This is a genomic window from Solirubrobacter phytolaccae (genome assembly GCF_027587195.1).
GTDB classification, from domain to species: Bacteria; Actinomycetota; Thermoleophilia; order Solirubrobacterales; family Solirubrobacteraceae; genus Solirubrobacter; species Solirubrobacter phytolaccae.
Genome location: NZ_JAPDDP010000054.1, coordinates 1 through 50,852, shown reverse-complemented (window position 1 = coordinate 50,852; position 50,852 = coordinate 1). Strand labels below are relative to the sequence as shown.

Here is a 50,852-nt window from a genome sequence, read left to right as displayed (position 1 = left end):
GCCTGGAGGCGCCGGCAGTCGGCGGGCGACGCAAGGACCGACACGCGATAATTCCTAGTTATCGCGGCTGCAGGCTTCTCCCCAGCACGTCCGCGGCCGAGACCACGTCGCGCAGCGCGCGGTCGGAGACGTGCGTGTAGATCTCGGTCGTCGAGAGGCTCGCGTGGCCGAGGAGGCGCTGGATGTAGCGGATGTCCACGCCCGCCTCGATCAGCTGGGTGGCGGCGGTGTGGCGGAGCATGTGGGGCGTGACGCGGGCGCGCAGGCCGGCTTCGCGGGCGGCGACGGCGAGGCGGCCGCGCATCGCGGCCGGTGAGAGTGGTTCGAGGCGGCGGTTGAAGAGCAGGGGTGCATGCGTGACGCCGAGCGCGGTGCGGGTGCGGAGGTAGTCGCGGACCAGCGTCTGCATCCAGTCGTTGGTGAGGAAGACCTGGCGTTCGCGGCGGCCCTTGCCGACGATGCGCAGCGTGCGGCCGGGCAGGTCGATGTCCGTGCACTGGAGGCCGACGACCTCGTTGACGCGCATGCCGGTGGCGAGCATGAGCGCGACGGCGAGCAGCGTGGTGGCGTCGTGGGGACGGATCAGCAGCCCCGCCTCGTCGACCGCGGCGACCTCGCGCAGGGAGCGCAGCAGGCGGTCGAGGTCGGAGGTGGCGACGAGCCGGGGCAGCTTTCGCGACCGTCCCACCGCCACCGTGACGCCCGTCCAGGGGTCGGTGGCCAGTAGTCCGCGGGCGAGCAGCCAGGCGCAGAAGCCGCGCAGGCCGCAGGCGCGGCGTCGGAGCGACGTGCTCGAGAGCCCCGTCGCGCGCTGGTCCTCGATGAAGCCGACGAGGACGTCGCGGTCGATCGTCTCCACCCGCCGCAGACCGCCGACGCAGCGCTCGAACGCGGCGAGGTCGCCGTCGTAGGCGCGGATGGTGTGCGGCGAGAGATCGCGGGTGACGAGGAGCCAGCGGACGTACTGCTCACGCGCGTGCGCCAGGTGCATTGAGGCCTTCTTTCGTGCCGGGAGGTGCAGGCACGCGATTCGCGCCGTCCGGCGTTTCGCCTCTCACACGCCATCATTGAGTCACCGTGCGCCGCCGCAAGGACAAGGAAGAGCCCAGCAAGGAGATCGTGCCGACGCGGCCACCCAGGCCCGACGCGGACGACCGCGCGTGGTCCGCGCGGCGCAACATCGGCGAGCGGGACGCGCGCAAGGACCTGGTGCCGTTCATGGCGCTCCCCGCCGAGACCGGCCCGACCTGGGCGCCGGATCAGCTGAGCATCTGGCCGGTCGAGGGCGGGCGGTTCGGGATCGACGCGCACTACCACGGCGAGACGGGAAGGGCGCGTGCCGAGCAGCAGGCCGTGCGGCTCGAGCGGGTGCACCTCGCGGTGAGCGTCCGCACCACCGACGACGGCGCCGCGCTGCGCCTCGGGCCGCTCGCGCACAAGGCGACGTTCCTCGCGATCGAGGCCTTCCTGGGCCGCCCGATCGACGATGCGTGAGCACGTCGGAGGCAACGCCATGGACGAGCCGGGCGAGATCGCGGCCTTCCACGACCGCTGCAGCGACCTGATGCGCGCGCTGCTGCAGGAGCTCGCGCGCACGCCCGACCAGCCGCGGCCGTTCCCGCAGATCGAGGACGCGATGGGCTGGCCGCGGCGGCGGATCGCCTCCGTGCTCGGCGGCGTGTTCACGGTCCGCACCCGGGATTTCGGCGGGCGTCGCCCGTACCACTTCCACGACGAGCGCCAGTCGGCGTCGGGTCGGTGGGAGCTGTGGATGGATCCGGTGCAGGCGGAGACGATCCGCTTCCTGAGCGCCGACTCATAAGCGGATGTTCCACCCGCGCTAAGGGATTTCTCATCTAAGCTCCGCGCCGTCATGGACCGACGTCGCCTCTCCCTGCTCATCTCCGCCGCTCTGCTGCTCGTGCCCGCGAGCGCCGAGGCGTCGTTCACGGAAGCTCCCGCCTACGACTTCGTCGGCGAGCCGAGCTGCCTCAACGCCACGGGCCTGCCCGGGGAGGTGGCGATCGGCAGCAAGTCCGGCGCCCGCTTCCTGCAGGCGACGCGGACGGGCTTCGTCGCTGCCGGCGAGGTCAAGGCGGGTGAGGGCTTCGACTGCAGCACGATCGAGGCGCGCCCGTCGGGCGCGGGCGTGATCGCCGGCACGCAGTTCAATGGCGACAGCGTGGTCGCCGTCGTGCGTGACCCCGGCGGCGCGTGGAGCGCGCCGCTCACCGTCGCCGCCCGTGAAGGGTGGACTCCGCAGACCGTGACCGCCGCCGTGTCCGACCGCGGCGACGTCATCGTCGCCTGGGTCGAGGAGCGGATGAGCCCCGAGCCCGGTACGCGGATCCGCGTCGCGCAACGGGCGCCCGGGCAGGGCTTCGGGCCCGCCAAGGTGGTTCAGACGCTGTCGGGCTTCTCCTTCTCGCGGACGCTCGACGTCGCGGTCAGCAACGCCGGCGAGGGCATCCTGTCGTGGACCGCCCTCGACGCCTCCGCGAAGGGCCCGGTCACCGCCACGGCGAGCACGGCGATCGTCGCGCCGGACGGCACCGTCGGCGCGCCCACGGTCGTCACCACCCTGGACCGCAGCGCGTTCACGAGCCTGTCGGTCGCCGCCGACGGCCGCGCGCTGCTCGCCTTCACCACCGGCAGCGCCGTGATGTTCGCCGAGCGTGCCCCTGGCGGGGCCTTCGGCGCGCCCGTCAAGCTGGCCGGCATCACCGACCCGTCCGGAGGGACCGCGATCGCGCGCCTGCACGACAGCGGCGCCGCCGCGATCGCGTGGGCCGGCGGCTTCGGCGAGGTCCGGATCGCGACGCGACCGGGCCTGGGCGGGTTCCGGCCGCCGGTGACCGTCGCCAAGGCCGAGCGGCTCCCGAAGGGCTTCGACCCGTTCTGGTTCTCACCCGCGTTCCTCGAGATCGCCGGCGGCGGGCTCAGCTTCTTGACGCCGGGCGTGATGTCCGACAGCTCGCTGATCCTCACCGCGGACGGTCGCGCGCTGCTGGGCTTCGCCAACGAGGCCAGTGGGGCTGAGCGCTCGGTCGCGCGCCTGGCCACCGTCCCGCTGACGGGCGCGGCGCCGGCCACCGCCGGGGCCGGCGGTGAGCTGGACGTCCCGACGCTCGCGCAGCCGCTCGTGCTCGCCGACGGCTCCCCCGCGCTCACCTGGGTCAGCAACGTGAACGAGAGCCGGCTCACGCTGCACCTCGCGGCGGAGAGCGCCACGCGGCCCGCGCCCGGCCCGACCCCGCGCGTGCGCTTCGGCGCGCCGACCCGGCGCGTGCTCGACCACGACGACTCCCTGCGCCTGCCGGTCAGCTGCAGCGCGGCGTGCACGGTCCGCGCGGAAGTCCTGGGCAGCATCGCCAGCGAAGGCGTGATGGTCCTCTACCGCTCCGGCGAGAGCGAGCTCAGCATCGACGCGGGCCTGACGCCGCTCCGTGCCCCGGGGCGCCAAGCAGGTGCGCGTGCGCGTCCGCTACGGCGCGACGGGCGGCCTCGAGACCAAGACCGAGACGTTCACCGTGCGCGTCACGCGCTCGCCCAGGCCGGAGCCGCGCATGGTGGGCCTGAAGGCCGTCCGCAAGGGCGACTCGATCCGGGTCAGCTGGCGCATCACGAACCCGCCGCGATTCGCGGTGTTCGTCGTGTCCGCCAGCACCAAGCGCAACGACCATGGCAACCCGTCCACCGGCCGGCTGGAGTTCGCGGAGAAGCGCACGAAGTCGTTCACCGTGACGCTGGACGACGCCAAGGGCCTGAGCTACGTGACGCTCCGCTCGCTCCCGGAGGTCGGTCTGCCGCTACGCGAGACCGTCAAGGTCCGCTGATGCGCACCGCGCTGCTCGTGTTCGCGTTCCTGGCCGCCGCGCCCGCGACGGCCTCGGCCGCGCTCGGCCAGGTGGAGCCGGTCAAGGTCGTCGACGACGAGGGCTGCCTCGGCGCGACCGGCACTCCCGGCGAGCTCTCCGCCTCGGTGCGGACCGGCGTGCGGTTCCTCCAGGCGACACGCGAGGGACTGAAGCCGATCGGCACGGTCAAGCTCAGCAACGAGTGGTTCGACTGCGAGGCCGTCGCCACCCGGGCGAGCGGCGCGGGCGTGATCGTCGGGCGCGACACCCTGGACAACCACAGCGTGTCCGTCCGCGACCCCGGCGGCGCCTGGAGCGCGCCGGTGCCGCTGCCGGCCGAGAAGGACTGGGGGATCAGCGGCATCGGCGCGGCGGTGTCCGACCGCGGCGACGTGCTGATCACCTGGCGCGAGGACACGATCGTCGGCGGGAAGGCCAACGGGTACCGCTTCCGCGCCCTGCGGCGTACGCCGGGCGCGCCGTTCGCGGCGCCCGAGACGATCGGCGCGCAAGCGCCGCGGCTCGAGCACGTGAGCGGCGCGCTCGCAGCGACGACCGGCGAGGCGCTGGTGCTCACGACGCGCATCGAGGGCGACGGGGCGCGGCGCACGGCGCCTGTCTCCGTCGCCACCGCCGCGCCGGGCGTGCCGTTCGGCGCACCCTCCCAGGTCGCGACCGCGAGCGCGGCGGCCAAGCCGCTCCTCGCCGTCGCGCCCGACGGCCGTGCGCTCGTCGTCGCCCACGACGGCAGATCCATCCAGGTCGCGGAACGTCCGCCGGGCGGCGCGTTCGGGCCGCCCGCCGCGATCGGTGAGGCGTCCGACCCGATCGGCGTCGGACCGGCAGTCGCGATCGGGCCGAGCGGCGAGGCGTCGGTGGCCTGGACGGGGTACCTGCGCGGGACCGTGCAGTTCGTGGCGCGACCCGCCGCCGGCGCTCCCTGGGCGTCGTCGAGTGCGCAGGGCAACGGCCTCTTCCCGCCCGGCAACGACCCGTTCCTGTACACGCCCGCGTTCGTGTCGGCGTTGTTCGGCGTCGAGCCGTTCCTCTTCAACGAAGCGCCCGGGCGACTGCAGCTCACCGCCGGCGGCCGTGCCGCGCTCGCGTGGCAGAGCGCGCTGGCCACGCCGGCGCTGGTCTCCACGCCGCTCGCCGGCGGCCCGGCGACGCTCCAGCCCAGCGCACCCGTGATCAACGGAGCCGGTCAGGTCTTCGCCGCGACGCTCACCGACGGCACCGCCGCGCTCGCCTGGACCGAGCCCAACGAGGACGGTTCCAACGTCACCTCGCTCCACCTCGCGGCCGAAGGCGTCGTCGAGCGGCGTGATCCGGCGCCTCCGCGCGTCACGGTCGGGGCGCCGCTGTCGCGGCGGCTCGGGCCGAAGGAGCCCTTGCGAATTCCCGTGTCCTGCGGCGGCCCGTGCGTCGTGCGGGCGACGCTCGGCGAGCTCGCGACGGACTTCAACGAGGAGCTCACGCTCGAGCGCGCCGGGCGGCGCGTGCTGAAGTTCCCGCAGGCGGCCGTGCTCGCCCGCCGGCAGCTCCGGCCGGTGCCGATGACCGTCCTCTATCGCGGGCCTGAGGCCAAGAGCGCCCGGGTCCGCACCACCAGCGTGCGCTACGCCCGTCGGGGCGAGCTGCCGATCGCGGAGGTCCAGGACGTGCGCGCGGTGCGGCGCGGCGACGCGATCCGGGTCACCTGGCGGCTCAAGGGGACGGTTCACGAAGCCGAGGAGCCGATCTTCGTCACCGCCACAAAGACGCGCGCCAGGGGCGAAGCGCCGCTGGCGCTGCGGACCGTGGAGGTCAACAAGCGGCGCCGCTTCAGCGTGACGCTGCGCGCCGGCGCCGACGCGAAGTTCGTGACCGTGCGGACGGTCGGCTTCATCGTCGGCCAGGGCCGGACCGTCGTCGGAGTGCGTTAGGTCTCGGGCAGCTCGCCGCAGTACGGGCCGAGGCTCGGCCGCTGGTTGCGGTTGAAGAGCTGCGGGAACGTGCTGAAGGCGTCGAGCGGGTTGACGAAGTCGAGGACTTCCGCGGCGAACGACTGTCGCGGGTGGTCGTCGACGACGATCGGCGGCCGCACGCCCGTCAGGTGGTCGAGCCGGGCGCGCAGCACGTCACGCTGGTAGGCCGCCCAGCGCTCGCGACCGGCCGCGTACTCGGGCCGGTCGCGGTAGGCGAGCACGACCTGCTCGGCCGTCTGGAAGCGCACGCGCCGCTCGCCGTCCGCGCACGGCAGCTCGGGGCGCCGGAAGTTCTTGCGGATGCTCGCGAGCGAGAGGTCGGCGACGTCGCCCTCGCGACCGCGCGTGATCTGGACGCCGTAGCAGTCGGCGCTGTGCACGCCGACGACCTCGAGGTACGCGGTCAGCAGCTCCTGCGGGCTGCTCGGCAGATGCGGGAGCGGCGAGGGCGTGCGCGGCGGGCCCCAGCGCCACGGCGCGACCCACGCGGCCACCGACTCCCAGTCGAGGATCTCGAGGTGGAACGGGCTCGGGGCGAGCGTCGCGTGCGGGGCGGCCTCGACGAACGCGTCGCTGAGGCCGGTGCGCGTGATCGCCAGCACGCCCTCGATGTGCGCGTCCCAGCTCACCTGGCCCTCGGTGTCGGTGCCGCGCAGGGTGAGGAAGCGCGTGAGGCCGAAGCAGTCGTCGGGCGGGCGGCCGGAGAGCGCGGCGCCCATCACGTCCTCGTCGAGCACGGACGGGTCGCCCGGCGAGCGCTGGACGAGGTGCGCGGCGCGGCTCAGCGCGCTGGTGGCGACGGTCGTCGGCGCCTGGGTCAGCGCGCCGGGCGTGTGGACGATCTCCCATTCGACGTACGCGTCACGTTCCTTCAGGCGCTTGTGGTCGAAGCGGTCGGGCACGCGATAGACGCCGTAGACCCCGGCCGGGTTGGCCTGCGTGAGCGCGTCGGCGATCGCCTGGAGCTGCGTGCTGCCCGTCGCGGCGACGCACGTGAACGCGACCGCCGGGAGGCGATCAGCGGTGTACGGCGCGCGGGCGCCGTCGCGCGCGGCGTGCTCGCGCATGACCACCTGCGCTCGCTCGGACGGGTCCTCGAGCTCCGCGGGCGGGCGGTTGAAGTCCGCCCCGGGCCCCGGATCGATCACGTCGCGCCGGTCGTCGAACAGCTCACCGAACGCGTCCTTGGCGCGCTCGACGACGTCGCGCAGGCTGGTCGGCGCGGTCACGTTCTGCGCCGGCAGGCCCTGCGCGGCCGCGAACGCCGCGTACTCCTCCTGCGCCTTGCGGCCCGCCGCCTCGGCCGCGGCGATCTGCGCGTCGGCGCGCGCCTGCGCCTTCGCCAGCTTCTCCTGCTGCTTGGGCGAGAGCTCGACCGGCTTGCCGCGAAGGGCCCGAATCAGGTTGCGCACCAAGCGACGCTATCCGCTCGCGTCACACTGCGTCCAGTGCGTGCGCCCGAGGTCGTCACCACAGCGCGGATGCGCGGCGAGGCCGCCGGTGCTCGGCATCTGGACGCGCTCGCGCCGATCTTCGGGGACCCACGCGTCGGCGCGACGATGGGCGGTGTGATGAGCCGCGAGGTGGTCGCGCAGATGCTCGCCGGCAACGAGCGCGAGTGGGCGCGGGATGGCTTCAGCTCGTGGATGTTCTTCGAGACCGCCACCGGCCAGCCGCTCGCGCGCGGGGGTGTGCGGCGCACCGAGTTCGACGGGCGGCCCGAGGTCGAGGTGGGCTGGACGACCGCGCCGGACCGCTGGGGCGAGGGCTTCGCGACCGAGCTCGGGAACCTCTCGATCCAGGTCGCAGCCGAACACCTGCGGCTCGAGGACATCGTCGCGTTCACGCTCCCGGAGAACGGTGCATCGCGGCGCGTCATGGAGAAGCTCGGGTTCCGTTACGAGAAGACCGCCCCGTACAAGCACTTCGGCGACCACGTGCTGTACCGACTTAACGTGTAAACCGCCTGACAGACGGGAAGAGCGGCTGGCGGAGAGTCTGGTTTCAGGAGAGAGCCCATGGCCGCGACCGCAACACCCTCACGCCCCGCCACGGAACTGCAGGATCGCCTGGTACGGCGCGCGGAGGTCGTCGGCGTATGGGCGGTCGACTGCCTGTGCGCGCAACGGCGGGACACCGACTGGGCCGCCGAGCTGCTCGGCGACCTCGAGCACCGCCACGAGCACGCGAGCCTGGACACCGAGGGCTACCACCTTGACTCATTCGCGGTCGAGCCCGTCGCGCACCAGCGCGGCACGGCGTACGTCCGCATGGTGTGCGCGGTGTCGGTCCGCCCGGCGCGGCTCTCCCCCACGCTCGCGGCCCGCACGCTCCGCGGTGTGCTGGACGAGCTGATGCTCGCGCCGGCCCGCGCACGCGCGACCTGCGCGCGGCTCGTCGACGTCGCGATCGTCCCCGCGATCTAGGGCAAGAACGAGCGGACTGCGTCGCGCAGCCCGTTGACATCGCTGCGCAGGCTGTGGTTCCCGCGCAGCCGGACGATCGTGCGGCCCGGCGCCTCCGGCGGCATCCCGAACGGGTCGCTCTCGCCCTGGACGATCAGCACCGGCACCTCGACGCCTTCGAGCTCGGGCAGCCGCGTCTTCTCGGGCTTCCCGGGTGGGTGGAGCGGGAACGCGAGGCAGAGCACGCCCGCGGCGCCGACCGCGCCCGCCGTCCGGCAGGCCACGCGCGCGCCGCTCGAGCGACCGCCGACGAGCAACCGGCGCCCGTCGATCGGCAGGCCCGCGCAGACGGCCGTCCACGCGGCGTCCAGCTGGGGCGCGGGTGCCGGCGACTTGCGGCCGGCGACGCGGTAGGGCTGCTCGATCAGGTAGACCGAGACGCCGGCCTCGTTGGCGGTCTTCGTCGCGGTCACCAAGTCGGGCGCGCCGACGCCGCCGCCCGCGCCGTGGCCGAGCACGAGCACGGTCGACGCGCCGTCGACGAGGTGCGGGTGGGCGTGGGCGGGGCCGTGAGGCGTGTCGATCTCGAGCACGCGCAGAAGGCTAGTGGGGACGCTTGACCTTCTTGCGCCGCTGCAGCTCGCGCGAGGCGAGCACGAGCCCGACCACGATCGGCACCCAGTACGGCTTGGAGTCGAGCACCGCCTGCACCCAGCCCGGCAGCTCGAGGTCGATCTGGAAGGACGGGAGCGGGAGGTCCGGCAGGTCGATCGACGGCAGCGGGATGCTCGGCAGGTCGATCGAGGGCAGCAGCCTGAGCGCGAACGTGATCCCGATGATCGCCGCCGCGACCTGCGCGACGCCCGTGAGCACGTAGCGCGAGGCGTACAGGCCCGGGTGGCGGCGTCCCCAGTCGGCTTGGCGTGCGGCGCGGGTTCCCGGCTCGGGATCGAGCTCGTACTCGTCCTCGCTGCCCTCGGGCACGAGCGAGGCGCGCGAGACGCTGCCGCCCCAGAACGGCATCACGGCCCGCACCTCGAAGCCGTCGCCCTCGAGCACGGTCCGCTTGCCGTTCGCCTTGCGCTCCGCGACCGTCTCGCCGTCCACGACCAGACGCACGCGGTCCCGCTCCCACAGCGCGTCCGGGATGACCTCGACGGTCCGCCCCTCATACTCGACGCTGAACTTCGCGGGCATGACGCCAGCGTACCATACACCTGTATGACACCTGCTCCGGTCGACCACGACGAACGCCGCGCGCGCCTCACCGAGGTGCTGCTCGACGTGGTCGCCGAGGCCGGGCTGGAGGCGGCAACGGTCCGCACCGTGGCCGACCGCGCGGGCGTCTCGATCGGCACCGTCCAGCACTACTTCAAGACCAAGGACGACATGCTCCGGCACGCCTACCGGACGGTCGGCAAGGAACTGGGCGACCGCGCCGAGGCGCGTGCGGAGGGCGCGACGTCGTGGAAGGAGGCGATCCGCGAGATCCTGCTCGAGCTGCTCCCGCTCGACGAGCGCCGCGCCGCCGGCTACCGCGTCAGCGTCGCCTTCGCGGCCCGCGCGACCTGGAACGCGGAGCTCGGCGCCGAGCTGCGCAAGGACCTGGTCGAGCTGCAGACGATCTTCGTCGACATGCTCCAGCAGGCGGGCGTCGCGAACGCCGAGCGCGAGGCGACGACCCTGCTCGCGCTCAACGCGGGCCTCGCCGAGCCGCTCATCTACGGCGACGGCTCGGCGAAGCAGGTGGTCGAGGCGCTGGACGCCTACCTCGACCGACTTTTCTAAAGGCCCTGGGGCTTTAGCTTCCCAGGACGCGACCGGCCGGCTCCGGGTCGCGGCCCGTGAGCTCGCGCACGGCGGGCGAGATGACCGCGGAGTAGCCGAGCCGGGCGCCGGTGCCGAAGGTCGCGATCACGTCCGCGACCGGCTGCGGGAGGCCGGCGTGCTCGACCAGGCCGGCGGCGTAGTCCGCGTCGCTGACCTGGACGGCCTCGACCGGCTTGCCGCCGAGCTCGGAGAAGAGCGCCGCCAGCTCGTCCGGGCCGAACAGCTCGCTGCCCGTGATGTCGTACTCGCGCCCGTCGTGGTCGCCGCCGGCCAGCACCGCGGCCGCCGCCCGTGCGCAGTCGGCGCGCGCGACGAACGAGACCGGGCCGCCGTTGGTGACGTGCTTGCCGGTGGCGAGCGCGGCCTGCAGCGCGGTCGCCTGCATCTCGGCGTAGATGTTGTTGCGCAGGAACGCCCAGCGCACACCGCTCGCGCGGATGTGCTCCTCGGTCGCGCGGTGCTCGCCGGCGACGAAGATCGGGTTGTTGTCGGACGGGTTCGGGATCGACGTGTAAGCGATGAACTGCGCGCCGGCCGCGACCGCCGCGTCGACCGCGGCCTTGTGCCCCGGCACGCGCGTGCCGATCTCGCTCCCGCTGATGAGGAGCACCCGCTCGGCGCCCGCGAACGCCTCGGGCGACGCGTCGTGGAAGTCGAACGCGCGCACCTGAGCACCGGGCACGTCGAGGTTCTCCGGCGTGCGCGTGAGCAGGATCAGCTCGGACGCGTCGACGGTCTTCAGCAGTTCGGCGGTGACGAGTCGGCCGATCTGACCGGACGCGCCCGTGATGACGAGGCTCATGCCTAAAGTTGTAGGCCCTCGAACGCGGCAGCCGACTGCGTCGGCGCCAAGCGCGAGTGCTTGCAACCGATAAGCCGGCTCTCATGTTCATCACAGGGCGGTCTTAGCGCCGAGCGCGAGGGTGAACGTCATGAAGAAGCGCTCGATTGCCGCACTGACCACCGCCGCCGCCGTCTCCGCCGGAACCGTGTTCGCCGTGACCGGCGCGACCGCCGCCTCCTCGTCCGACGCCGTCCGCGCCGTGCAGACCGCGTCGAAGGGCACCTCCGCCAAGCCGTACGAGCTCGACCGCGAGCGGGGCCACTGGGAGGTCACGTTCGCCGACGGCACGCAGAAGCTCGTGACCCTCAACGGAAGCAAGGTCACCAAGACGCGCCGCGACGACCGCGACGCCGACGTCGCCCAGGCCCGCACGTCGCTCGTCGCCGCCCTGCGCGCCGCCGCCCCGCGCGCCGGCAACACGCAGCTCACCGACGCCGACCTCGACGCCGACGACGGCCAGCTCGTCTGGCAGATCGGCTTCGCGAACGACACCGACGTGGACGTCGACGCGCGCACGGGCAAGGTCCTGCGCGTCGACAACGACGACGACTGAGCTACGGCACGAAGCGGTAGCCCATGCCGCGCACCGTCGTGATGTGCGCGGCACCGAGCTTGCGCCGCAGGTAGCCCACGTAGACCTCGACCACGTTCGAGCCGGGGTCGAAGTCGTAGCCCCACACCCGGGCCAGCAGCTGCTCACGCGAGAGCACCTGGTCCGGGTGGCGCAGGAACAACTCGAGCAGCGCGAACTCGCGCGCGCTCAGCTCGATCGGCTCGCCGCTGTCCACGCTCGCCCGCCGCGTCCGCAGGTCGAGCGCCACCTCGCCGGCACGCAGCGTCATCGGCTCGTCCGCCCCCGCCGCGTCCGCCGCCCGCAGCCGCACCTGCACGCGGGCCAGCAGCTCGTCGAACTCGAACGGCTTCGTCAGGTAGTCGTCGGCCCCGAGCTGCAGCCCGGCCACCTTGTCGCGCACGTCGTCGCGCGCCGACAGGATCAGCACGGGCAACCGCCGGCCCGCCGCGCGCAGCGTCCGCAGCACGTCCGTCCCGTCGAGGCCCGGCAGGCCGAGGTCGAGGATCAGCAGCTCGAAGTCCTCGTCGCGCGCCAACGCGATCGCGCTCGGTCCGTCACCCACCGCGATCGTCACGTAGCCGGCCGCTCGCAGGCCCTTCTCGAGGAACGCGACGAGGTTGCGCTCGTCCTCGGCGATCAGGATCCGGCTGCTCATGACGCCGGGAGCACGATCGTGAACCGCGCCCCCTTCCCCTCCTCGCTGTCGAGCTCCACACGTCCGCCGTGCGCGGTCGCGATCGTGCGGACGATCGCCAGGCCGAGGCCGGTGCCGTCCCCGACCGAGCGCTCGAAGATGCGCTCCTGGTCCGCGGCGGGCACGCCCGGTCCGGTGTCCGCCAACCAGATCCGCGCGAGGTCGCCCTCGTGGGACGTGCCGAGCACGATCGTGTCGCCCTCGGCCGTGTGCTGGACGGCGTTGTGCGCGAGGTTCATGACCGCCTGCGTGAGCCGTTGGCGGTCGCCGCGCAGCAGCCCCGCGCCGGTCGCCTCCAGCCGCCACTCGCGCGGCCCGAGCCGCTTCGCCTTCGCCATCAGCTCCTCCGTCAACAGGTCCAGGTCCAACTCGGACAGCATGAGGAAGTCCGGCCGCTCGGACTTGGCCAACGTCAGCAGGTCCTCCACGAAGCGGCTCATCCGGTCCAGCTCGTCGGACACGATCCGGTAGGTCTCCGGGTCGCGGTCGAGCAGCTCGAGGTGCCCGCGGATGATCGTGATCGGCGTGCGCAGCTCGTGCCCGGCGTCGGACACGAACTCGCGCTGGAGCGCGAACGCCGCCTCCAGCCGGTCGAGCATCGCGTTGAACAGGTGCCCGAGCTCGGCGATGTCGTCGTTGCCGCGCACGTCGATCCGGCGCGTGAGGTCGTCCGTGGACTGGATCGCGCGCGCGGTCCCGCCCAGCTCGCGCAGCGGCGACAGGATCCGCCCGACGGCGACGTAGGCGAGCACCGACACGAGCACCACCATGCCGAACCCGATCCCACCCGCGACGCGCACGGCCTCGGCCACCTCGGCGCGCTCGTGCCCGAGGTCGGCGGTGACCACGAACGTGCCGCGCCGCTGCCCGCGCAGGTTGACCGGCACGGCGACGTAGCGGTAGTCGTTGTCGATGTCGCCGCGCTCGACGCCGTCGACGTCGCTCAGCTCACGCACGCCGTCGATCAGCTGCGTGGAAGTCCCGAGGTCCGCGTTGGAGCGGTACGGCTGCTCGCCCACGAACGTGAACGACGCCTCGGCCTCGTCCGGCACGTCCCGCGCGAGGAACTGGTCGAAGAGCGTCCGCACGTCGCTCGTGCGCACCTCGGCGGCGAAGCGCTGCAGCTCACGCACCTCCTGCGCGAGCGCCGCCTGGATGCGCGCGTCCACCCGCGCGAGCAGCACCTGGCGCAGCGCCAGCGTCGACACGGCCGTCGCGAACGCGAACAGCACCGCGATCGACAGGACGATCCGCGTCCTACTGCTCATCGTCGTCGAACGGATCGTCGTCGTCCGGGCCGTCGTCGTCCTCGGGCGGAGCGAACGTCGTCGGCGTCGGCGTGGCGGTGGCCGCGCCGGGCAGCAGCTCGATCGCCTGCACGGCGGGGGGATCGGGCGGCCGGACGAGCAGCGCGACGACGGCAGCAGTGCCCAGCGCGAGCGCCAGCGCGCACAGGACGATCGTCAGCGGGCGCATGCTCACCCGCCGAAGGCTCGCGTGCCCGCCTGGGCTGGACCTAAGACGGCGATGAGAACCGTCTTATCGCGCGAGTCGCTCGCGCGAGTACTCCCACCACGGGCGCGCCTCGCCGGTCGTGGCGTAGTCGACCGCGGCGTGGTACGTGTCCAGCAGGCACGGGTCCTCCTGCCGGCCCTCCATCGCGCAGGTCCGCTCGAAGAGCTCCTCGGGGTCGGCCCCGCGCAGGTCCTCGACGCGTTCGACCCCAAGCCGCCGCAACCGCGCGGCGACCTTGGGACCGACGTTCGGGATGGTCGTCAGCACATCAGCCATGCCCTCAAAGTTAAACGTCCAGGACGTTTAAGATTGAACGAATCGGACGTCGGGCGATGAGTTCGGCGGTGGGAGGTCGTCCTAACGGCATGACCTCCCCGGAACGCACACGCTGGGCCGCGCTGTACGTGCTCTGCGCCGGCACGCTCATGATCGTCCTCGACGCCACGATCGTGAACGTCGCCCTCCCCTCCATCCAGGACGACCTCGGGTTCTCGGCGAGCGCGCTCGCGTGGGTCGTCAACGCGTATCTGATCGCCTTCGGCGGGCTGCTGCTGTTGGCCGGCCGCGCGGGTGATCTGCTCGGCCAGCGCAACGTCTTCCTCGCGGGGCTCGCGCTCTTCACGGTCGCTTCAGTCGCGTGCGCGCTCGCGCAGACGCAGGGCATGCTGATCGCCGCGCGTTTCATCCAGGGCGCGGGCGGCGCGCTCACGTCCGCGGTCGTCCTCGGGATGATCGTGACGATGTTCCCGAGCCCGCGCGAGCAGGCCAAGGCGCTGGGCGTCTACGGCTTCGTCGCCTCCGCCGGCGGGTCGATCGGCCTGCTGGCCGGTGGCGTACTCACCGACGCGCTGGACTGGCACTGGATCTTCTTCATCAACGCGCCGATCGGCGTGATCACGGGCGTGCTCGCGCTGCGACTGGTCCCGTCCAAGCCGGGCCTCGGGCTGCGCGGCGGCGCCGACCTGCCGGGCGCGGCGCTCCTCACGGGCGGTGTGATGCTCGGCGTCTACACGATCCTCGGCGTCACCGAGCACGGCTGGCTCGCGACCCGCACGCTCGTCCTGGCCGCCGTCGCCGCGACGGCGCTCGCCGCGTTCCTCGTCCGCCAGACGCGCATCGCCACGCCGCTGATGCCGCTGCGCCTGTTCCGCTCGCGCGACGTCAGCGGTGCCAACGTCGTCATGGCGCTGATGGTCGTTGGCATGTTCAGCCTGTTCTTCCTCGGCGCCCTCTACCTGCAGCTGGTCCTCGGCTACGACCCGCTGGCCGTCGGCCTGGCGTTCCTGCCGTCCACGCTCGTGATGGGCGTCACCTCGCTCAAGCTCTCGCAGCGCTTCGCCCCGCGTACGATCCTCGCCCCGAGCCTGCTGTTCGTGCTCGCCGGGCTGCTGCTGTTCGCGCGCGTGCCGGTGGACGGGAACTTCGTCGTGGACGTGCTGCCCGCGACGATCCTGATCGGCCTCGGCGCCGGGCTCTCGACGCCGGCGATGATGACGCTCGCGATGTCCGGCGTCGCGCCCGAGGACACGGGGCTCGCGTCCGGCCTGATCAACACGACCGTGCAGGTCGGCGGCGCGATCGGGCTCGCCGTGCTGGCGACGCTCGCCGCCGGGCGCACCGGCGCGTCGACCGCACCTGAGGACCTGCTCGCCGGCTACCACCTGGCGTTCGTGATCGGCGCCGGCGTGCTGGGCGTCGCGACCGTCGTCGCCGTGTGGCTGACGCGCCCCTCAGTCCTGCAGGTACTCCGCGTCCGAGACGGGCTCACCCCAGACCGCGTCTGACCCGTCGTCGGCGATCTCCTGCATCGCCAAGTGGGTCATGAAGTTCTCTGAATCGGCGCCGTGCCAGTGGTCTTCCCCGGCCTCGAAGTGCACGGTATCGCCGGCCCGGATGGGCTCCACGTTCCCCCCGCGCGTCTGCGCGAGGCCGGAGCCCTGCGTCACGTGGATCGTCTGGCCGAACGGATGTGTGTGCCAGGCGGTCCGCGCCCCGGGCGCGAAGTGGACGGTCAGCAGCTTCACGTGCGGGCCGGTGGAGATCGGGTCGATCCACACCTCCCCGGTGAACCAGTCGGGGCGGCCACGCTGCGTCGCGTGCTGGCGGGGACGGATGACCTCCATGGGCCAGGACGTTACCCGTCTTCGTCGTCGCGCCAGCGGCCGCGCCCGCCGTGGTCACGATCGCGATCGCGCCACCGGTCCTGCTTGCCCTTGTCCGGCGCCTCGGGGGTCGGCGCCGGGGTCGCCTGCGGGGTCGGCGACGGCTCGACCGAGCGGTGCTTCTGTGGCTTGTCGGGCCGGTGCGAACCGCCTCGGTCCGGCCGCTTGCGCTCGCCGCGAACCGGGCGTTCCTTCGCCGGCCGCTCGTTCGCCTTGGCCTGCCCGCGCGACTCCGGCTTGGCGTCCTTCGCCGGCTTCTCGTCCTTCTTCGCCTGCCCGGGCGGCTCCGCGGGGACGGCACCAGCCGCCGGCTGCTCGTCCTTCTTGGCCTGCCCGGGCGGTTCCGGCTTGGCCTGCTTCTCGGGCTTGGCCTGCTTTTCCGGCTTGACCGCGTCCGGCGTGCCCTTGTCCGCGGCCTTGTCCGGCTTGACCTTGGCCGGCTTCTCCGGCTTGTCGGGCTTCACCTTCTTGCGCGGCTCGGGCGTGCTCGTCGGCCGCTCACGCTCGGCCTCGGGGGTCGCGGCCGCCGGCGACTGCGCGGCGGGCGCCGTCGTCGTGTCGCGACGCTTCTTCGGCTTGCGCTCCTTCGCCGGCTTGTCGCGCTTGCGCGTCGCCGGTTTCTCCTTCGTGCTGGCGAGCACCGCCCCGGGCGTCGCGGTCGGCGCCGGGGTGAGCGCGGGGACCGGCGTGGGCGTCGCGGCGGCCGGACGCTCCCGCCGCGGCTCGCGCTTGTCCGGCTGCTCCTGCGCGGTCGCGCGCGGCGGCGGCTTGTAGAAGTCGACGGCGGCCACGGTCGCGCCGCCGCCGGCGATCGCCACGCACGCGAGCAGCTTCGCCGCGCCACCGCCGCCGATGATCTGGGCGAGCAGCGCGGCGGCACCCGCCGTCGGCAGCGGCGGGGCGAGCATGGCGAGGCGCTTGGAGCGCTGGTCGATGTCGGCCTGGAAGCGCCGGCAGCCCGCGCACGTCCGCAGGTGCGCGCGCACGCCGCGGCCGCGCAGCACGCGGCCGTCGCCGTCCGAGAGCATCCGGCGGACGTCGTCGCAGGGCATCTCACGCCCCTCCCGCGCGCTGAAGAGCGCGCTGCGGGCTTCGTAGATCGTCTGCTTGACGTTCGCCGCCGAGGTCTCGAGCACGACCGCGATCTCGGCGTGCGAGAGCCCGTTGAGCTCGCGCAGCACGAGCGCCGCCCGCTGCTTGTCCGGCAGATCGGCGAGGTCCATCGCCAGCAGCCGCAGCTCCTCGCGCTCGCTCACGCGGTCCTCGATCTCCGACAGCATCGGGACGTCGTCCAGCTCGGTGGTCGAGCGCCGCTTGCGCAGGATCGAGATCGCCTCGTTGTGGGCGATCCGGAACAGCCACGGCCGCAGCTCGAAGTCGCGCTGCTCGTCCTGCAGCGCGGCGAACGCGCGCGTCATCGTGCTCTGCAGCGCGTCCTGCGCGTCCTCCTCGTGGCGCAGGATCGACCGGCAGTAGCGATAGAGCGCCTGGTGATGGCGCTCGTAGACCGCCGCGAACGCCGCCGAGTCCCCACGCGCGGCCCGCGAGCGCAAGGTGCTCTCGCGGCGAAGACGCAGCGTTGTCGGTACGGCGGTCATGGCCCACACATCCTGAACGTCCTGTGCCCCGAAAGGTCGGGATCGAATTCCAACCCGACCTTATTCGTCGTCGCGCGTTGACGAGACAAATGGCCTCATACAACCCCCAAAAGACGCTGGCGTTGCTCGAGAAGACGTTGACGGCGGACCCCACCGCCAGTCTGCGGGCTTTGACCGCGCTCCGCGGCGAGCTGGACGTCCTCGAGCGCCACCTGGTCGCGCGCGCCCTCCAGGAAGGGCAGACGTACACCCAGATCGCGCGGCCGCTCGGGATCTCCCGGCAGGCGGCGCACCGCCGGTACCGCGAGCTCACCTCGCCGCCCCGGCTGTCGGATGACGCCCGCGCCGCGCTCGTACGCGCGCGCGAGGAGGCGGCGCGGCACGGCTCACGCAGCATCGACGGCGAGCACCTCGCCCTGGCGCTCGCGCGAGCTGGCGCGTTGGCGCTCGACATCGAAGCGGCCCGCCGCAGCTTCACCCCGCCCGTGATGAACGCGCCCGCCCCCGCCGGCCTGCACCCGACGCTCCACGCGCGGCTCGTCCGCAACTCGGGCGAGCTCGGGGTCGAGCAGCTCGTGCAGGCGACGCTCGCCGACGCCGGCGCCCGGCGGCTGCTGGACCGCTTCGGCGCCGGCTCAGTCGAGCAGCTTGTTGACCGTCGCCCAGTTGCGCACGGTCGCGGTGCCGGCGAGCCCCGGCTTGCCCAGGGCCTTCATCAGGCGTGAGTCCTGCATCCCTTCGGGGCACCACGCGTAGATCTCGGTGCCCCGGGCGACGAACCGATCGGGCGCGAAGTCCTGGCCTTCGAGCGCCTCGAGGTCCGGCTCGCGATCGAGGAAGACGACGAAGTAGCGCGTGGGGTTGTCGACCGCGTCGGTGAACGGGTCGGCGTCGATCACGGCCTGCAGCTCGTCCATCGTGCGCAGGACGACGTCGATCTTCATGTCGAAGCGGTCTTGGAGCGCCTTCTCCAGCTTGCTGCGGGAGGTTCGCCCGGTGAAGATCGCGTTTCCGCTCGCGAGCACCGTGCGCACGTCCGTGTAGCCGAGCTCTTCGAGAAGTGCCCGCAAATCGGCCATGGCGACGCGGCGCTTGGCGCCGAGGTTGATACCGCGGAGGAGCGCGATGTTGCGGGGCACGCCCGCGAAGGTATCCGTTCGTACAGGCTCGCGCGAACCTGAAGGTTCCCTTACGTGATCCTTCAGGACCCGCTTAGGGAGCAGGGAGACACTGCGGCTGCGCTTCGATGAGGACGAGCGCGCGGGTCAATCTCTGTGGAGGGTCTGATGTTGTCTGTGAAGACGCGGCGTATTGCCGTGCCGATGGTCGTCGCCTGCGTTGGCGTGCTTGGTTCTGCGGGTGCGGCGCACGCTCAGTCGGGTGGTCTGTCGGTCACGCCGGCTTCACTCGAGAACCGCGCGAAGCTCGGCACCGTGGGCTCGCTCACGCTCAACAACACCACCAAAGAGACGCTGCGCGTGACCGTCACCGTGCGGGGCTGGAAGCAGCAGCTCAACGGCACGGTCGTCGCTGATCCGCGCTCGAACCTGACGCGGTACGTGCGAGCCACAACCCGCACGTTCAACATCGGCGCGGGTGTCAAGCGGCCGATCAGCTTCCGCATGGTGCGCCGGCAGAGCTCGCTCTACGCGGCCGTCGACATCCTCGGCAAGCCCACGAACACCAAGGGCCGCAAGGGGATCATCCCGAACTACCGGCTGATCTCGAAGCTGCGCCTGAACCCGGCGAAGAAGGCCTACAACTTCCGCACGGGTGCGGCCCAGGTCCGCTCCGGCAGCGTGATCCTGCCGGTGCGCAACCTCGGCAACTCGCTCGATCCGATCAGCGGCACGTACCGGATCAGCGGCCCCGCTTCCAAGTCGGGCAACGCCGCCGCGATCTCCGCGCTGCCGGGCAAGCTCATCGGCCTGAACCTCGGCGCGACGCGCGGGATGAAGAAGGGCAAGTACACCGTGACCGCGACGGTCAAGCAGGGCTCGAAGAGCACCAACGTGCGCACGAGCTTCACCATTCGCTAGCCGGGTATGGACGGACTCGATGCATGAGTCCGTCTTCACGCTCGAAGCAACGCCGATCAAGTTCGGCCCCGGCGCGGTCGACGACGCCGGCTGGGAGCTGCAGCGCCTGGGTGTGACCCGGGCGCTGCTGATCGCCGATCCGGGCGTGCCGTGGCTGGACCGGGTGATCGAGGCGCTCGATGTGGAGTTGCTGATCTACGACGGCGTGCGGGTCGAGCCGACGCTGGAGTCCCTGCAGGCCGCCGCCGACTTCGCCGTGGAGGCGGAGGTCGACGGCTTCGTATCGTTGGGCGGCGGCTCGGCGATCGACACCGCGAAGGTGGCGAACCTGATCGCCAGCCACCCGGCGCCGGTGATGGACTACGTGAACCCGCCGATCGGCGGCGGGGCCGCGGTGCCCGGTCCTCTGCTGCCGCACCTCGCGATCCCGACCACGTGCGGGACCGGGTCCGAGGCGACGACCGTGGCCGTGCTCGACATCCCCGAGCGGCGCGTGAAGACCGGCATCTCGCACCGCTACCTGCGGCCGTCGCAGGCGATCGTCGATCCGGAGCTCGCTTCCACGCTGCCCGCCGAAGTGGTCGCGTCGGCCGGGTTGGACGTGGTGTGCCACGCGGCGGAGTCGTACACGGCGCGGCCCTACACCTCGCGCGATCGGCCGGCGTCGCCGGGTGAGCGGCCGCCGTACCAGGGCTCCAACCCGGTCGCGGACGTGTGGTCGGCGAAGGCGTTGGAGTACGGCGGGCGGTTCCTGCGTCGCGCGGTGGCTGACGCTGACGACCTCGAGGCGCGCGGCGCGATGATGCTCGCGGCATCCATGGCGGGCGTCGGCTTCGGGAGCGCGGGCGTGCACATCCCGCACGCGTGCGCGTATCCGATCGCGGGCCTGAAGCACGCGTGGACGCCGCCCGGATACCCGTCTGAGCATCCGTTCGTGCCGCACGGGCTCTCGGTGATCGTCACCGCGCCGGCCGCGTTCGCGTTCACCGAGTCGGCGTCGCCGGAGCGCCATGCGCGGGCCGCTTCGCTGCTCGGCGGCGGGTCGCTCCCGGAAGCGCTGCGGTCGTTGATGGACGACCTGGGCGTGCCGTCGTTGCGCGAGCTGGGCTACGACGAGAGCGACGTCCCCGAGCTGGTCGAGGGCGCCTTGGCGCAGCAGCGGCTGCTCGCGGTGGCGCCGCGCGAGGTCGGCGCGGACGACCTCGCGTCGATCCTCACAGCGACCTTGGGTGGTCGCTGAGCAGCTCCGCGCCGTTCTCGGTGACGAGCACGATCTCCTCGATCTGCACGCCGCCGAAGCCGGGCCGGCACAGGAACGGCTCGAGCGTGATGACGTCACCGGGCAGGAGCTCCGTGCCTGAGCGGCCGAGGCCCGGGTCCTCGTGCACCTCGAGCCCGACGCCATGCCCGAGCGCGGTCGGGAAGCCCTCCATCAGCTGCTTGCCGGGCTTGCGCTGCGTGTGGAACCCCTCGGCCTCGAACCGATCACACGCGCGGGCGTAGAGCTGCTTGCCCTCGATGCCCGGCCTGACCTGCTCGAGCGCGTCCTCGAGCACCGCTTGGACCAGCCCGTGCCAGCGCGCGATCTCCGGGTCCGGCTCGCGGACCACGAACGTGCGCGCGATGTCGCTGAACGTCGCGGTCGCACGATCCTGTGGCCACAGGTCGACGATCACCGGCTGTCCGGCGCTGATCGGCCCGCTGCTGGACCCGTGCCCAGTCGCGGTGTCCGGCCCGGTCGCCACCGTGAACTCCCCGAGCGCGGCGTGCGGCTCGACGGCTTGTCGCACGATCGTGCGCAGCTCCTCACACGTGAGCCCTTCCCGCAGTGCCTCGCGAGCGGCTCGCAGGCCGTGCTCGGCCGCGCGCGTGGCGCGCTTGATCCCCTCGAGCTCGGCCGCGTTCTTGCGGCGCCGCCGCGCGGCGAACCGCTCGCCGTCGACGTGCAGCGTGATCCCGCGCGCCTCGAGATAACGCGCCGTGGCGAGCGGGAACGTCGGCGGCACCGCGGCCTCCGTGATCCCCCACACCTCACACGCCCGAGCCCGCACCTCGAGCAGCGCCTCCGCCCGCCCCATCCCGCCCGCGATCAGCTCCATCAACCCGAGCTCGCTCATCACGTCGACCTGCCGGAGCTCCGGCCGCGCCTTCGCGATGTTCGCCGCATCCAGCGCCGAGACCGCCGCGAACGCGTTCCCCTCCCGCTCCCCGTACAGGAACGGATCAAGAATCGCGGCGGGCACCTCGTGCCTGAGCTCGGGAGACCGAACCGTGTCGGCGTCAATCAGCACGTCCATGGCACAGTTTTGTCACAAACGCGTGTAGATCCGCGTGCCTGTCCGCCCTGATGATCCAGGGGTGGTCGATAAAAGGTTCGAAAAACGAAGGTTTGGTGGACCACCCCCCGGTCCGGATGGCGAAATCGCGCGGATTGCCGCGCGGCAATACGGGATCGTGACGACCGCGCAGCTGAGTCAGGCGGGCTTGGACAGCGCGGCGATCGTGCGGCGGGTGCGGGCCGGCAGGCTGCATCGAGTCGGCCGAGGGGTGTACGCGGTCGGGCACACGGCGCTCTCCGAGGAGGGGACGTGGCTCGCCGAGGTGTTCAAGGCCGGAGAAGGCGCCGCGTTGGGGTATTTCGCCGCCGCGAAGCTCTACGGCGCTTGGAGATACCGCGTCTCCCTCATTGATGTCGTTGTCCCTCGCGAACGCCGCGTCCGCACGAACGCGCGGCTCCACCGCTGCCGCAACCTCGACCCTCGCGACGTCACCGTCTTCAAAGGCATCCCCGTCACCACCTTCGCCCGCACGGCCGTGGACCTCACGGACGAGCTGACCAAGTGGGAGCTCGCCAACCTCCTGCACGAGGCCGACTGGCGCAAGCGCCTCTCGATCCCGGCCACCCGCGAAGCCATGGCTCGTGCGAACGGGCGCCGTCACCTCAAGCGGCTCGAGCAGGCCATCGCGCTCCACGAAAGTGGCAGCGCCGGGACCAAGAGCCGTGACGAGCTGCGCTTCCTGATCGGCTTCGACAGAGCGAACCTGCCGGAGCCCAAGGTCAACACGCACCTCGCCGGCCACGAGGTCGACTTCCACTGGCCCGAGCTCCAACTCGCGATCGAGCTCGACGGCCCCGGCCACGACCGGGAACGCACGCAGAAGGAGGACGAACGCAAAGAAGCCGCCTGGCGGGCAGACGGCTTCGAGGTCCTGCGGTTCAAGGAGACGCAGCTGCGGGCGGCCACCCATGCCGTGGCCGCCCGCGGGCTGGCGTCGGCTACGGCTCCGTTGTCGCGAGCGTGAGCGTCAGCGTCTTGCTGTAGGTGCCGGTGCGCAGGGCGTCGGTGGACGCGATGCGCTGGCGGTAGGTGACCGGGGTGGTGTCGCCGGACACGGGGCCGGTGTAGGTGCGCACGACGAGCGGGCTCGCACCGAGATCGGCGAACGCGCCGGACGCCGAACCGCGCGCCTGCAGCGCCTGCGGGAGCGAGAACGCGCCGTTGACGAGGTGGCCCGGGTTCGCGCCCGGGTCGGCCACGGACAGGGTCGCGTTGCCGGCCGTCGAGGTGACGGTCACGGCGGCGTCGGCGTCGTAGTTCTTCGTCACGCCCGGGGTGAACGCGGCGAACGTGGCCGGCGCGCCGAGGGACAGGGCGAGCGTCGCCGACACGGAGCCGCCGACCGGCACGTCGACGTTGGTCGCCGTGATGATCTCCGGCGCGAGCGCGGTCTTGAACACGGTCGCGCCCGCGTTGTCGACGCTGACCTGGCAGTAGACCGACTTGCCGACCTCGGCCGCGGTGGGCGTGTAGGTGTCGCCGGTGCCGACGATCTGCGCGTCCAGCCACGTCAGCGCGGACGTGCCGTGCTCAGTCTCGGCCGGGGTGGTGGTGTTGTTGTAGTCGAGCTGGTTCGGCGCACGGAAGCGCGGGTGGTTCTCCGGGATCTTGTTGGCCGCGTACCACGTGACCCAGCGCGTGCTGCCGGCGGCGGCGTTCCACGCGCCGTGGTTGCAGCGCAGCGCCTGGCCCTGGAAGCCGGTGCCCGACACGGACGGGGCCGTGGTGTTGACCGGGAGGTCCGCCGCGGCGAACTCCTTGACCTGCATCTCGCGGTAGGAGATGCGGTCGTTGCCGCCGTGCGTCTGCAGGCCGAGGTAGCCCGCGGCGAGCTGGCGCGCCATCGTCGGCGGGTCACCCGCGCGTGAGGCCGTCTTCGGGATCGAGTTGTCGAACTGGTTGATGATCTGGCCGTCGACCAGGACCGTGTACTGCTGGCCGATGGTGCGGATCTCCATCTCGTGCCAGACGCCCTTCACGAGGCGCTTGGCGGTACCCGACTGCTTGGCGTTGAGGTTGCGGAAGTTGTAGATCGAGCCCGTCTTGATCGGGTCCGTCGACGGCTGCGGCCCGCCACCGGTCAGCGACTCGTTGATCTGCACCTCGTGGCCGCACGCGACCTGCGTCCAGTGCTGGTGGTTGTTGGCGTTGCCGTTGACCGTCAGCGGCTGGCCGTTGAGGCCGTTGACGTTGTAGACGCCCGCGGCGGTCTGACGCGCGCAGTAGCCGCCCGTGTACTCGAAGGCCGGCGGCAGGTTCGGCGTCGAACCCGGCCACTTGTAGGTGGTCGACGGCGCCGGCGCCGTCAGCCCGCACAGCGGGATCGCGCCCGGGCAGACGTCGAAGTTGAAGCCGGTCGGCTTCTGGGCCAGCACCTCGGTGGTGTTGGCGCCCGTGTAGCGGATCTCCGGCGTGCGGATCATCACGCCGCCGTTGGGCGTGGACGTCGGCGTGTCCTGCACCGTGTACTGGATGCGGAACGTGGCGTCGCCGAAGGCCTTGACCGGGTACCAGTAGGCACCGAACGGCGAGGCGCCGACGTCGATGGCGCCGGTGGCGGTGTTCAGCGTTGCCTGGCCCTGACCGCCCTGGGACGCCGGGCGCGACTGCGCAGCCGTGCCCGCGGCGAACGCCCACTTGTCGAACGACGAATCCGCGCCGGTCGCGGTTCCGTCGAAGATGTATCGGAACCCGGGATCAGGCGCGGGTGCCGTGTACTGCGCGTGCGCGGCAGGTGCCGCCGCCAGGGCGAACAAACCCGTCACGCAGGCGACCAACTTGCGCTGCATCTCTCTCCCCCTCCACTTCTGTCAAAGGACAGACCGACTTATACCTGATCGGCGAGCAATTCCTGCCGCTTCTGTCGGTAAGTCAGCTGACCGCCAGGTGGAGGGCGATCGCGAGGACGAGCACGCGCCCACCGATCGCGAGCGAGCGCCGGATCGCCGGCGTGACCCAGCGTCCCGCGTGACCGGCGGCAAGTGTCAACACGAGGTGCCAGCCCGCGCTCGCCACCCCCACGCCGGCCACGAAGGCGACGGTCTCCCGCCAGCCGTCGAGCGACATCGCCGCCGCGACCGCCGCGAACGACACGATCGTCAGTGGGTTGACCGCCGTGATCGCGAGGAAGCGCGCGTAGTGGGCGCGCACGCTCCCGCCCGCCTCGACCTCGCGCACCTCGGGATCGCGCCAGAGCCCGGCGAGCCCGTGCACCGCGATCACGCCGAGCACGATCGCCGCGACCAGCTTGATCTCGCCCTCGTGCCCGGCCAGCACCGCGCCCGCGGCGCCGCCCGCCAACCCGGCGATGATCGCGTAGGCGAAGTCGACCGTCGCCACGCCCATGCCCGCCGCCAGCCCCTTGCGCGGCCCGGCGACGACCGACGCCTCGATCAGCAGCAGGCTGACCGCGCCCACCTGCATGGCGATGGCGAGTCCGGCAAGCAGTCCGGCGAGCAACGCATCCATGCCGCATGTTCTTGCGCCGCCCGCCGCGAAAGACAAGCTGTCGCGGCCAAAGACTGAGACAATCGCAGCCATGGACCCGACCGACAGCGAGATCCTCAGGCTGCTCCGGGAAGATGGGCGTTTGTCGTGGCGGGAGCTCGGAGCCGCGGTGGGTTTGAGCGCGAACGCCGCCGCCGACCGCGTCCGCCGGCTGCGCCAGGCCGGCGTGATCCTCGGCTTCACCGCGCTGATCGACCCCGCCGCGGGCGGGCGCAACCTGGAGGCGCTCGTCGGCATCACGCTCTCCCCCGGCGTCGACTCCGACCAGTTCGCGATCGAGGCCTCCCAGCTGCACCCCGTGATCGAGGTGCTCCACCTCACCGGCGCGCCGGACTACCAGCTGCGCGTGGCGTGCCGCGACACCGCCGAGCTGGACATGCTGCTGCGGACCCTGCGGCTGCGCCACGGCGCGGCCGACACCGAGACGACGATCGTCCTCAGATCAGGTCCGCCGGCGGGGTCGGAACCCGCTTGAGCGTGAAGCCGTCGTCGATCTGCTTGTCCACGCGCCCGCGGGAGACCGCGAGGTCCAGCGCGTCGCGCGCGAGCTCCACGAGCGCGAGCCGATCCGCCTCCAGCACGACCTCGTCCTCGTAGTGCAGCCGCAGGTGGCCGTCGGCGTCGACGCGCCGGATGAACCCGTCGAGCGCGCGCCGGATCATCGACAGCTCCTCGAGCGCACCCGCGCGCTGGGAGAGCGTGTCCTGCCCGAGCGCGCTCCGCAGCAGGTTGATCGCGAACGTCGCGACCTCGTCGCCGGGCGTGACCTCTTCCCAGTCCGCCAGCTGGGGCGGCCCGTCCAGCGCGCGCACGACCGGCGCCTTCGCGGCGATGTGCGTTGCGCCGTCAGTGGTGGTGACCAGCAGCTGCTCGGGCCGGAAGACCATCAGGAGCAGCCCCGTCACCGCCGCCCGCGAGTCCACCACGATGCCCTGCACCCGGCGCGTCGCCGAGTCGTCGTCGGGCTCGCGGAACTCGTGCGCCCGCACGTGCCCGGCGTCGTCGCGCGTGAACACCGTCGGCTCCCACACCGCGTCGGGCGCGGAGAAGCGCGACGCCTCGTGCTCGGCGTACTCGGCCATGATCTCCGCCAGTTGACGAGGCATCCCGACAGACTCTAGGTCGTGCACGAGCTCGAACCCGTTCTGAAGCTGCTCGCCGAGCTCGACCCGCTCGGCGTCTACCTGTTCGGCTCGGCCGTCCACGGCGGGCTGGCGCCGCGCAGCGACCTCGACGTGCTCGCCGTGCTCAAACGGCGCACGACCGACGACGAGAAGCAGCGCCTGTTCGACGGCCTGCGGGCGATCCAGGGCCGGGCCGTCGAGGTGACGCTCGTCGCGCACCACCAGGCGCCGACGTACGTGGACTTCCAGTGGGGCGCGTGGTTGCCCGACACGTGGGCGAGCGGGAAGGACCCCGACCTCGCGATCCTCATCCACAAGGTGCTGCTCGCCGACCACGCGCTGGCCGGGCCGCCGCCCGGCACCCTGCTCGCCGCGATCCCGCCCGACCGGCTGCGCGCCGCGATGCTCGCGAGCGTCGAGCCGATCCTGGAAGGCCTGCACGAGGAGCCGACGAACGCGATCCTCGCGCTCTGCCGGATCTACTACTCGCTCGTGACCGGCGCGATCGCGCCGAAGGGCGACGCCGCCGCGTGGGCCCACGCGCGCTTCCCCCACGTGGCGATCGCGAAGGCCCGTGCGGTCTACCTCGGCGGCCTGCCCGACGACTACACCGGCATCGACCTCGACTACGCGGCGGCGAACCTACGCGCGCTGATAGCGCAGCAGGACCGCACCTGAGTCGAAGCGCCTGGTCTCCACGAGCTTCAGGTTGAGCCGCACGCCCGCCGGGAAGAACGGCGTGCCGCCGCCCACCGTGGTCGGGTAGACGACGGGCCAGAACTCGTCGATGCGGTCGATCATCGACGCGGCGAGGGAAGCGCCCTCGATCGTCACCATGCCCTCGGCGGACGGGACGTGCGCCGGCTCGCGGACCAGCCGCGCGTACGGCTCGACCGACTCGAGCGTCGTCGAGACCACGATCTTCGGCGTCTTCTGCCAGGCGTCGGCGAAGTCGCGGTGAGCATCCGTTGCGTCGTCGGCCAGGGTCTCCCAATAGCGCATGTCCTCGTAGATCGCGCGGCCGTAGAGGTCGAGCACCGACCGCCGCTGGAAGTCGATCCACCAGCGGAACACCTCGTCGGACGTCTCCGCGAAGTCGAAGCCGCCTTCGGCGTCCTTGATGTAGCCATCGGTCGAGACGCTCATGGCGTAGACGATCACAGCGCTGCTCCGCTTTCACTCGAGAAGTACCGGAGGCCGGACTCTACGAGCCCGAACTCGATCTCGTCCCCCACGTCGCGCACCGCGCGGCCCTCCTCGAAGACGACCAGCCGGGCCTCCCCCACGTCGACGCCGACGAAGGTCTCGCGGCCCAGCGCCTCGACGAACGCGACCCGTCCCTTCAAAGGCCCGATCAGCCCCTCGCGCCACGGCCGGACGTGCTCGGGCCGCACACCCACCACCGCGCCGTTGCGCGGCAGCGTCAGCCCGACCTCCGGCCCCGTGAAGAAGCTCATCGAGGGGGAGCCGATGAAGCCGGCGACGAAGCGGTTCGCGGGCCGCTCGTAGAGCTCCTCGGGCGTGCCGACCTGCTCGAGCCGGCCGTCGTTCATGACCGCGATCCGGTCGCCCATCGTCATCGCCTCGACCTGGTCGTGCGTGACGTAGACGGTGGTCGTCTCGACCTCCTGCTGCAGCCGCCGGATCTCGCCGCGCGTCTGCGTGCGCAGCTTCGCGTCGAGGTTGCTCAAAGGCTCGTCCATCAGGAAGACCTGCGGCTCCCGCACCAGCGCACGCCCCAGCGCCACCCGCTGCGCCTGGCCGCCGCTCAACTGCCCCGGCTTGCGCGCCAGCAGCTCGCTCATGTCCAGCACGCGCGCGGCCTCTTCGACGCGTCGCTTGATCTCGTCCGAGGCGACCTTGCGCCGCCGCAGTCCGAACGCGAGGTTGTCGAACACCGACATCTGCGGGTACAGCGCGTAGTCCTGGAAGACCATCGCGATGTCACGCTCGCGCGGCGCGACGTCGTTCACGCGCTTGTCGCCGATGAAGATCGAACCGGCGCTGATCGCCTCCAGCCCGGCGAGCATCCGCAGCGCGGTCGTCTTGCCCGAGCCGGACGGCCCGACCAGGACCATGAACTCGCCGTCGGCGATCTCCAAGGACAGCTCGCGGACGGCCTCGACCGACCCGAACCGCTTGCCCACCGCATCAAAGCGAACCGAAGCCATTCAGCCCTTCACCGCCCCTGAGAGCATCCCGCGGATGAAGTGCCGCTGGAGGAAGACGTACACGATCACGACCGGCAGCGCCACGATCACCGAGCCCGCCGCCATCAGCGTCAGGTCCGACGTGTTGCGCCCCTGGAACACGCTCAGACCGAGCGGCGCCGTCAGCTTGGAGTCGTCCGTGATCATCACGAGCACGAGCAGGAACTCGTTCCAGGTCCACATGAACAGCAGCACGCCCATGGTCAGCACGGCGGGCTTGGCGAGCGGCAGCAGCACGCGCCACAGGGTGAACCACGAGGAGGCGCCGTCGAGCCGTGCGGCTTCGACCAACGACCGCGGCACGGACCGGAAGTACGTGCGCATCCAGAACGTCCCGAACGCGACCGACGTCGCGATCTGCGGCAGGATGATCGACCAGTAGGTGTTCTGGAGCTTCCAGTTGTCGCGCATCTCGTAGTACAGCGGCACGATGATCGCCTCCATCGGGACCATCAGCCCGAGCAGGAACACGTAGAACAGGACGGTCGAGCCGCGGAAGCGCATGAGCCCGAACGCGTAGCCGGCGAGGATCGACAGCACGCTCGAGACCGACACGACGACCACGGTCACGAAGACGCTGTTCTTCAGGTAGGTGCCGAAGTTCGCCTCATCCCAGGCGGTCGTGAAGTTCGAGAAGTGCAGGCCGTCGATCGAGCCGAAGGCTGCGAAGCCGTCCGGGTCCTGCAGCGCCGTGAAGACGATCCCGGCGACCGGCAGCAGCGCGATCAGCGAGAACACGCCGAGGATCACGTAGCCGAGCGACTGCTCCGCGCGCGAAGTCATGTCGACCGCTCCGCGACGCGGTTGATCGCGAACGAGATCAGGAAGATCACGAACGTCAGGGTGATGCCGACGGCGGCGGCCGAGCCGACCTGGCTGCCCTGGAACGCGCGCGAGAAGACCTGGAAGGCGGGCACGGTCGTCGAGTCGCCGGGGCCGCCCTGCGTGGTGATGTAGACGAGGTCGAAGTTGCGCAGCGCGTAGATCGTCGTCAGCGTGAGCGCGACCGCGATCTCCCCGCGCAGCCCCGGCAGCGTCACCGCCAGGAACTCGCGGAACGGCCCGGCGCCGTCCACGCGCGCCGCGTCGTACAGCGACGGCGGGATCTTCTGCACGCCCGCCGTGAGCAGCACCATCGCCAGGCCGAAGTACACCCACGTGCCGATCAGCCCGACCGACGGCAGCGCCAGCGAGAAGTCTCCCAGCCACGACTTGCCCTCGATCCCGAACCAGCCGAGGAAGCGGTTGAGCGCGCCGTTCTCGGGGTCGTAGATCATCTTCCACATCGTCGCGACGACGACCATCGCGATCACCTGCGGCAGGAACAGGATCGTCCGGAACAGCGCCAGCCCGCGCACGCGCGCCCGCGCCATCACGCCCGCCAGCAGCAGGCCGATCAGGATCGGCAGCACGGCGTAGAAGACCAGCAGGATGAGCGCGTGCACGAACGCGCTGCGCAGCTGCTCGTCGGTGAAGACGTCCGTGTAGTTGCCGATCCCGGCCCAGGTGGCGGGCGAGTTCGGCAGCCCGTTCCAGTCCCACAGCGAGATCCACGCCGCGTGCACCAGCGGCACCAGCACGAACACGGCGAACACCGCGAACGCCGGCAGCACGTACAGGTAGCCGACGAGACGCGGCTCGCCGGGCGGACGTTCGCCCGGCGAACCCTCACGGGCGGCCGCTTCCAGTGGCGCGGCCGCTACACCCACGTCAGCGCGACTCCGACCACTTGTCGAACGCGCTCTGCACGCCGGCGGTGAACTCCGTCGGCGACTGCTTGCCCGCCAGCAGCTCCTGGATGGCGCCGCTGATGTCGTCGTAGAACGTCGGCGTCGTGTAGTCCAGGTACGGGATCACGCCGTCGGCGTCGTTGAGCTTCTGCCACGCGTTGGCCACGTCCACCGACACGCCCCCGGCAGGCGCGGGCGCGCCCTTCATGGCCGGCAGGTTGTTCGTGTCCACGAGCACCTTGGCGGCGTTCGCGTCCGTGAGGAAGTCGATGTAGGCGGAAGCGACGTCCGGGACCTTGGAAGCCGTCGTGATCGTGAACGGCAGGTCCTCACCGCCGAGCGAGACCGGCGCGTTGGCGTCGGCGCCCGGCATCAGCATGAAGCCGACGTTGTCGCCCATCTGGTCGGCCAGGTCCGCGGTCACCCACGTGCCCGCGATCAGGTACGCCGACTTCCCCTTCGCGAACGACTGCCACGCCGGGTCGTAGTCCGTGCCGTTGAAGTTCTTGTTGAAGTAGCCCTTGTCGACCCACTCCTTGATCTTCGTCGCGCCGGCCTGGAACTCCGGGTTGTCGAACGAGGCGCCGTCGCGGGCGAACACGAAGTCGCGGATCGCCTGCTTGTCGGCCGTCTGGCCGAGCACGCTCTCGAAGTTGTGGATGCCGGGCCACTTCTCGAGGTTGCCGAACATGATCGGCGTGTCGCCGCCGTCCTTGACCTGCTGCAACGACGCCTCGAACTCGGTCAACGTCGTCGGCGGCGTGGCGACCTTCTCCTTGTTGTAGAAGACGCCCACGATCTCGCCCATCTGGGAGAGCCCGTACAGATCACCGGAGCCGAACTCCGCGCCGTCGGCGGAGAACTTGTTCAGGTCCAGGAGCGTCGAGGAGTAGCGCGACTCCCAGTCGTAGACCTTCGCGTAGTCGGTCACGGGACGCAGCAGCTGGGCCTTGACCATCTCACCCATCACGCCGCGGCCCTGGTTGGCCTGCACCACGTCGGGCGCGTCCGCGCCTGAAGCCGCGAGCTTGACCGTCTTCAGCAGGTCCTCGAAGGACTTCTTCGTGCGGTCGATCTTCACGTTCGGGTACTTGGCCTCGAACTGCTTGTTGAGCTCCTCGATCTCCGCGTTCTGCCCGCCGCGGACGTTCTGGTCCCAGACCTTGAGCGTCACGTCGCCGGCCTTGGCGATGTCGGGTTTGGCCTCGGCCGTCGCGGCCGGGGTCGAGGCGGGCTTGTCCTCGTTGCTGTCGCCACCGGGCGCCGCGCCGCAGCCGGCGACGAGCGCCGACAGAGCAAACGCAGCCAGCACACTCTTCGCCTTCACTGATCCTCCTTCATCGCTGGCTGTCGCACTGGCGACGTCAGCCCGTATCCCGCGCCCTCCTCCAAGAGCGCCCTCAACGTCACCGCCCCCGCTACCGCAGTGGCGACCCGAACCGACAGTGATGCATACAGGACCGCCCAGCGCAGGCGCTGCTCGAGCGCCGCACCCCAATGGTCGGCCCACACGTAGGCGGCGGCGAACAGGTCGCCGGCGCCCGTCGTGTCCACTGCCTCGACGGCCACGCCTTCGACGTGGACCGTCCCCTCCGCCCCGGCGGCAAGTGCGCCTTCCGGGCCCAAAGTCACGATCGCGAGCGGCGCCGCCCGCGCGAGCTGCGCCGCCGCGGTCTGCGCGTCCGGCGCGCCACTGAGCAGCAGCGCCTCGCGCTCGTTCACCAGCAGTGCCCGCGCGGTCGAGAGCTCCGCGGGGAGCTCCCGACCGGCGAGCGCACGCGCGTCCAGGTCACCAACCGAGACGTAGGTGCGTGCGCCCGCCGGCGCGAGGGGCAAACGGGGGATCGACAGCACGACCGCGCGGGGCTCGACAGCACCGAGCTCCGTGGCGGTCACGCTCTCCCCCGGGTCAAAGGTCGCCATCGCCCGGTCGCCGTCGGTCGGCATGATCACCGTGACCGGCGTGCGCTCCACGAGCCGCCCGTCCCAGCGCACGCCCTCGTCGGCGAGCAGCGTGCGCAGCAGCATCCCGACGGCGTCGTCGCCGAGCGGGCTGGTAAGCGAGCTGGAGAGGCCGAGCCGCGCGGCGCCGACGGCGGTGATCGCGCCGCCGCCCGGCGAGCGCAGGAAGTCCTGCGCGAGGCGCTCCTCCCCGGGCTTGGGGATCCGGTCCAGCCCGACCATCGTCAGGTCCAGGAACGCGGGCTCGGCGCAGGCGAGATCGACGCTCATCAGGCGAACGTCTCCGCCAGCTCGGGCAGCCGACGGCGGTACCCGTCGAAGATCTCGCGCGCCGTGTTTACCGACGGCACGAGCGGGTGCAGCGCGAGCGCCTTGATCGCGAGCTGCTCGGAGCCGGTCAGCGCCGCCTCGATCGTCGTGCGCTCGACGTCCTTCATGGTCGAGATGAGGGAAGCCGCGTGCGCGGGGACCTCGCCGACCGCGACCGGGACCGGCCCGCTGCGCCCGACGATGCACGGCACCTCGACCACGGCGCGCTCGTCCAGGAACGGCAGCGCACTCCGGTTCGCGGTGTTGAGGATGAGCACCTCGCGCGTGTTGTTGACGATCGCGTCCACGACGGCCATCGCCTCGCTCTCGTAGCCCGAGTTCTCCTCGATGTCGTGCTCGCCGTCCTGGCCCGCCGCGCTGCGCGCCTCGGCCATGTAGGTGCGCTCGCGGTCGTGCCGGGTGGCGCGCCAGTCGGCCAGCGCGGCTTCGGGATTCGCCCCGTTGCGCGCGTAGAACTCGCGCTGCTGCTGGAGCAGGAACGCGCCGCGCGAGCCTCCGCCGCGGATCGCGTTGACCGTGTCCGCTGCGTAGTAGAAGTAGTAGAGGTACTCGTTCGGGAGCATCGCGAGCGTCCGCAGCCAGTCGCCGCCGAACAGCCGGCCCTCCTCGAACTTCGCGAGCGCCGTCTCGTCGGCGAGCAGCTCGTCCAGCAGCGGCGCGCCCGTGCCGTCGCGCACGTCCTTGAGCCAGCCGAGGTGGTTGAGGCCGAAGTAGTCGAACCACAGCGCCTTGGGGTCCTTGCCCATGACCGCGGCGACGCGCCGGCACATGCCCGACGGCGAGTCGCAGATGCCGACGACCTTGTCCCCGAGCACGCGCTGCAGGGCCTCGGTGACCATGCCCGCCGGGTTCGTGAAGTTGATCAGCCACGCGTTGGGCGCGTGCGCGGCCATCGTCTCGGCGAGCGTGGTCATCACCGGGATCGTCCGCAGCGCGAAGCAGATGCCGCCCGGCCCGGTCGTCTCCTGGCCGAGCACGCCCATCCCGAGCGGCACGTCCTCGTCGATCACGCGGCCCTCGAGCTGGCCGACGCGGATCGCGGAGAACACGAAGTCCGCGCCCTGCACCGCGTCCACGAGGTCCGTGGTCGTGCGGAACGGCAGCGTGGTGCCCTTCTCCTCCGCGAGCCCGTCCAGCACGTGCCCGATCCGGTCCTGGCGCGTGTCGTCGATGTCGTAGAGCACGACCTCGCTCAGCCCCAGCCGTTCCTTGCGGTCCAGCAGCGCGCCGTACACCAGCGGCACCCGGAAGCCGCCCCCGCCGACGATCGTGAGCTTCATGCGATCGTCACCTCGATTCCGTTCGCATCCACGACCGAGCGCACCGAGGCCGGCAACGGCGCGTCCGTCACGACATGGTCCAGCGACTCCGGCCCGCATACCCGCACCATCCCGGTCATCGCGAACTTCGCGACGTCCGCGATCAGCACCGCGCAGTCGGTGCCGCCGATCATCAGCCGCTTGATCGGCACCTCGACCATCGTGGTGTCCCACACGCCCATCTCGCCGTCCACGCCGCTCGTCCCGAGGAAGGCGATGTCGGACTTGAGCTGCCGCAAGGAGTCCTCCGCCAGCACGCCGACCAGCGAGCGGTAGTTGCGGCGGACGATCCCGCCCGGCAGCACGAGCTCGATCCCCGGGTCCGGCAAGAGCTCCTCGACGATCGCGAGGTTGGTCGTGACGACCGTGATCTGCTTGCCGTGCAGGTGACGCGCCATCTGGAGCGTCGAGGTGCCGATGTCGATCATCACCGTCTGGCCGTCCTCGACGAGTGCGGCGGCCGCGGCCCCGAGCCGGTCCTTCACGTCGAAGCGCTCGACCTCGATCTGCGAGAAGCCCGGCTCCTGGCCCGCGGTGTGCACCGCGCCGCCGTGCACACGCTCGAGCTTGCCGTCGCGCGCCAGCCGGTGCAGATCGCGGCGCACCGTCATCTCCGACACGCCGAACACCTCGGCGAGGTGGCCGACGTGCGCCTGTCCGTCACGGACGGCGCGCAGGATCTCGTTCCGGCGCTGTGCCGGGAGGAGCGTCATCGGCGAGCAACACTAGTGAACAAGACCGGACGGACTTGTATCAGCTTCGAACGACGGAAGCTAGAACTGGAGCCTGAGCTTGGGGCAGCTTTGGTTCGGGTCGCCCATGCCGGAGCCCGTGGAGGCCCGGAAGCACGACGCGTAGCGGAACGCACCGTTCCAGCCCGACGGCAGCGTGACCGTCACCTGCGACGTGTAGCGGCCCGCCTTCACGCGCTTGAGCTCACCCGTGCGACGGAGCGAGGCCTTCGAGGCGCCGCGCTTGCCCAGGTAGAAGAGCGTCGGAGCGCTGAGCCGCACGTTCTTGGGCACGGTGTAGCGCTGGTAGAGCCGGACGACGCCGGGCGAGATGGCGCGGAAGGAGAGCTCGAACCCCGGCAACGTGTAGGCCTGCAGCCGCTGGGAGGTGAGCGTCTGCGCCGGCGCGACGACGCGCAGGCGGTGGTTGCGGTCCAGCTCGGCGTCGAAGCGGAACCTGCCCTCGGCGTCGGTCGTGCCGCGTTCGATCACGCGATAGGAGCCCTCGTACGGGTAGCGCCGGCCCTCGAGGATGACCTCCTGGTTGGCCAGCGGCACGGTGGCGTCGGTAAGCGTCCCCTCCACGCGGTGCGCGCCGCCGTAGCGCACCGACTCACGCGCCAGGTCGACGGTCAGCAGCGGCGCGGCCTGCGCGCTCGCGGGGAGCGCCAGCGACGCGAGGACGAGGAATCCGAGGAGGAAGCGCACGAATTCCGAGGGTAGCTGGACTTGACAACAGGAATATCGTCGAACGGCAGCTCTGTTCGATGTCGTTCGAAGGGGTGCGAGTGTGAGGGCACTCCGTGAGAGAGGGAGAGTCGACGTGAGGCGTTTTGGCGTGTTGTTGGCCATAGCTATCGGGCTCTGGGCGGCCCCGGCGGCCACCGCCGCGCCCTACACCGCGTCCAGCGCGGTGAAGATCAACGTCATGGGCGAGTGGGCCCACCCCGATGACGACACGAGCATCATCGGCCCGTGCGGCGTGTGGCATGAGCGGTACGACGTGCGCTGCGGGATCATCATGGTCACGCGCGGTGAGGGCGGCGGCAACGCCACCGGCACCGAGATCGGCCCGGAGCTCGGCCTGCGGCGGGAGAACGAGGACCGCGTCGCGCACTACCGCAGCGGCACGATCGACATCTTCAACATCGACTCGGTCGACTTCTTCTACAACCAGAGCGCGCCGCTGACCCAGTACTTCTGGGGCACGGAGACGCTGCGGCGGGTCACGCGGATCATCCGCATGACCCAGCCCGACGTCTACATCGGCTTCACCCCCACCCTGAACGCCGGCCACGGCAACCACCAGCAGGCCGGCCGGTACATCTGGGAGGGCATGAAGGCCGCGGCCGATCCGGCGATGTTCCCGGAGCAGCTGACGGGACCGAACGCGCTCTCCACCTGGCAGGTCAAGAAGGTCTTCTCGGGCGGGAACGCGGGCGGCACGGGCGGCACCACCACCACCGCCGACTGCACCACGGGCTTCACCCCCGGCACCGCGACCACGCCCAACCTCGACAACGTCGCGGGCGTGTGGACGGGCTACGCCTCGCCGTACCTGTGGCCGCCCGGCAACGTCCAGGGCCAGCCGATGGGCACGCCGAAGACGTGGGCGCAGGTCGCCCAGGAGGGTGCGCGCGCCTACCCGACGCAGAGCCGCGTGATGTGGAACACCGTCCAGCCGACGGGCTGCTCGCGCTTCGGCCAGACCGGCAACGTCGTCCCGTTCCAGCCCAACGTGAACCCGGACGGCTCGCTCAACTCCGCGGCCGGCAAGGACGACGCGATCCTCTACGGCGCCGTCAAGCCCGACCCGGGCGGACTCCCGCTCGGCACGCTCGAGTACCTGACGTTCTCGAAGTTCTACAACGTGCCCGGCGCGCCGTTCCAGGCCACCCTGCACGTGAAGGCGCCGTCGGGGACGATCCCCGCCGGCACGGCGACGCTGAACGTGCCCGCCGGGTGGACGGTCGACACCGCGACCAAGCCGACGCCCGCCGTCGGCACCACCGAGCAGACCGTCACGTTCACGGTGACGCCGAGCGCGACCGCGCCCGTCAACGCCAACTACAAGGTCTCCGCCACCTGGACCGCGGGCGCCGCGAAGGGCTACACGGACCAGCTCGTGCGCGTGGTCTCGCCCGTCGAGGGCCGCTTCCAGCGCTGGGGCAACTGGGCCGAGTACGACCAGTGGGTCGAGAACACGGCCCCGCTCGCGCGCCGGCTCGGCCGTTCCGGCGCCGTCCAGACGACCGCCGTGGGTGAGACGTTCACGCTGCCGGTCGTCGTCCACAACTGGTCCGACGCGCCCCAGAGCGGCACGGTCGCCCTGACGCTGCCGGCCAACGTCACCGCCGACGCGACCTCCAAGCCGTACCCGAGCATCGCGCCCGGCGCCGAGACCACGGTCAACTTCCAGGTCTCGAACTCCTACACCAACGCCACACTGCCGACGACGGCCAACGCCGCCGACGCGCAGAGCGGCAACGTGAGCGTCCGCATCACCACGAGCTACAGCGGCGGCGGATCCGGCTTCGAGGACCTGACCTTGGGCATCGTGCCCAAGACCTCCGTCCCGGGCGCGACCGGCGCACCCACGCTCGACGGCACCGAGGCCGCCGGCGAGTACAGCGGCGAGTCGCTGGAGATCGGCCGCAAGTGGGAGCCCAACGGCTCCACCCGCAACTGCGATCCGCTCGGCGTCGACTGCGGCACGTCCGGCGCCAACAAGACGTACGCGAAGGTCACCCGCTCCGGCGACGACCTGTACTTCTTCATCCGGGTCCAGGACGACTTCCAGAGCTACGCCGTCAAGCCCGAGGAGTGCGTCGCGCACTGGCTCGCGGACTCGGTCGAGATCATCATCGACCCGCGCGGGACCGCCTCGCAGGTCCTCAAGGACACGGCGAACACGTTCAAGCTCGGGATCTTCCCGTTCACCAACGACCCGTCCAACACGAACGGCAACGGGGCGAACGGCCCGTGCTGGGCGCGCGACGCCGACAACCACCAGGGCTTCTCGACGGGCCCGCTCGCGGCGACCGTCGACGACGCCCCGAACGCCCCCGGCGTGCGGGTCGCGTCCACCGCCAAGTGGGTCGGCACCAACGACGTCGGCACCTCGCACGCGTACGCGGGCGGCGGGTACAACCTCGAGGTCAAGATCCCGATGGCGGTCCTGCCGGCGGCGGTCGACCCGAGCGGCTTCGGGCTCAACATCACGCCGTACGACAACGACGACAACACACCGGGCACCGGCTCGACCGTGCTGCGCCACATCGACATGAGCACGCGCCTGGCGTGGTCGACGTTCGGCTCGGTGCAGTCGGATCCGTACAAGTGGGGCCGCGCGACGATGCCGGGCTACACGCCGCCGGCGAGCTTCCCGACGACGCCGCGCACGCCGAACGTGTCGCATCCGAACCTGGACTCGGCGGCCTCACCGCAGACGATCGCGCAGTCGGCGCGCAACGGCGTCCCGCTCTCCGGCCGTGAGCCGGCACCCGAGGCGCGCGGGCTGAAGATCAACGGGGCGACGGTGAGTGGCACCACGGTGAACCTCAACGTCACCGCGGGCGCGGCCGGCACCGCCCGGCTGTTCCTGTACGCCGTCGATCCGATCAGCGGCAACAAGAGCTACACGCGGGTGTGGAACACGAGCTGCAACCCGGCGACGGACCCCGCGCCGGACTACGGGCTCTCCGCGTGCGGCGCCGCCGACGGCTCGACGCCGCCGTGGGCGCCGGACATGATGGGCGCGATCAAGGCCTCGCGCACGGTCCCGGTCACCGCCGGCACGCAGTCGCTCACGCTGACCGGGGCGACGGCCGCCCAGCTCAGCAGCGGCGCCTCGCTGCTCGTCTCGTTCGTCAACGCGCAGAACGAGGTGCAGGCGTTCGACGTGCCGATCAAGGCGAGCTCGGGCGACGGGACCGTCGGCGGCACCGTGCCGGCCACGCTGTCGCTCGCACTCGACGGGCCGGCGCCGTTCGGCGCGTTCACGCCCGGCGTCACGCGGACCTACCTGGCCGCCACGAAGGCCACGGTGACCTCCACGGCGGGCGACGCGCTCCTGAGCGTGTCCGATCCGGGAGCGAACCCGGGCCGGCTGGTGAACGGGGCGTTCGTCCTCCCTGAGCCGCTCCAGGCCCGGGCCCGCAACGCCGCCAACACCGGCACGGCGTTCAACAACGTCGGGTCGCTGCTGAACCTCCTCGTGTGGAACGGCCCGGTCTCCAATGACCGCGTCGACCTGGAGTTCTCGCAGCTCGTCAAGGCCAGTGACCCGCTCCGCACGGGCACCTACGCCAAGACGCTCACGTTCACGCTGTCAACCACGCAGCCGTAGTGGGGGGCCACCGGGAGGCGGCGCGCAAGCCGCCTCCCGGTCCGGTGGCTGACGCCGAAAACCGCAAGGGAGCGCCCAAATCGCACCTTTGTGACGATTGTCCTTAGGGGTACCCCATAGGGGTGGCTAGGATCGCTGTTCGTTCATGAGCGCCGCGATGCGAACGCGGCCGTCGCTATTCGCCACGGCCGTCGGCAAGAAATATGCGATGGCCATCAGCGGCCTGGTGCTGATGGGCTATGTGCTGCTGCACATGGTCGGCAACCTGAAGATCTACTTCGGGGCCGAATCCCTCAACAAGTACGCCGAGTGGCTGCGCGAGATCGGCGAGCCGGCGCTCCCGCGTGAGTGGCTGCTGTGGGGCCTGCGGTTCGTGCTGCTGGCCGCGGTGTTCGTCCACATCTACGCGGCGTACTCGCTGACGGTCATGAACCGCCGCGCACGGCCGGTCCAGTACGTCTCCAAGCGCGACTACGTGGCCGCCGACTTCGCGTCGCGCACGATGCGCTGGACGGGCATCATCGTCGTCCTCTTCGTCGTCTGGCACCTGCTGGACCTGACGTGGGGCACGACGAACCCGGACTTCGTCAGCGGCGACGTCTACCACAACGTCATCGCCTCGTTCGAGCGCATCCCGGTCGCGATCGCCTACGTGATCGCGAACCTGGCGCTCGGCGTGCACCTGTACCACGGCGCGTGGAGCCTGTTCCAGAGCATGGGCTGGTACGGCACCTGGCGCCGGACGTTCTCGATCGCCTTCGCGGGCGTGGTCGTCCTCGGCAACGTCTCCTTCCCGCTCGCCGTGATGTTCGGAGTGGTCAATTGAGTCTCACGCTCGAGTCCCTGGTCCCGCACGGCGCGATCGAGAAGGCGTGGGACGACCACCGCTTCAACGTCCGCCTCGTGAACGCGTCCAACAAGCGGCGCTTCAAGGTGATCGTCGTCGGCACGGGCCTCGCGGGCGGCAGCGCCGCCGCGACGCTGGCCGAGCTCGGCTACGAGGTCGTGGTCTACACGTTCCACGACACGCCGCGCCGCGCGCACTCGATCGCCGCCCAGGGCGGCATCAACGCCGCCAAGGACTACCGCAACGACGGCGACTCGATCTTCCGGCTCTTCTACGACACCGTCAAGGGCGGCGACTTCCGCGCCCGCGAGGGCAACGTGTACCGGCTCGCGCAGGTCTCGAACGAGATCATCGACCAGGCGACCGCCCAGGGCGTGCCCTTCGCGCGCGAGTACGGCGGCCTGCTCGACAACCGCTCGTTCGGCGGCGCGCAGGTCTCCCGCACGTTCTACGCGCGCGGCCAGACCGGCCAGCAGCTGCTGCTCGGCGCCTATCAGGCCCTGATGCGCCAGGTCGCCGCCGGCAAGGTCAAGCTCAACGTCCGCACGGAGATGCTGGACGTCGTCACGGACGAGGACGGACGCGCGATCGGCGTCGTCGTCCGCGACCTGCTGACGGGCGAGATCCGCAGCGAGGCCGCGCACGCGGTCGTGCTCGCGACGGGCGGCTACTCCAACGTCTTCTACCTGTCCACGAACGCGAAGGCCTCGAACGCCACCGCGATCTGGCGGGCGCACAAGCGCGGCGCGGCGTTCGCGAACCCGTGCTTCACGCAGATCCACCCGACCTGCATCCCGCAGTCCGACGACACGCAGTCCAAGCTCACGCTGATGAGCGAGTCGCTGCGCAACGACGGCCGGATCTGGGTGCCGAAGAAGCCGGGCGACGACCGCGCGCCGGACCAGATCCCCGAGGACGAGCGCGACTACTTCCTCGAGCGCCGCTACCCCGCGTTCGGCAACCTCGTCCCGCGTGACGTCGCCTCCCGCAACGCGAAGGCGATGATCGACCAGGACCTCGGCGTCGGCGCGCGCCGCAACGGCGTCTACCTGGACTTCACGGACGCGATCAAGCGCCTCGGCGACGACGTCATCCGCGCCCGCTACGGCAACCTCTTCCAGATGTACGAGCGGATCACGGGCGAGGACCCGTACCGCGTGCCGATGCGCATCTACCCCGCCCCCCATTACACGATGGGAGGCCTGTGGGTCGACTACAACCTGATGACCACGGTCGAGGGCCTGTACGCGATCGGCGAGGCGAACTTCTCCGACCACGGCGCGAACCGCCTGGGCGCGAGCGCGCTGATGCAGGGCCTGGCGGACGGCTACTTCGTCCTCCCGGTGACGATCGGCGACTACCTGGCGCCGCTGCTCGGCAAGCCGCAGCCGACGACCGAGCACGAGGCCTTCAAGGAAGCCGAAGCGAGCGTCCGCGCGCAGACGCAGACGTACCTGAACTCCGACGGCGAGCACTCCGTCGACTGGTTCCACCGCGAGCTCGGCAAGATCATGTGGAGCGCGTGCGGCATGGCCCGCAACGCCGCCGGCCTGGAGTCGGCGCTGCAGGAGATCGGTGAGCTGCACCAGCGCTTCAAGACGGGCGTGAAGGTGCTCGGCGACGAGGACACGCTCAACCAGTCGCTCGAGAAGGCCGGCCGCGTGGACGACTTCTTCGAGCTCGCCCAGCTCATGTGCCGCGACGCGCTGCAGCGCGAGGAGTCGTGCGGCGGGCACTTCCGCGAGGAGCACCAGACGCCGGACGGCGAGGCGCTCCGCGACGACGAGAACTTCTCCTACGTGTCAGCTTGGGAGTACACGGGCGCCGAGCCGAAGCTGCACAAAGAGGACCTGACTTTCCAGTACGTGCGTCCGACGCAGCGGAGCTACGCATGAACGTGCACCTCAAGGTCTGGCGCCAGGCCGGCCCGGACGAGCCGGGCGACTTCGAGACCTACGACATCGCCGACGTCACCGAGGAGATGTCCTTCCTCGAGCTGCTGGACGTGCTCAACGAGCAGCTCGTCGCCGAGGGTCGCGAGCCGGTCGCGTTCGACTCGGACTGCCGCGAGGGCATCTGCGGCTCCTGCGGCGTGATGATCGACGGCCAGGCGCACGGCCCGCAGCGCGGCACGGCCACCTGCCAGCTGCACATGCGGCTCTACAACGACGGCGACACGATCGTCGTCGAGCCGTTCCGCAGCGCCGGCTTCCCGCTCGTGAAGGACCTCGTGGTCAACCGGTCGGCGTTCGACCGGATCATCGAGGCCGGCGGCTTCATCACCGTCCCGACGGGCTCCGCGCCGGACGCGAACCTGACCCTCGTCCCCAAGGAAGATTCCGACCGCGCGATGGACGCGGCGCAGTGCATCGGCTGTGGTGCCTGCGTCGCCGCCTGCCCGAATGGCGCCGGCCAGCTCTTCACCGCAGCCAAGCTCGCACATCTGAACCTGCTCCCACAGGGCCAACCGGAACGTCAGCGGCGTACGATCGGCATGGTGGAGGAGATGGAGAACTACTTCGGGTCGTGCACGAACCACCGAGAGTGCTCGGCGGCGTGCCCCAAGGAGATCTCGATCGACTTCATCGCCATGCTGAACCGCGACTTCCGGAAGGCTCGACGGTGAATCACGCTCAGATCGCTCGCCTGATCAGCTCGGTTCCAGCCACCACCGAACAGCGCCACTTGAAGCGCGTCGAGGGATACGCGTACACGGCCCGCCGGGTCGAGACGCGGATCGACTCCCTGCGCATCGAGCTCGAACGGGCGCTGCGCGGGGTCGACGAGGCGGTGCCGGAGGGCCGCGGCGACGAAGCGGCGGACAAGGCCCTCGACCTCGCCCGGGACCTGGATTCGCTCGAGCGGATCCAGCCGCGGGTGGACTCGTGGCTGCGCGTGGCCGTCAGCTCGGTGTGCGACGACCCGGGCCTCGCGCCGTTCGGCGAAGGCCCGACCGCCTAGCGGTCGCTGGACGAACGTCCCGCTGCGCCGCGGCGGGACGGGGTCTACCGTTGGCGGTGGATGGAAAGCGCCCTGATCGCTCTTGCTCTGCTCGCGCTCGGCGTGCTGTCCGTCGTCCCGCTGCGCCGCGCCCTGCGCACGGCGCCCGCGCCGGCCCAGCGGATCGCGCGGTTCGGCTTCGCGTGCCTGGCGCTGTCGATCTCGCTCCCGTTCTTCGTCGCTCCTGACGACGCGCTGGACGTCGCGGTCGTCGTCTTCGGCCTGTACGGGTTCGTCGCGCACGCCGTCTGCCTGGGCGTCGCCACGGTGATCGCCGTAGCCGCCCGTCGCGTGAGGTCCTGAGTGGAGGTCGTCGCCACCGCCCTCGTCCTGGTGGTGCTCATGTCTTTGGGCGGGTTGGTCGTGCTGCCCGCGCTGCCGTTGCTGCTGCGCGCCCGTGGACGCTGGGGCCGGCTCGGCCGCACGCTCGCGCTGTGCGGCGCCGCGTTCTTCCTCACCTGGTGCGTCGTGCCGATCTTCGTCTTCCCGTCGGACGAGGTGACCGTCGGGATGACGATGTTCGCGCTCTACGGCGCGATGATCGAGGCCCTGGTGGTCGCGGTCGCCGCGGTCTTCGCCTCTTACGGCGACAAGACCGCCTAGATACCGGGCGATCGGGCATACGGTGAGCGCATGCGAACCGTGCTCCTCGCCTTCGCCCTCTGGTTGACGCTCAGCGCCACGGCCGCCGCCCAGGCGCCCGTGTGCCGCGGGCAGAACGCGCCGCCGCCTCCCATCTCCGAGGAGCAGCGCGAGCTCGAGCAGCTCAAGTCGTGGGCGGCGAGCCGCGCCGAGTTCGGCTTCCGGCACGACCTCGAGTACGTGCGCAAGCTCTACGAGCAGGGAACGTGGGAGTACGACGTCAGCTACTTCCCGGCCACCGACCGCGAGAACGAGTACCTCAAGCTGCGTGACCGGCTCACGCTCGGCGCCAAGGGCGACCGCTACGTGCGCGAGCACCGTGAGGTGTACGGCGGGCTCTCCGTCGAGGACGGCTGGCCGCGCGATCCGTACCTGCGCGTGCGCTTCACCCGCGACGTCCAGCACCACCTCGCGGCCCTGAAGCAGGTCGCCGCGATGCCGAAGCACCTGCGCGCGAAGCGGGTGCGGTTCAGCGAGCGCGCGCTGCGTCGTGTCCAGAGCCGCGTCGACGACGACTGGAAAGCGCTCGACAAGGCGGGCTTCCATCTCCAGAGCACGTCCTCGGACACCGACCGCGGCGTGGTCAAGGTCGAGCTGGTCACCAAGCGCAAGGACACCAAGGCGTACTTCGCCAAGCGCTACGACAGCCGCGTGAAGCCGATCGTGCGCGGCACCGAGGAGACCGTGCTCGGGTGCCACACGAGCACGAGCTTCTCGATCGCGCCGGACGGGCTCTCGATCACGGTCACCTACGAGTCGGGCGGCGGCGCGCAGTTCGAGAAGACCGAGGTCGTCCAGAACCCGGACCGCGTCGTGGTCGGCGTCGTCGAGCGGAGCTCCACCGGCCCCCGGACGGCCGACCTCGTGATCAAGACGGCCAAGGTGCCGCTCAGCGCCCCGTTGGGCGACCGCGCGGTGATCGACGCCGGGTCCACGCAGCGGCTCATCCAGGCCGGCCCGAGCCCCGGCGACCCGCCGTGCGTGGAGCCGCCGGAGCCGACCGAGCTCCAGCAGGCCGTCGAGGACCGCGCCCGCGAGGGCTTCAACGCCGACCCCGCGTACACGCAGCAGCTGCTCGACCAGGGACGCCGCGTCACCGCCGCCGAGCAGCGCTGGCTGGACCGCAAGGACCGGCTCGAGGACTCCGACCCGCGCGTGGACAAGTACGTCAACCAGCACGCGGACGCGTTCGGCAGCTACACGATCGAGGGCAAGTTCCCGGCGGCGCCGTACATCGTCTACGGCACCACCAAGGACCACGCCCTCCACGACCGCGCGCTCAAGCGCCTGACCCGCTTCAAGGGCCAACTCCAGACGCGTCCCGTGCAGTTCACGTTCGCCCAGCTCGCAGCGCTCGAACGTCAGATCCGCGCCGACGCCCAGGTCGGCAGCGGCTTCCTCGACGGCTACGGCCGCGCCGGCTTCTTCCTCCAGGACATCCGCGTGGAGGGCCAGTCGGCGCTCGTCCGGGTCTGGACGACGCGTCCCGACGCCGCGACCTGGCTCACGGCCCGCTACGGGCCGGCCGTGAGCGTCGAGGTCGTGGGCGAGCGCTTCGAGTGCGCGACCCGGGCGTTCGACCCGATCTAGGCCTCGACCTCCAGCGCAAGCGTCCGGAGCGCGCGCGAAACCCGGGTGCGGGCGGTCTCGATCGTCACGCCGAGCGTCTCGGCAACGTCCTCGTAGGCTGCGTCGGCGCAGACGCGCAGCTCGACGGCACGGCGTTGCTCCGGGGGGAGTGCGGCCAGCACCTCGGCCGCGCGGGGCAGGCTCGCCAGCTCGTCCACACGTTCGATCGCCGGATCCTGCGGCGGCGGCGCGTCCACTCCGAGCCGCGTCAACGCGGCGCTGTGCAACGCGTTGCGCCGCCAATGCTGCAGCAGCTCGCTGCGAGCGATCGCGAGCAGCCACCCGCGCTCTTCCTCGGGGGTCGAGCCGCGGAACTGGTGCCGGCGCTCGAGCGCCTTCGCGAACGTCTCCGAGACGAGATCGATCGCGACCTCTGCGTTCCCGCAGCGCCGGAGGATGAAGTGGCGCAGAACCTCTGCGTGCTGGACATACACCGCGGCGAACGCTTCGCGGTCTTGCAACCGACTTCCGCCTGCCATGCCCGGACCCTATGTGCGCCTGCCGGCCCGCGAATGTCGTTCATGTGACCAACATCTACATTTGATCAGCAGAGCCTTATGAATTAGCAGCGACTTCGCGATCGTGCCTTGCGCGTCCGGACCCTACAGTCCGGTCAGCGCGCGAACCATCGCTGTCACGCCGAATGCGGCTCGCGGATCTCCACGAATGCAAGAGATGCGCAGGGCATCTCTATCAGTACGAGGGGGAATGCTTCAATGCCGAAGTATCGCTTCATGCTGGGCGGAATCGCCGGCGCCGCGCTGGCGGTCGCGGGGTTGGCGGGCGCCACCGGCGCGGCGGCGCAGACCAAGCCGAACCCGCCCCCGGCCCCGCTGGTCGGCGCCGGGGCGCCCGAGGGGGCGAGGCCGGCGGCGTTCCCGCCTGGGGTCAAGCCACTGCTCCCTGAGGATCAGCTCGGCAAGGTCACCGATCGCGCGGCGGCGGCCAAGACGCTCGACCCCGTCGCGGTCAAGGAGTACAGCGCGCGATTCAGCGTCAGCGAAAGCGAGGCGCGCCGGCGGCTCACCGACCAGAGCCTGGTGCTCGGGCTGCCGGACGCGATCGGCGAGCGGACCGATGCCAAGCTCGGTGACGTCTGGTACGACAACGAGGCGGGTCGCTGGGCGGTCCAGGTCGCGGAGAGCGGCGACCGCGGCTCGGTCGAGACGGCGCTCGCGGACATCGGCCTGACCGAAGGATCCGCAGAGGTCTCAGTGTCCGGTTACACCGTCGAGGCGCTGTACGAGGCGGCCGACGCCGTGCAGGCCGCCGTCGCGAAGACCTACGGCGAAGAGGGTGCCCGAGCCGACGTGAGCATGGGCAAGGTCCTCGTGACGATCGCCAACGGCAAGGGCCCGCAGCGGGCGTCCTCGGCCGAGCGCACGGCGGAGACGGCGCTCCGCGCGGAGGGCGCGGGCGAGATCCCCGTCGTCGTGACGCGCAAGGACACGCTAGCGCCGAAGACGGCGCAGACCTGCGGGCTGACCCAGTACCGCACGTGGTACGACTACGACCGCACCTGCAACGCGATCCTCGGCGGCCATGACTGGCACAACCCGGCGGGCGCCGTGTGCTCGACCGGGTTCACCGGTGGCCCGCCGACGGTCTACGTGCCGTACATCCTCACTGCCGGCCATTGCATGGGCGTCTACGGCCCGAGTGGCTGGGGCTGGTCGGCCGGCAACCTGCCGTACACGGGCTTCGCGACGATGGGCACGATGGAGGGCAACTACTACGGCTCGACGTCGTACGGCGACGGCATGGCGCTGCACATGACCAACATCGGGTTCATGGGTTATCCCTACGGCCGCTTCTGGAACTGGGCGGCGGGCACCTCCTACCCGGTGACCGGCTACTACGCGTGGAACGGGTCGCTGCCGAACTGGGGCAACGTCCCGGCCGGCCAGTGGGTCTGCAAGCACGGTCACTGGGAGTCGTCGTGCGGCACGGTGTCGGTCAGCGCCACCGGCATGACCAGCGTCGGCGGCGTCGCCGTCTCGGCGATGGTGCAGATCGACGGCCTCTGCTCGCTGCCGGGTGACAGCGGCGGATCGGTCACGCTGGCGAACGCCACCGCGGTCGGCGTCGTGTCGGGCAGCAACTGGGTGAGCGTGCCGCCGGCGTTCGCGTGTGGCACGGTGCCGTACACGCTCGCGGAGCCGATCGGCCGCTTCCAGGCCGTGGTCGGCCTGGTGCCCTACGGCTAGGCACCGCGCACGCCCCGCATCCCGCCCGCGACCATGTCGGCATGGACTCGCGGGCGGTGGTGCGGACGTACTTGGCGCTGATGCTCGGGAACACGCTCGCGGCGTCGTTCATCTGGGGCATCAACACGATCTTCCTGCTCGACGCGGGGCTCTCGAACCTGGAGGCGTTCGCGGCCAACGCGCTGTTCAGCGCCGGGATGGTGCTGTTCGAGGTGCCGACCGGGATCGTGGCGGACGGCGTCGGGCGGCGCGCGTCGTACCTGCTCGGCACGATCACGCTGACGCTCTCCACGCTGTTGTACGTCTACCTGTGGGAGGTCGAGGCGCCGTTCTGGGCGTGGGCGCTCGCGTCGCTGTGGCTGGGACTCGGCTTCACGTTCTTCTCCGGCGCGGTGGAGGCGTGGCTGGTCGACGCGCTGGACGCGACGGGCTACGAGGGCTCGCTCGAGACGGTGTTCGGGCGCGGGCAGATCGTCGGCGGCATCGCGATGCTCGGCGGTGCCGTGGCGGGCGGGTTCCTGGCGGCGCGGATCAGCCTCGGCTTCCCGTTCGTGGTCCGGTCGGTCGTGCTGGCGGTGATGTTCGTGGTGGCGTGGCGGCTCATGCACGACATCGGCTTCACGCGCCCTGAGCGGCGGGAGCGGCCGCTGGCGGAGATCCGCGGGATCTGGAACGCGTCGATCGAGCACGGCTGGCGGGTGCCGGCCGTGAAGTGGCTGATGGTGCAGGCGCTGTTCACCGGCGGGATCGGCATCTACGGCTTCTACGCGCTGCAGCCGTACCTGCTCGAGCTCTATGGGGACCCGGACGCCTACCAGGTGGCGGGCATCTCGGCCGCGATCGCGGCGGGCGCGCAGATCCTCGGCGGTGTCGCGGCGCCGCAGATCCGGCGCGTGTTCGCGCGGCGCACGTCGGCGCTGGCGTTCATCGCCGCCGCCGGGGCGGCCACGCTCGCGCTGATGGGCCTGTTCGAGCACTTCTGGGCCGTGATCGGGTTGACCGTCTCCTGGGGCCTGCTGTTCGCGGCCTCGACCCCGATCCGCCAGACGTACATCAACGGGCTGATCCCGTCCCGCCAGCGCGCGACGATCCTGTCGTTCGACTCGATGATGACCTCGGCCGGCGGTGTCTGGGCGCAGCCGGCGCTCGGCCGCGCGGCGGACGCGTACGGCTACGCGGCCACGTACCTGATGAGCGCGGGCATCCAGCTGCTCGCGCTGCCGTTCATCGCGCTGTCCCGGCGCCAGAACGCGCCGGCCGACCTAGTCGCGGCGGGCCCGTTTGCCGCCGAAGTAGGACCCGAGGTCGACGAGAAACGCCAGCCCGACGATGAACCACTCGAACCCTGAGACCTCGCGCGTGCCGACGTCCCACATCACGACGTAGGCGAGCGTCGTCCACGGCAGCAGGAAGAAGCCCAGGATCGGCACGATCCAGCCGTCGAACGCCCGGTCGATCCAGCTCGTGAAGAGCAAGACGAAGAACAGCGCCAGGCGGGGCGAGATCAGCGCGAACAGGGCGATCAAGCACGGCATCACATTGCATGGTCACAGAATCGGAGACTTCCCGTACGTAGGGGTCAGATGGCCACCTCGGATGAGCAGCTGCTGAAGGGCGGACCGGCGTCGTTCGGCGAGTTCTACGCGCGCCACGAGCGGGCGGTGTTCCGCTTCTTCTACCGGCGCGTGTACGACGCCGAAGTCGCCGCGGACCTGTCCGCGGAGTGCTTCGCGGCGGCGCTGCTCGGGGCCGAGCGCTACCGGGGTGAGGACGGAGCGCCGGCGGTCGCGTGGCTGTTCGGGATCGCCCGCAACGTGCTGCGCCGCAGCGCCGAGCAGCGGCGCGTGGAGTCGCGTGCCCGCGCCCGGCTCGGGATGCCGCCGCTCGTGCTCGAGGACGACACGCTCGCCGCGCTGGACCGCATCCACGCGGGGCAGCTGATGGAGCACGCCCTGACCTACCTGCCCGCCGACCAGGCGGAGGCCGTCCGCGCCCGGATCGTCGACGAACGCGAATACGAGGACATCGCCCGCGAGCTGCGCACGTCCGAGGCGGTCGTGCGCAAGCGCGTCTCGCGCGGGCTCAGCGCGCTCCGGCGCCGTGTGGAGGACCGCGCATGACCGATCTCCCCCAGCTCCAGACCCTGCTCGTCGACGCGGCGGTCAAGCGTCGCCGGCACCGTCGTGTGCGCCGCGCCGGCGTGCCGGTGCTCGTGCTCGCCGCGCTGGTGCTGGCGCTCCCGTGGGTGCTGCGCGACGCACGCCTGCCCGACCTGGAGACGCCCGCCGTCACCCCCGGGCCCGCGCTCAGCGTCGAGGACACCTTCGGCGGCTTCCGCGCGCCGACCGAGCGGGACCCGGCGGCGCTGCAGCTACCGGACGCCCGCGTGCGCACCCTGGGCCAGCCCGGTACCGCCTATCGCGACGCGTACCTGCGGCTGCGCGGCCCGGAGCTCTGCCTCGTGGTCGTCCCCGACTTCTTCGAGTGCGGCGCGGCCTCCGAGCTCGCCGGCGGCCACAAGATCCTCGCCAAGATCGTCGGCGGGCGCGTCTACGCCGCGTTCCCCAACCGCATCCAGGCCATCCGGCGGACGTGGTCGGGCTTCGAGCCCGCCGGGTTCGTCGTCGCCAGGAACCTGGTGGTGTTCACCGCGCCGCCCGGTGCCGGCGAGCTGAGCTGGAAGGCGCCCGACGGCACCCCGGTCACGCGCAAGCTCCGCGACATCCGGGACCCGCGCCTGTGGTATCCGCGGCTGACCGAGCCCGAGGACGCGCTGGACCGCCTGGCCGGGTTCGCCGGCGCCCGCCACCTGATCGCCGACGAGGACGCCGACGTCCACGCGTGGCTCGTCCCGCGCAAGAACGCGATCTGCCTGCTCGTCCGCGTCCGTCGCGTCGAGAACAGCGGCTGCCGGACGCCGGTCGAGGACGTCGGCTCGCCGCTCGTGGTCGCGACGCCCGCGTCACCCGAGCCGGTCGTCGTCGCCGCGTTCCCGAGCACGCTCGTGCCGCTGGAGGTCCGTCCCGGGGAGGTGCGCGACAAGATCGTCGACGACGGCGTGCTCATCCTCGACGGCGAGAGCGCGATGGCGATCGACTACCGCTACCCGCGGGAGCGGGGTACGCGGGACGTGATGCTGCCCTACAACATCGACGGCTACGTGATCAACGGGGACGAGGTCCGCCCGGGGGAGCTGAAGCCCTGATCAGCGCTTGGGCAGCGCGAGCGCGGCGCGGATCCGCGGCGCGTCGTTGACGGAGGCCGGGCGAGCGGGGCCGGTGAGGAGGGCGCCCTCGGCGATGAGGGCGCGGATGGCGAGCGTGCGGGGAGTCATGCTGGACATGACGCCCGCCGGCTCACGCCTATTCCGCCCGCCGCCACGCGCCGCCTGCCGCCACCCGCCGCCTGCCGCCACCCGCCGCCCGCCGCCACGCGCCGCCCG

The 50,852-nt window shown here is 71.3% G+C and carries 54 protein-coding genes; 26 read left to right on the top strand and 28 right to left on the bottom strand.

Annotated elements, in window-relative coordinates; translation table 11 throughout:
• Positions 1 to 58: 58 nt before the first annotated feature.
• On the bottom strand, positions 59 to 991 hold the full coding sequence (locus tag OJ997_RS24500) for a tyrosine-type recombinase/integrase (RefSeq protein ID WP_270027888.1): 933 nt from the start codon (positions 989 to 991) through the stop codon (positions 59 to 61).
• An 86-nt stretch (positions 992 to 1,077) separates the two neighbouring features.
• Between OJ997_RS24500 and OJ997_RS24495 the strand changes: the two genes are divergently transcribed.
• Genes OJ997_RS24495 through OJ997_RS24485 form a run of 3 tightly spaced genes read left to right on the top strand, consistent with a single transcriptional unit; the run spans position 1,078 to position 5,782 of the window.
• On the top strand, positions 1,078 to 1,494 hold the full coding sequence (locus OJ997_RS24495) for a hypothetical protein (protein WP_270027887.1): 417 nt from the start codon (positions 1,078 to 1,080) through the stop codon (positions 1,492 to 1,494).
• Positions 1,487 to 1,822 (top strand): hypothetical protein, encoded by a 336-nt coding sequence (locus tag OJ997_RS24490; protein ID WP_270027886.1) that lies wholly within the window; start codon positions 1,487 to 1,489, stop codon positions 1,820 to 1,822. Before OJ997_RS24495 ends, OJ997_RS24490 begins: the two co-directional genes overlap by 8 nt.
• Positions 1,823 to 1,873: 51 nt before the next feature.
• On the top strand, positions 1,874 to 5,782 hold the full coding sequence (locus OJ997_RS24485; RefSeq protein WP_270027885.1) for a hypothetical protein: 3,909 nt from the start codon (positions 1,874 to 1,876) through the stop codon (positions 5,780 to 5,782).
• On the opposite strand, the gene OJ997_RS24480 is transcribed toward OJ997_RS24485, so the two are convergent.
• Positions 5,779 to 7,236 (bottom strand): hypothetical protein, encoded by a 1,458-nt coding sequence (locus OJ997_RS24480; protein WP_270027884.1) that lies wholly within the window; start codon positions 7,234 to 7,236, stop codon positions 5,779 to 5,781. The genes OJ997_RS24485 and OJ997_RS24480 overlap by 4 nt on opposite strands.
• Positions 7,237 to 7,272: 36 nt before the next feature.
• Here OJ997_RS24480 and OJ997_RS24475 point away from each other — a divergent pair, with 36 nt between their 5' ends.
• Together OJ997_RS24475 and OJ997_RS24470 are read left to right on the top strand one after the other, a co-directional pair.
• Positions 7,273 to 7,785, top strand: a complete 513-nt coding sequence (locus tag OJ997_RS24475; RefSeq protein ID WP_270027883.1) for a GNAT family N-acetyltransferase — start codon at positions 7,273 to 7,275, stop codon at positions 7,783 to 7,785.
• A 57-nt stretch (positions 7,786 to 7,842) separates the two neighbouring features.
• The gene (locus OJ997_RS24470) at positions 7,843 to 8,250 is read left to right on the top strand and encodes a hypothetical protein (protein WP_270027882.1); all 408 of its coding nucleotides are present in this window, start codon (positions 7,843 to 7,845) and stop codon (positions 8,248 to 8,250) included.
• On the opposite strand, the gene OJ997_RS24465 is transcribed toward OJ997_RS24470, so the two are convergent.
• Both OJ997_RS24465 and OJ997_RS24460 read right to left on the bottom strand, forming a co-directional pair.
• Positions 8,247 to 8,828, bottom strand: coding sequence for an alpha/beta hydrolase family protein (locus OJ997_RS24465; protein ID WP_272600211.1), 582 nt, complete (start codon positions 8,826 to 8,828; stop codon positions 8,247 to 8,249). The two genes, OJ997_RS24470 and OJ997_RS24465, sit on opposite strands and share 4 nt — an antisense overlap.
• A gap of 4 nt (positions 8,829 to 8,832) precedes the next feature.
• Positions 8,833 to 9,426 carry a hypothetical protein gene (locus OJ997_RS24460; protein ID WP_270027880.1) on the bottom strand — a complete coding sequence of 198 codons (594 nt, stop codon included), beginning with the start codon at positions 9,424 to 9,426 and terminating at the stop codon, positions 8,833 to 8,835.
• A 24-nt stretch (positions 9,427 to 9,450) separates the two neighbouring features.
• Between OJ997_RS24460 and OJ997_RS24455 the strand changes: the two genes are divergently transcribed.
• Positions 9,451 to 10,017: a TetR/AcrR family transcriptional regulator gene (locus tag OJ997_RS24455; protein WP_270027879.1), complete on the top strand. Its 567-nt coding sequence runs from the start codon at positions 9,451 to 9,453 to the stop codon at positions 10,015 to 10,017.
• 13 nt (positions 10,018 to 10,030) lie between these two features.
• Here the strand turns inward: OJ997_RS24455 and OJ997_RS24450 are convergent, their stop codons facing one another.
• Positions 10,031 to 10,861 carry an NAD(P)H-binding protein gene (locus tag OJ997_RS24450; protein WP_270027878.1) on the bottom strand — a complete coding sequence of 277 codons (831 nt, stop codon included), beginning with the start codon at positions 10,859 to 10,861 and terminating at the stop codon, positions 10,031 to 10,033.
• 130 nt (positions 10,862 to 10,991) lie between these two features.
• Here OJ997_RS24450 and OJ997_RS24445 point away from each other — a divergent pair, with 130 nt between their 5' ends.
• Positions 10,992 to 11,456: a PepSY domain-containing protein gene (locus tag OJ997_RS24445; protein ID WP_270027877.1), complete on the top strand. Its 465-nt coding sequence runs from the start codon at positions 10,992 to 10,994 to the stop codon at positions 11,454 to 11,456.
• 1 nt (position 11,457) lies between these two features.
• Here OJ997_RS24445 and OJ997_RS24440 read toward each other — a convergent pair whose 3' ends face one another.
• From OJ997_RS24440 to OJ997_RS24425, 4 genes are read right to left on the bottom strand one after another with little or no spacing between them, the layout of a single operon-like run.
• Complete coding sequence (locus OJ997_RS24440; RefSeq protein WP_270027876.1) at positions 11,458 to 12,132, bottom strand: response regulator transcription factor; 675 nt, start codon at positions 12,130 to 12,132, stop codon at positions 11,458 to 11,460.
• Positions 12,129 to 13,439, bottom strand: a complete 1,311-nt coding sequence (locus OJ997_RS24435) for a sensor histidine kinase (protein ID WP_270027875.1) — start codon at positions 13,437 to 13,439, stop codon at positions 12,129 to 12,131. Before OJ997_RS24435 ends, OJ997_RS24440 begins: the two co-directional genes overlap by 4 nt.
• Positions 13,429 to 13,653 (bottom strand): hypothetical protein, encoded by a 225-nt coding sequence (locus tag OJ997_RS24430; protein WP_270027874.1) that lies wholly within the window; start codon positions 13,651 to 13,653, stop codon positions 13,429 to 13,431. The genes OJ997_RS24435 and OJ997_RS24430 overlap by 11 nt, the downstream gene beginning before the upstream one ends.
• A 57-nt stretch (positions 13,654 to 13,710) precedes the next feature.
• A complete protein-coding gene (locus OJ997_RS24425) occupies positions 13,711 to 13,962 on the bottom strand; it encodes a helix-hairpin-helix domain-containing protein (protein WP_270027873.1) in 252 nt (83 codons plus the stop codon).
• An 89-nt stretch (positions 13,963 to 14,051) separates the two neighbouring features.
• Here OJ997_RS24425 and OJ997_RS24420 point away from each other — a divergent pair, with 89 nt between their 5' ends.
• A complete protein-coding gene (locus OJ997_RS24420; protein WP_270027872.1) occupies positions 14,052 to 15,470 on the top strand; it encodes an MFS transporter in 1,419 nt (472 codons plus the stop codon).
• Here OJ997_RS24420 and OJ997_RS24415 read toward each other — a convergent pair.
• Both OJ997_RS24415 and OJ997_RS24410 read right to left on the bottom strand, forming a co-directional pair.
• Positions 15,417 to 15,809 carry a (R)-mandelonitrile lyase gene (locus tag OJ997_RS24415; RefSeq protein WP_270027871.1) on the bottom strand — a complete coding sequence of 131 codons (393 nt, stop codon included), beginning with the start codon at positions 15,807 to 15,809 and terminating at the stop codon, positions 15,417 to 15,419. The two genes, OJ997_RS24420 and OJ997_RS24415, sit on opposite strands and share 54 nt — an antisense overlap.
• Before the next feature lie 11 nt (positions 15,810 to 15,820).
• Positions 15,821 to 17,446: a sigma-70 family RNA polymerase sigma factor gene (locus OJ997_RS24410; RefSeq protein WP_270027870.1), complete on the bottom strand. Its 1,626-nt coding sequence runs from the start codon at positions 17,444 to 17,446 to the stop codon at positions 15,821 to 15,823.
• Between the two features lie 89 nt (positions 17,447 to 17,535).
• Between OJ997_RS24410 and OJ997_RS24405 the strand changes: the two genes are divergently transcribed.
• Positions 17,536 to 18,171 (top strand): hypothetical protein, encoded by a 636-nt coding sequence (locus OJ997_RS24405; RefSeq protein WP_270027869.1) that lies wholly within the window; start codon positions 17,536 to 17,538, stop codon positions 18,169 to 18,171.
• Here OJ997_RS24405 and OJ997_RS24400 read toward each other — a convergent pair.
• A complete protein-coding gene (locus OJ997_RS24400; RefSeq protein ID WP_270027868.1) occupies positions 18,082 to 18,585 on the bottom strand; it encodes a DUF1697 domain-containing protein in 504 nt (167 codons plus the stop codon). The two genes, OJ997_RS24405 and OJ997_RS24400, sit on opposite strands and share 90 nt — an antisense overlap.
• A 147-nt stretch (positions 18,586 to 18,732) precedes the next feature.
• On the opposite strand from OJ997_RS24400, the gene OJ997_RS24395 reads away from it, so the two are divergent.
• Positions 18,733 to 19,485 (top strand): hypothetical protein, encoded by a 753-nt coding sequence (locus OJ997_RS24395; protein WP_270027867.1) that lies wholly within the window; start codon positions 18,733 to 18,735, stop codon positions 19,483 to 19,485.
• A 19-nt stretch (positions 19,486 to 19,504) separates the two neighbouring features.
• On the top strand, positions 19,505 to 20,725 hold the full coding sequence (locus OJ997_RS24390) for a hydroxyacid-oxoacid transhydrogenase (RefSeq protein WP_270027866.1): 1,221 nt from the start codon (positions 19,505 to 19,507) through the stop codon (positions 20,723 to 20,725).
• Here OJ997_RS24390 and OJ997_RS24385 read toward each other — a convergent pair.
• Complete coding sequence (locus OJ997_RS24385; protein WP_270027865.1) at positions 20,700 to 21,782, bottom strand: M24 family metallopeptidase; 1,083 nt, start codon at positions 21,780 to 21,782, stop codon at positions 20,700 to 20,702. The two genes, OJ997_RS24390 and OJ997_RS24385, sit on opposite strands and share 26 nt — an antisense overlap.
• A 34-nt stretch (positions 21,783 to 21,816) precedes the next feature.
• On the opposite strand from OJ997_RS24385, the gene OJ997_RS37810 reads away from it, so the two are divergent.
• Positions 21,817 to 22,788 carry a type IV toxin-antitoxin system AbiEi family antitoxin domain-containing protein gene (locus tag OJ997_RS37810; protein WP_308213585.1) on the top strand — a complete coding sequence of 324 codons (972 nt, stop codon included), beginning with the start codon at positions 21,817 to 21,819 and terminating at the stop codon, positions 22,786 to 22,788.
• On the opposite strand, the gene OJ997_RS24375 is transcribed toward OJ997_RS37810, so the two are convergent.
• Both OJ997_RS24375 and OJ997_RS24370 read right to left on the bottom strand, forming a co-directional pair.
• Positions 22,763 to 24,613: a 3-keto-disaccharide hydrolase gene (locus OJ997_RS24375; RefSeq protein WP_270027864.1), complete on the bottom strand. Its 1,851-nt coding sequence runs from the start codon at positions 24,611 to 24,613 to the stop codon at positions 22,763 to 22,765. The genes OJ997_RS37810 and OJ997_RS24375 overlap by 26 nt on opposite strands.
• Positions 24,614 to 24,695: 82 nt before the next feature.
• Positions 24,696 to 25,292, bottom strand: a complete 597-nt coding sequence (locus tag OJ997_RS24370) for a LysE family transporter (RefSeq protein WP_270027863.1) — start codon at positions 25,290 to 25,292, stop codon at positions 24,696 to 24,698.
• Between the two features lie 70 nt (positions 25,293 to 25,362).
• Here OJ997_RS24370 and OJ997_RS24365 point away from each other — a divergent pair, with 70 nt between their 5' ends.
• Positions 25,363 to 25,806 carry an Lrp/AsnC family transcriptional regulator gene (locus OJ997_RS24365; protein WP_270027862.1) on the top strand — a complete coding sequence of 148 codons (444 nt, stop codon included), beginning with the start codon at positions 25,363 to 25,365 and terminating at the stop codon, positions 25,804 to 25,806.
• Here the strand turns inward: OJ997_RS24365 and OJ997_RS24360 are convergent.
• Positions 25,769 to 26,437, bottom strand: coding sequence for a hypothetical protein (locus tag OJ997_RS24360; RefSeq protein WP_270027861.1), 669 nt, complete (start codon positions 26,435 to 26,437; stop codon positions 25,769 to 25,771). The two genes, OJ997_RS24365 and OJ997_RS24360, sit on opposite strands and share 38 nt — an antisense overlap.
• 18 nt (positions 26,438 to 26,455) lie before the next feature.
• Between OJ997_RS24360 and OJ997_RS24355 the strand changes: the two genes are divergently transcribed.
• The gene (locus OJ997_RS24355; protein ID WP_270027860.1) at positions 26,456 to 27,133 is read left to right on the top strand and encodes an aminoglycoside adenylyltransferase domain-containing protein; all 678 of its coding nucleotides are present in this window, start codon (positions 26,456 to 26,458) and stop codon (positions 27,131 to 27,133) included.
• On the opposite strand, the gene OJ997_RS24350 is transcribed toward OJ997_RS24355, so the two are convergent.
• From OJ997_RS24350 to OJ997_RS24310, 9 genes are read right to left on the bottom strand one after another with little or no spacing between them, the layout of a single operon-like run.
• Positions 27,098 to 27,601: a dihydrofolate reductase family protein gene (locus OJ997_RS24350; RefSeq protein ID WP_270027859.1), complete on the bottom strand. Its 504-nt coding sequence runs from the start codon at positions 27,599 to 27,601 to the stop codon at positions 27,098 to 27,100. The two genes, OJ997_RS24355 and OJ997_RS24350, sit on opposite strands and share 36 nt — an antisense overlap.
• Before the next feature lie 11 nt (positions 27,602 to 27,612).
• A complete protein-coding gene (locus OJ997_RS24345) occupies positions 27,613 to 28,626 on the bottom strand; it encodes an ABC transporter ATP-binding protein (RefSeq protein ID WP_270027858.1) in 1,014 nt (337 codons plus the stop codon).
• A complete protein-coding gene (locus OJ997_RS24340; RefSeq protein ID WP_270027857.1) occupies positions 28,627 to 29,448 on the bottom strand; it encodes a carbohydrate ABC transporter permease in 822 nt (273 codons plus the stop codon).
• On the bottom strand, positions 29,445 to 30,374 hold the full coding sequence (locus tag OJ997_RS24335) for a carbohydrate ABC transporter permease (RefSeq protein ID WP_270027856.1): 930 nt from the start codon (positions 30,372 to 30,374) through the stop codon (positions 29,445 to 29,447). The genes OJ997_RS24340 and OJ997_RS24335 overlap by 4 nt, the downstream gene beginning before the upstream one ends.
• Before the next feature lies 1 nt (position 30,375).
• A complete protein-coding gene (locus OJ997_RS24330) occupies positions 30,376 to 31,722 on the bottom strand; it encodes an extracellular solute-binding protein (RefSeq protein ID WP_270027855.1) in 1,347 nt (448 codons plus the stop codon).
• Positions 31,719 to 32,627, bottom strand: coding sequence for a carbohydrate kinase family protein (locus OJ997_RS24325; RefSeq protein ID WP_270027854.1), 909 nt, complete (start codon positions 32,625 to 32,627; stop codon positions 31,719 to 31,721). Before OJ997_RS24325 ends, OJ997_RS24330 begins: the two co-directional genes overlap by 4 nt.
• Positions 32,627 to 33,967 (bottom strand): 6-phospho-beta-glucosidase, encoded by a 1,341-nt coding sequence (locus OJ997_RS24320; RefSeq protein WP_270027853.1) that lies wholly within the window; start codon positions 33,965 to 33,967, stop codon positions 32,627 to 32,629. Before OJ997_RS24320 ends, OJ997_RS24325 begins: the two co-directional genes overlap by 1 nt.
• Complete coding sequence (locus OJ997_RS24315) at positions 33,964 to 34,719, bottom strand: DeoR/GlpR family DNA-binding transcription regulator (RefSeq protein WP_270027852.1); 756 nt, start codon at positions 34,717 to 34,719, stop codon at positions 33,964 to 33,966. Before OJ997_RS24315 ends, OJ997_RS24320 begins: the two co-directional genes overlap by 4 nt.
• Positions 34,720 to 34,779: 60 nt before the next feature.
• Positions 34,780 to 35,445: a DUF6795 domain-containing protein gene (locus OJ997_RS24310; RefSeq protein WP_270027851.1), complete on the bottom strand. Its 666-nt coding sequence runs from the start codon at positions 35,443 to 35,445 to the stop codon at positions 34,780 to 34,782.
• A 130-nt stretch (positions 35,446 to 35,575) separates the two neighbouring features.
• On the opposite strand from OJ997_RS24310, the gene OJ997_RS24305 reads away from it, so the two are divergent.
• The 8 genes from OJ997_RS24305 to OJ997_RS24270 all read left to right on the top strand — a co-directional run bounded on the left by OJ997_RS24305 (position 35,576) and on the right by OJ997_RS24270 (position 45,164).
• Positions 35,576 to 39,085 carry a PIG-L family deacetylase gene (locus tag OJ997_RS24305; RefSeq protein WP_372517930.1) on the top strand — a complete coding sequence of 1,170 codons (3,510 nt, stop codon included), beginning with the start codon at positions 35,576 to 35,578 and terminating at the stop codon, positions 39,083 to 39,085.
• Between the two features lie 145 nt (positions 39,086 to 39,230).
• Positions 39,231 to 39,911 (top strand): succinate dehydrogenase cytochrome b subunit, encoded by a 681-nt coding sequence (locus OJ997_RS24300; protein WP_270027849.1) that lies wholly within the window; start codon positions 39,231 to 39,233, stop codon positions 39,909 to 39,911.
• Positions 39,908 to 41,827, top strand: a complete 1,920-nt coding sequence (locus OJ997_RS24295; RefSeq protein WP_270027848.1) for a fumarate reductase/succinate dehydrogenase flavoprotein subunit — start codon at positions 39,908 to 39,910, stop codon at positions 41,825 to 41,827. Before OJ997_RS24300 ends, OJ997_RS24295 begins: the two co-directional genes overlap by 4 nt.
• Positions 41,824 to 42,558 (top strand): succinate dehydrogenase/fumarate reductase iron-sulfur subunit, encoded by a 735-nt coding sequence (locus OJ997_RS24290; protein WP_270027847.1) that lies wholly within the window; start codon positions 41,824 to 41,826, stop codon positions 42,556 to 42,558. Before OJ997_RS24295 ends, OJ997_RS24290 begins: the two co-directional genes overlap by 4 nt.
• Before the next feature lie 59 nt (positions 42,559 to 42,617).
• A complete protein-coding gene (locus tag OJ997_RS24285; protein ID WP_270027846.1) occupies positions 42,618 to 42,893 on the top strand; it encodes a hypothetical protein in 276 nt (91 codons plus the stop codon).
• 60 nt (positions 42,894 to 42,953) lie between these two features.
• The gene (locus OJ997_RS24280) at positions 42,954 to 43,235 is read left to right on the top strand and encodes a hypothetical protein (RefSeq protein ID WP_270027845.1); all 282 of its coding nucleotides are present in this window, start codon (positions 42,954 to 42,956) and stop codon (positions 43,233 to 43,235) included.
• Positions 43,236 to 43,535, top strand: a complete 300-nt coding sequence (locus OJ997_RS24275) for a hypothetical protein (RefSeq protein WP_270027844.1) — start codon at positions 43,236 to 43,238, stop codon at positions 43,533 to 43,535.
• A gap of 30 nt (positions 43,536 to 43,565) precedes the next feature.
• Positions 43,566 to 45,164 carry a hypothetical protein gene (locus tag OJ997_RS24270; RefSeq protein WP_270027843.1) on the top strand — a complete coding sequence of 533 codons (1,599 nt, stop codon included), beginning with the start codon at positions 43,566 to 43,568 and terminating at the stop codon, positions 45,162 to 45,164.
• Here the strand turns inward: OJ997_RS24270 and OJ997_RS24265 are convergent.
• The gene (locus OJ997_RS24265; protein WP_270027842.1) at positions 45,161 to 45,682 is read right to left on the bottom strand and encodes an RNA polymerase sigma factor; all 522 of its coding nucleotides are present in this window, start codon (positions 45,680 to 45,682) and stop codon (positions 45,161 to 45,163) included. The two genes, OJ997_RS24270 and OJ997_RS24265, sit on opposite strands and share 4 nt — an antisense overlap.
• Before the next feature lie 237 nt (positions 45,683 to 45,919).
• Between OJ997_RS24265 and OJ997_RS24260 the strand changes: the two genes are divergently transcribed.
• Both OJ997_RS24260 and OJ997_RS24255 read left to right on the top strand, forming a co-directional pair.
• A complete protein-coding gene (locus tag OJ997_RS24260) occupies positions 45,920 to 47,410 on the top strand; it encodes a chymotrypsin family serine protease (RefSeq protein WP_270027841.1) in 1,491 nt (496 codons plus the stop codon).
• A gap of 41 nt (positions 47,411 to 47,451) precedes the next feature.
• Positions 47,452 to 48,759 (top strand): MFS transporter, encoded by a 1,308-nt coding sequence (locus tag OJ997_RS24255; protein WP_270027840.1) that lies wholly within the window; start codon positions 47,452 to 47,454, stop codon positions 48,757 to 48,759.
• On the opposite strand, the gene OJ997_RS24250 is transcribed toward OJ997_RS24255, so the two are convergent.
• The gene (locus OJ997_RS24250; RefSeq protein WP_270027839.1) at positions 48,673 to 48,945 is read right to left on the bottom strand and encodes a hypothetical protein; all 273 of its coding nucleotides are present in this window, start codon (positions 48,943 to 48,945) and stop codon (positions 48,673 to 48,675) included. The two genes, OJ997_RS24255 and OJ997_RS24250, sit on opposite strands and share 87 nt — an antisense overlap.
• A gap of 48 nt (positions 48,946 to 48,993) precedes the next feature.
• Here OJ997_RS24250 and OJ997_RS24245 point away from each other — a divergent pair, with 48 nt between their 5' ends.
• Together OJ997_RS24245 and OJ997_RS24240 are read left to right on the top strand one after the other, a co-directional pair.
• Positions 48,994 to 49,530: an RNA polymerase sigma factor gene (locus OJ997_RS24245; protein ID WP_270027838.1), complete on the top strand. Its 537-nt coding sequence runs from the start codon at positions 48,994 to 48,996 to the stop codon at positions 49,528 to 49,530.
• On the top strand, positions 49,527 to 50,615 hold the full coding sequence (locus tag OJ997_RS24240; RefSeq protein ID WP_270027837.1) for a hypothetical protein: 1,089 nt from the start codon (positions 49,527 to 49,529) through the stop codon (positions 50,613 to 50,615). Before OJ997_RS24245 ends, OJ997_RS24240 begins: the two co-directional genes overlap by 4 nt.
• On the opposite strand, the gene OJ997_RS24235 is transcribed toward OJ997_RS24240, so the two are convergent.
• A partial coding sequence (locus tag OJ997_RS24235; protein WP_270027836.1) for a hypothetical protein occupies positions 50,616 to 50,852 on the bottom strand: 237 nt, incomplete at its 5' end.

Coding starts and splice junctions, on each gene's coding strand:
- OJ997_RS24265 (WP_270027842.1), bottom strand. CDS start 45,682: ATGGCAGGCGGAAGTCGGTTGCAAGACCGCGAAGCGTTCGCCGCGGTG.
- OJ997_RS24415 (WP_270027871.1), bottom strand. CDS start 15,809: ATGGAGGTCATCCGTCCCCGCCAGCACGCGACGCAGCGTGGCCGCCCC.
- OJ997_RS24300 (WP_270027849.1), top strand. CDS start 39,231: ATGAGCGCCGCGATGCGAACGCGGCCGTCGCTATTCGCCACGGCCGTC.
- OJ997_RS24250 (WP_270027839.1), bottom strand. CDS start 48,945: ATGCCGTGCTTGATCGCCCTGTTCGCGCTGATCTCGCCCCGCCTGGCG.
- OJ997_RS24395 (WP_270027867.1), top strand. CDS start 18,733: ATGTTGTCTGTGAAGACGCGGCGTATTGCCGTGCCGATGGTCGTCGCC.
- OJ997_RS24445 (WP_270027877.1), top strand. CDS start 10,992: ATGAAGAAGCGCTCGATTGCCGCACTGACCACCGCCGCCGCCGTCTCC.
- OJ997_RS24385 (WP_270027865.1), bottom strand. CDS start 21,782: ATGGACGTGCTGATTGACGCCGACACGGTTCGGTCTCCCGAGCTCAGG.
- OJ997_RS24435 (WP_270027875.1), bottom strand. CDS start 13,439: ATGAGCAGTAGGACGCGGATCGTCCTGTCGATCGCGGTGCTGTTCGCG.
- OJ997_RS24245 (WP_270027838.1), top strand. CDS start 48,994: ATGGCCACCTCGGATGAGCAGCTGCTGAAGGGCGGACCGGCGTCGTTC.
- OJ997_RS24325 (WP_270027854.1), bottom strand. CDS start 32,627: ATGAGCGTCGATCTCGCCTGCGCCGAGCCCGCGTTCCTGGACCTGACG.
- OJ997_RS24500 (WP_270027888.1), bottom strand. CDS start 991: ATGCACCTGGCGCACGCGCGTGAGCAGTACGTCCGCTGGCTCCTCGTC.
- OJ997_RS24450 (WP_270027878.1), bottom strand. CDS start 10,861: ATGAGCCTCGTCATCACGGGCGCGTCCGGTCAGATCGGCCGACTCGTC.
- OJ997_RS24360 (WP_270027861.1), bottom strand. CDS start 26,437: ATGCCTCGTCAACTGGCGGAGATCATGGCCGAGTACGCCGAGCACGAG.
- OJ997_RS24270 (WP_270027843.1), top strand. CDS start 43,566: ATGCGAACCGTGCTCCTCGCCTTCGCCCTCTGGTTGACGCTCAGCGCC.
- OJ997_RS24340 (WP_270027857.1), bottom strand. CDS start 29,448: ATGACTTCGCGCGCGGAGCAGTCGCTCGGCTACGTGATCCTCGGCGTG.
- OJ997_RS24490 (WP_270027886.1), top strand. CDS start 1,487: ATGCGTGAGCACGTCGGAGGCAACGCCATGGACGAGCCGGGCGAGATC.
- OJ997_RS24390 (WP_270027866.1), top strand. CDS start 19,505: ATGCATGAGTCCGTCTTCACGCTCGAAGCAACGCCGATCAAGTTCGGC.
- OJ997_RS24350 (WP_270027859.1), bottom strand. CDS start 27,601: ATGAGCGTCTCGACCGATGGCTACATCAAGGACGCCGAAGGCGGCTTC.
- OJ997_RS24470 (WP_270027882.1), top strand. CDS start 7,843: ATGGCCGCGACCGCAACACCCTCACGCCCCGCCACGGAACTGCAGGAT.
- OJ997_RS24370 (WP_270027863.1), bottom strand. CDS start 25,292: ATGGATGCGTTGCTCGCCGGACTGCTTGCCGGACTCGCCATCGCCATG.
- OJ997_RS24240 (WP_270027837.1), top strand. CDS start 49,527: ATGACCGATCTCCCCCAGCTCCAGACCCTGCTCGTCGACGCGGCGGTC.
- OJ997_RS24455 (WP_270027879.1), top strand. CDS start 9,451: ATGACACCTGCTCCGGTCGACCACGACGAACGCCGCGCGCGCCTCACC.
- OJ997_RS24290 (WP_270027847.1), top strand. CDS start 41,824: ATGAACGTGCACCTCAAGGTCTGGCGCCAGGCCGGCCCGGACGAGCCG.
- OJ997_RS24280 (WP_270027845.1), top strand. CDS start 42,954: ATGGAAAGCGCCCTGATCGCTCTTGCTCTGCTCGCGCTCGGCGTGCTG.
- OJ997_RS24375 (WP_270027864.1), bottom strand. CDS start 24,613: ATGCAGCGCAAGTTGGTCGCCTGCGTGACGGGTTTGTTCGCCCTGGCG.
- OJ997_RS24260 (WP_270027841.1), top strand. CDS start 45,920: ATGCCGAAGTATCGCTTCATGCTGGGCGGAATCGCCGGCGCCGCGCTG.
- OJ997_RS24365 (WP_270027862.1), top strand. CDS start 25,363: ATGGACCCGACCGACAGCGAGATCCTCAGGCTGCTCCGGGAAGATGGG.
- OJ997_RS24320 (WP_270027853.1), bottom strand. CDS start 33,967: ATGAAGCTCACGATCGTCGGCGGGGGCGGCTTCCGGGTGCCGCTGGTG.
- OJ997_RS24460 (WP_270027880.1), bottom strand. CDS start 9,426: ATGCCCGCGAAGTTCAGCGTCGAGTATGAGGGGCGGACCGTCGAGGTC.
- OJ997_RS24410 (WP_270027870.1), bottom strand. CDS start 17,446: ATGACCGCCGTACCGACAACGCTGCGTCTTCGCCGCGAGAGCACCTTG.
- OJ997_RS24485 (WP_270027885.1), top strand. CDS start 1,874: ATGGACCGACGTCGCCTCTCCCTGCTCATCTCCGCCGCTCTGCTGCTC.
- OJ997_RS24405 (WP_270027869.1), top strand. CDS start 17,536: ATGGCCTCATACAACCCCCAAAAGACGCTGGCGTTGCTCGAGAAGACG.
- OJ997_RS24420 (WP_270027872.1), top strand. CDS start 14,052: ATGACCTCCCCGGAACGCACACGCTGGGCCGCGCTGTACGTGCTCTGC.
- OJ997_RS24425 (WP_270027873.1), bottom strand. CDS start 13,962: ATGGCTGATGTGCTGACGACCATCCCGAACGTCGGTCCCAAGGTCGCC.
- OJ997_RS24255 (WP_270027840.1), top strand. CDS start 47,452: ATGGACTCGCGGGCGGTGGTGCGGACGTACTTGGCGCTGATGCTCGGG.
- OJ997_RS24345 (WP_270027858.1), bottom strand. CDS start 28,626: ATGGCTTCGGTTCGCTTTGATGCGGTGGGCAAGCGGTTCGGGTCGGTC.
- OJ997_RS24440 (WP_270027876.1), bottom strand. CDS start 12,132: ATGAGCAGCCGGATCCTGATCGCCGAGGACGAGCGCAACCTCGTCGCG.
- OJ997_RS24315 (WP_270027852.1), bottom strand. CDS start 34,719: ATGACGCTCCTCCCGGCACAGCGCCGGAACGAGATCCTGCGCGCCGTC.